A 55,925-nucleotide genomic window follows, 5' to 3' on the forward strand; every position below is an offset into this window, starting at 1 on the left:
GGGCCGAGCGCCCGCGGAGCGGGTGCGGTTCTACGGATTCGACGCGCCGGTGGAGTACGCGGGTGCGCCGAGCCCCCGGTCCGCGTTGTGCGCGCTGGCCGACCGGCTGCCGAAGGCGCTGCTGCCCGCATCGGTCGCCGAACTCGACGGGCTGCTCGGCGCGGACGCCGAGTGGACGAACCAGGCGGCCATGTTCGATCCGGCGGCCTCGATCGGCGACTCCGACCGCGCCCGCGCGCTGCGCCTGATCGCCGACGACCTCGCCGATGCCCTGCACCGCGCGGGCCCCTCGCTGCGCGCGGCCGATCCGACCGGTTACGCCGAGGCCGTCATCCACGCGCGGACCGCGCTGGGGCTGCTGCGCTACCACGCTGCCATGGCCACCCCGGGCTCCGACCGTATCGGCAGCCTGTCCGGTGTGCGATCGGAGATGATGGCGGACAACATCCTGGCGATCGTCGAGCGAGAACAGCGGCGCGGGCCGACGCTCGTCTTCGCGCACAATTCACACCTGCATCCCCGGGTGCCGGACCAGCCCGCATGGAGCAACGCGGGCGCGCTGGCCGCCTTCACCCTCGGCGAGCGCTACCTGTTCGTGGCGACCGACGCGACCCCCGCCCCGGTTCCGGGCACCCTGCAGGGTGTGCTCGCCGAGGCGACCCCCGGCCGCGCCCTGTTCCCGGCGCGTACGCTCGCTGCCGCCCTGTCCCCCGCGATCGTGTCCGCCGAACCGATTGTGCGCGGCCATTTCCCGCTCACGCTCGCCGATCTCGACGGCGCCGACGCGGTCGTCTTCATCACCGACACCGACGGCGCACAGCATCAATACTGGTTGACGTCTTCTCCTGCCTGAAGGCCGGAGATTCCTGCCAGCGCCCAGGCGGGCGCTCCGGGTGGGTTCCTGTTTCGCTGGGACTTGCTTTCCGTCAGACGGAAAGACTGACGGTCCCTCCGCAGGCGTTCAGCCTCTCGGCCCGTCCGGCGGCGAGGATGTGGTGGGCGGCGTGCAGATCGCGGTCGTGGGTGGTTCCGCCGCCCGCGGCAACGGCACGCCGGCCAGCGCCCGACGCAGCCGATCGATCTCGATGCGGCCCCGATCCAGCGCCGCATTCACACTGCCATGACCTCGGCGATGCTGGCCGAAGGGCTTCATCCAAGATCATCTGGGGCACACGACACAGCCCGCAGAGCTTGAAACTCGAGCTAGCGGAGGTACGGCGCCGGCTGGACCCAGTGGAACCCACGCGAGATCAACCGGAAGCGGTCGAGATCGACCCGGGTCAGGCGCAGATGAACCGGACGGCCGGCCAGCTGACCGTCCAGCATCAGCTGATCAGGCTGGGGCTGTTCGTAATTCAGGACGGCGAGCTTCCACTGGTGCGCCAGATCCTTCGTAATGGTCACGGTGTGCAGATCGGTATCGATCTCCACCGGGAACGACACCAGCGAGTCGTCCATGCGCTGAGCGGTCACGCCCTGCGGGATGTCGAAGATGAGACGGCGGAATCGGTCCGCCGGACCGATGAGACGGCCATCCGATGGCGCGGACCGGAAGTCGACCAGCGCCGGGACCTCCTGGCCCGCGACCGTGTACTCGGTGACATTCCAAATCCCGTAGAGCGGCGAGTGCGGTCGGCCATTTCCGTACGTCTGCCAGGCGTCGTGCCCCTCACCGAGAGTCGTGAAGAGTATCCACATCCCCAGAATCACCTGTGCCGCCACCAGGATTCGCCGCCCGCGCGGCGAGGAGACCAGCGGCTCGGGCCGGCGCACCGGCACCGCGCGCCCGACCAGCGCCCGGACGGTGCGTGCGATATCCGGGGCAGCCAGCACCATCGCATACACCAGCAGCTCGCCGGAGAGTATTTTCACCGGCACATCGAAGGTGAGGTTCAGCAGGAACACCTGGAGGGTCACCACGACAGACAGAAGCGCACCCAGTCCCGCGGTGAACGGCAGGATCAGCAGCAAACCTGCGGTGACTTCTGCTGCGCCCAAGGCGATTTCATACGGCTCAGAGCTGGCCGTCTGCGACCACAACACCGCCATCGGGCTCAGATCGCCGAACGGCTCCACCAGCCGGTCCAGCGCGAACGCCATCTGCGAGGGCAATAGTTTCGTGACGCCGTACAGCAGCAGGGCGCTCATCAGGGCCAGACGTACCACCATCCGGAACCACGCGTACAGCCGCAGATAGTCCGGCCGCCGCCGGTCCAGCACCGACCACACCGCCGTGATCGGCACCGCGACGAACAGTAGGGTGAAAATCGACACCCAATTCGCCGCGGTATCTCCGCTTCCCGTGTACGACCAGTCGACATGGACGCCGAAGATATGCTCTCCCAGCCAATCCGTGAGCGGATGCAGTGCCGTCCATTTCGCCACACCCACCACGGTCTGCTGCGAGACTCCCACCGACCGCAGCAGCATGTGCAGCACCCACACCCCGGCCATTCCAACACCCAGCGTCACGAACGAATACCGGAACACCATCCGCCGCAACGGACTCCATCGCGGCTCACCCGTCACCGCGACGTCCGCCTCGACGGCCAACTGCACAACCACACCGATTCCTCCGAGAGCTACCGCACCTGATTACCCTGCGACGCTGAACGTTAGGTCAGCGAACGGTCGGTTCGTACCCGGCAAATCCCTTGCCCCTACACCCCTTGCCCCCCGGGATCGGGGCCAGGGGCGGCTCCCGGCTGACGGCCCCGGCTGGGGCGCATCCTGCGTCGGAGGCTTATCGTGCGCTGGCTCTTCGCCCGGTCGTCTCGCTTCGAGTCTGATCCAGCGCAGGCGGGCGGGCCCTGACGGACCTGCTCGCCCTGCTCTGCCTCGGATACGGACGGGCTTCTTCTACGCCGAGCGGCTCCACACAGTGCGGGCCGCGATGAAGTCGACGACGTCCTGAAGACACCCAGCAACACACGGGCATCGAAACCCGCCGGGCCACGACCACGCCGCAGAGCTTGAAACTCCAGCTAGCGGACATTCCGGTAGCGCCGCCCTCCCCGCGGACACCCGGCCACGGTCGGGTGTCACGGAATTGTCTGTGCCCGCTGCCAGACTCACCGGTATGCGGTGGGCGGTGGCGGAGACGGGTGACGGCGGGGCACGGGTGTGCCCGCTGGACGAGCGTGGCCGTCCGGCGGGCCCGGTGGTCGAGGAGTCCTCGCTCGCGGAGGCGGTTCGGGTGCGGCCGGAGGTCGAGCGGTGGGTGTGGCGGTCGACGGCGGCGATCTACAAGCGGCTGCTCGACGCCGGGGTGCGAGTGGACCGCTGCTATGACGTGGAGGCTGCCGAAGCGCTGCTGATCGGGCACGAACAGGGCCAGTCCGGGCAGGCCCGTTCGCTGGCCGCCGCGTGGGCGCGGGTGCACGGCCTACCGGTCCCCCAGGACGCGCCCGCCCGGGCCGCCGATACCGAACCGACCCTGTTCGAATCCGGGCCGGTGCCATTGCCGTCCGGGACCGACGAGTTCACCGCGTTGCTCGAGGTGTACGCGGGACAGGTGGCGCGCACGGCCGCGGCCGAGTACCCGGCCCGCATGCGGATGCTGCTCGCCGCCGAGTCCGCGGGGCTGCTGGTGGCGACGGAGATGTCGCGCGCCGGGATTCCGTGGCGCGCCGATGTCCACCGCGAGCTGCTCGATTCCCTGCTGGGCGAGCGCGTGCCGAGCGGGTCGGAGCCGCGACGGCTGGCCGAACTGGCCGACGAGGTGTCGCGGGCGTTCGGGACGGGGGTGCGGGTCCGGCCCGATCTCCCCCAGGACATCATCCGCGCGTTCGCCCGCGCGGGAATCCTGTTGTCCTCCACCCGCAAATGGGAGCTCCAGGACATCGATCATCCGGCCGTGGAACCGCTGCTGGAGTACAAGAAGCTCTACCGCCTGCACACCGCCCACGGCTGGTCCTGGATCGACCAGTGGGTGCGCGACGGCCGATTCCGGCCCGAGTACCTGCCGGGCGGCACGGTGACCGGCCGCTGGACCACCAATGGCGGTGGCGCGCTGCAGATTCCGAAGATCGTGCGCCGCGCCATCCGCGCGGACCCCGGGTGGCGGCTGGTGGTCGCCGACGCCGACCAGATGGAACCGCGGGTGCTGGCCGCCATCTCCCGCGACCGCGGGTTGATGGAGGTGGCGGGCCGCGGCGAGGACCTCTACGCCGATCTGGCCGCCCGGGCCTTCGGCGGCGACCGCGCCCAAGCCAAGATCGCCATGCTGGGCGCGATCTACGGCCAGACCTCCGGCGACGCGCTCACCCACATGGCCGAACTGCGGCGACGCTATCCGGCCGCGGTCGCCTTCGTCGACGACGCGGCCACCGCCGGTGAACAGGGCCGCCTGGTCCGCACCTGGTTCGGCCGAACCTGCCCGCCCGCAACCGCTTTCGACCAACCCGACGACGAGGCAGGCGGTTCCCCGGGTTTCGGCAGCACCCCGCGTGCCCGGGCCCGAGGCCGCTTCACCCGCAATTTCGTCGTCCAGGGCAGTGCCGCCGACTGGACGCTGCTGCTGCTCGCGGGCCTGCGCCACGCCCTGCACACCGCCGGACTGCGCGCGGAACTGGTGTTCTTCCAGCACGACGAGGTCATCGTGCACTGCCCCGAGGAGGAGGCCGCGACCGTCGCCGACGCGATCGCCCGAGCCGCCGACACCGCCGGTCGACTCGCGTTCGGCCCGACCCCGGTGCGCTTCCCGTTCACCACCGCCATAGTCGAGTGCTACGCGGACGCGAAGTAGGCCCGAATCAGCAGCGTCCCGCACCTGTGCGGGCGAGCCACGTGTGGTGGCGGAGACTGTGCCGTCGTCGTGCACTCGCCAATGCCTCCGGCGTGGGTCGCCCTTGCCGCGTCAGGTATTCACCGCGCGTTGCGGCTACCCGCCTCCGGCATGGCCGCTGTGACAGGCCCCGCGTACACCGTCGGCCACGGCGACCGCTCGGGTTGGCTCAGCGCGGTTGCCCAGTGGTCACTCCCCGCCCGCGCTCTCGAGCAGTCGCGCCTGGTAGTGCCGCATGCCCGCCAGCCAGCGGTCGTAGTCGGCGCCCTTGCGGCGGTACATGTCGAGGACTTCCGGGTGCGGCAGGATCAGGAAGCGCTCGTCGTCGACGGCGGCCAACACCAGTTCGCCGACCTCGTCGGGGGTCAGGACCGCGCCCGCCGAGGTGACCGCCCGGGTGGCGGCCATGCCGAGAGTGTCGCCGGAGTGTTCGCCCGCGCGCAGCAGCGCGGTCTCCACGCCCATCGGGCACAAGCAGCTGACCCGGATCCCGGCGTCGCCGTAGGTGACCGAGAGCCATTCGGCGAATCCGACGGCGGCGTGTTTGGTGACCGAGTATGCGGCCGAACCGATCTGGGTGAGCAGCCCCGCCGCCGAGGCGGTGCTGACGAAGTATCCCTCGCCGCGTTCGACCCAGCCGGGCACCAGCAGCCGCGCCGCCCGGATGTGCGCGTTGAGGTTCACGTCGAGGGTGACACCCCAGTCCTTGTCGTCGCCGAGCCCGACCCCGCCCATGACGCCCGCATTGGCGAAATACAGGTCCACCGGCCCGAATTCGGTCTCGCACCGGGCGATGAGCTCGGCGATGCGATCGGTGTCGGCCACATCGGCGCCGACCGCCACGGCCGCGCCCGGGAATTCCAGTTCCAGCGCGGCGACCACGGCCGCGGCCGCGTCGGCGTTCAGATCCGCGACCACCACCCGCGCCCCGGCCCGCACCAGCCGGTCGGCGATCGCCCCACCGATGCCGCCGCCGCCTCCGGTGACAATGGCGTTCTTGCCCGCGACCTGCACGGATGCTCCCTCCGGCCGATTCCGGCCGCCGATCCGGGCCGTCGGAGGCTGGATCGAACGCGCCGGCTCATGGAAATATGAACCCTGCGTCGGATTCAAGTTCATGACTGCCCCGGCGTCAACCGTCCCGGTCTCGAGAGGTGAACAACCCGATGCGGACAGCACATCCGGTCGACGAGTGGAATCGCCTGGGCAGCAGGCAGGTCGCGGCCAATGGCATCGAACTGCGGGTGGTCGAGCACGGCGAGGGCGCGCCGGTGGTGTTCTGCCACGGGTTCCCGGAGCTCGGCTTCTCGTGGCGGCATCAGGTGTTCGCGCTGGCCGAGGCCGGTTTCCGGACGCTGACACCGGATATGCGCGGCTACGGCGGCAGTTCGCGACCGGCCGGGATCGAGGCGTACGACCTGCTCACGGTGTGCCGGGATCTGGTCGGGCTGCTCGACGCGTACGGGCTCGAGGACGCGATCTTCGTGGGCCACGACTGGGGCGCGTCGGTGGTGTGGCATCTGGCCCGCGAGTTCCCGGAGCGGGTGCGGGCGGTGGCGGGGCTGAGCGTGCCCGCCACCCCGCGCTCGTCGGCGCCGCCGCTGCCGATCATGCGCAAGCGGCTGGGTGAGGACTTCTACATGGTGTGGTTCCAGGAGCCCGGCGTCGCGGACGCTGTGCTGGCGGCGGATGTGCGGCGCACGCTGTTGCGTGACGATATCGTCACCGCCGCGACGTTCCTGGACACCGGCGAGCCGGAGCCGCCGCTGCCGCCGTGGCTCAGCGAACCCGAATTCGATTACTACGCGAAGGCTTTCACCCGGACCGGGTTCACCGGCGGGCTGAACTACTACCGCACTCTCGATCTGACCTGGGAGCTGACCGCGCACCTGGAGGGCGTGAAGATCGACTGCCCGTCGCTGTTCATCGCCGGGTCGACCGATCCGGTCATCCGTTTCACGCCGATGCACAAGATGGCGGCGATGCTCGGTGATCTGCGCGGCTCGCTCATCCTCGACGGCGCGGGCCACTGGATTCAGCAGCAGCGGCCCGAGGAGGTCAATGCCGCGCTGATCGAATTCGCGCGCGGTCTGGGCTGATCGGTCAGTCCGTTTTCAGTTGCAGCGCGTTCACCCACAGCTGGGTCAGGGTGGTGACGAGTTTCTCGAACGGAATCCGTTGCTTCTGAACGAAAACCATCGACGCCATCCGGCTCACCATGGCAGACAGCGCGTGCGCGGTGATCATCGGATCCAGGTCGGCACTGGCCTGCCCGGATTCCTGCAGTTCGCGGATCATGCGCGCGTTGCGCTGCGCGAACGCCTTCCCGCGTTCCATCCGCATGCGCCGGAAGTTCTCGTCGATCTGGGCGACCTGTTCGAACAGGGCCATGAGCCGGGCATTGCGCTTGTAGGACAACAGGTAATCACGGTTGGCCGCCTCGATCAGGGCGCGCGGATCGGTGATCCCGCTGCGCTCACGCACATGCGGATGCAGCATCTCCTCCGACACCTGCTCGACCAGCGCGGCGAAGATCTCTTCCTTGCTGTCGAAGTAGGTGTAGAAGGATCCGGCCGCCATGCCCGCGGTCTTGGAGATGTCGGCGATCTTGGCGTCCAGGTAGCCGTCCCGCTCGAACACCTCCCGCGCGGCCGCGATCAGCGCACCCCGGGTCCGCTGTCCACGCCGGGTGGGCGGCTCGGCCCGCCGCGACGCACTCTCGCCTGCCATCGATTCGGACGCCAAAACTGATCACTGCCTGTCGTTTCGCGGATGATTCTCCAGGCAGCAACCGTATCAATACGGGCGGGCCGGACAGCACAGGACGGCGCGCGCCCGCCCATCCACCGTTCGGCGGCGGCTCGGGTGGAGACTGGGCGGATGCAGGATGCCTCGCAGGTGATCGTGGTGGACGCCGCCAATGTGGTCGGGTCGCGGCCGGACGGATGGTGGCGCGACCGGGCCGGGGCGGCGCGGCGGCTGCTCGGCGAGCTGGGTGCGCTGCGGACGCGGCTGCCCGGGTCGACGCGGATCATCGTGGTGTTGGAGGGAGCGGCCAAGGCCGCCGCCGACCGGGGCGGTGACGGGCACGCCGCCGACGGTGAGAGCGGTTCGGACGGGTCGGCGGGAGTGCGCGTCGTGCTGGCCGGCGGGTCCGGCGACGACACGATCGTCGAGGTGGTGGCCGCCGAGGTCGGGGGCTCGGATCCCATGCCCGCGATCACGGTGGTGACGGCCGATCGCGGATTGCGGGCGCGGGTCGAATCCCTCGGCGCGACAACGGTCGGGCCCGGCTGGCTTCGAAACCACCTGTCGTAGCCGGTCTTCCACCCCCTGGTGATCGCGTTTACCCCGATACCGCCCTGAGGCGATATCCCCCGCGGGTGGGATTTCCCGGGCCGCAGTTTTCGGTAGGTTCGGAACGGTGCAGCCGCCGTTGAACGTTCGTCTGCGCGGGGTGGGCCTGATAATCGGGGTGCTCTGCGTGTCCCTGCTGGGTTCCTGGTTCGCGCCCCAGGCCCGGGCCGACGGGGCCGCGAGCGGCGGCGATCTGACCGTGGCGCAGTCACTCGGGGCCCGGGAGCTGACCGTTGTGGTGCGGCGGGCCGAGGCCGGACCGTTGCGGGTCGAGGTCGTGACGCACGCGGGGACGGCGCCGGGGACGCTCGCGCTCACCGCGACGCCCATCGATCGTGGGGGTGAGACATCCACGGGGACTGTCGAGCTCGGGGATCGGCCCGGCATCTACGCCGCCACCCTGCGGGTGGATCACGCGGGACCGTGGGAATTGACCGTCGCCGATGGCGAACGCATCGCGCGGATACCGTTCCTCGTGGCCGCGCGGGTGGTGACGCCCTGGGAGCGGGCGGCTTACGGCGGATTCTTCGCGGCCGGAGCGCTGCTGCTGGTGGCATTGGGCACCGCGCTGCTCTCCAAGCGGGGCTGGCCGACCTTGATTCCGGTGGGCGCGCTGATCGCCGCGGTGACGGTGGGCACGACCGGGGCGGTGTTGTCATCGCACGCACCGCAGCCGCGGCCCGCGGGCAGTCTGCTCGATCCGACCTCGGGCAATGTCGGAAATCCGTATCCGGAGCGGGATCTGCCGCTGACCGCGAACTACTCACGGCCCCCAGCCAATCTGACGGTGCGCGCGCAGCCCGCCGACACGGGCAAGCCGACCGAGCTCGCGCTGTCGCTGACCGATTCGGCGACGGGGCGGCCGGTGGACGACCTGCTGGTCAGCGATGACGCGCTCCTGCATCTGATGGTGGTCGGGCCGTCCGGACGGCTGTGGCATCGGCATCCGATCCGGATCGCGCCCGGCGAATATCGGGTCAGCCTGGGGTCCACCGAATCCGGTGACTACGCGGTGGCCGCCGAAATCGCCCGGCGCGGTGGCGGCGTGCAATTGCTGCGCTCCTCGCTGCGGATCAGTGGCCGAGGCGACTCCGGTCCCGGTGATGGCCAGGGCGCCGCGGCGAGCGGAGCGACGCTGACCACGACCGAGACGGTCTCGGGTGAACCCACCACGCTCACCGCCGCATTCGGCGGCCCGGCCGATCTCCAGCCCTGGCTGGGCATGGTCGGCCATCTCATCGCGGTCGGCCCGCTGCCCGACGGGGTGCCCGCCGGAACGGCCGCGGCCACCGTCCCCATCTGGGCGCACGCGCACGCCATGGCACCGCTGCCCGCCGTCGGCTCGCAACCACCCGACGAGACCGTGGCCGCGTTCGGCCCGAATGTGGCTTTCACCTTCACTTTTCCACTGCCCGGCCGGTACCTGGTGTGGGCGCAGGCCGAGCGCGGCTACTCGGTGATGACCGTTCCGGCCACCGTCGACGTTCGAGCGGGGGTCCCGCAATGACCAAGCGCACCGGGATGATCGTGGCCGTCGTCGCCGTACTGGCGGCGGTCGCGGCGTGGCTGTGGTGGCCCGCCGATGCCGCGCCATCGGTGTCCCGCAGCGCCGCCGGGCCCTATCAGGTGGAACTGCGGGTGTCCAGCGGCTCCGCGCACGCCGGTGACAACACCGTCGATCTCGCGATCACCGACGCCCAGGGCACGGCCGCGGCACCGGACAAGGTGTCGGTGGAGCCCGCCATGCCGCAGATGGGCCATGCCCTCCCGCCGAGCACCGCCACCGTGATCACGCCGGGCCACTACCGGGCGACGGTGACGCTGCCGATGCCCGGGCAGTGGGAGATCGCCGTGAAACTGTCCGGCGCACCGGGTTCCGGGAGCGCCGTCTTCTCCGTTCCGGCCCATTGAATCGAAGGAAAGAGGATCAGGAGCAGCACATGGACCTCACCGCCAATGGTCGCGGGCTCCCCGCCGAAGCGACCGCACCGATCACCGTCCGCCCCTGGCTACCCGCGGCGATCCTCTTCGCCGCCAGCATGACCTTCGCGGTCGGGTCCACCTGGGACATCCAGTGGCACACCGATGTCGGACCCGACACCTTCTTCACCCTGCCGCACCTGTTCATCTACGCCAGCGCGGCGGTCGCCGGATTCACCGGTCTGACAGTCATTCTCATCACCACCGCCGCCGGGCGTGCGGGCCGCCGGGTGGACGGCGAACTGGGCGGTCCTGGTATCGGCGTGTTCGGCCGCACCTTCACCGCGCCGCTCGGCTACATGGTGGCCGCCCTCGGCGCGGCCTCGTTCCTGCTGTACGGGCTGTGGGATCTGTGGTGGCACAGCCTCTACGGGTTCGACGCCATCATCGACTCGCCGCCGCACATCGGATTGTTCCTGTCCAGCACGGTGATCTCGGTCGGCACGGTGATCGTGTTCGCGGCGGCGCGGGCGCACCGGTGGGGGCGGGTGGGCGCGCTGTTCGCGCTGGCGCATCTGGCGACGTCGAGCACCGTCACCGCGCTGGCGGTGCAGCGGCTCAGCGTCGGGTCGGTGCGGTGGACCGTGGCGGTCACCGCGTTCATGGTGATCCTGCTGATGGTGGTCGGCGCCGGCTTCGAACGGTGGGGCGCGACCGTCACCGCGGTCTTCGCCTCCGGCATCCAGGGCGTGTTCTGGTGGTTCGCGCCGTGGGCGGCCCGGACCTACGCCGATTTCGTGGGATTGCCCATGCGCGAACACATTCGGGGTATTCCGGCGACACCGGCGCTCATCCCGTTCTGCCTGATCCCCGTCGGCATCGTGATCGACGTGCTCCTGCGCCGCGCCGACGCCCGCGCCCGCCTGCTGCCCGTCCTGGCCGGCGCCCTCGGCGGGGCGATCATCGGCGGCTTCAACCCCGTCCAGCAGATCATCATCTACGACGCCCACCTACCCCGGGCCACGGTCATCGTGGCCACCACCGTCGCGGCCGCCGTGCTCGGCGCGCTGGCCGGGTACCTGGGCCGGCCGTTCGGCGAGATGCTGCGTCTGGCCGCCCCCTCCGAGAAGGTCAGCGCATGATCAACCGCCTCGTCACCCTCGCCGCAACGCTTTTCGCGATCATCGGACTGACCGCGGCCACCGCGGGCACGGCGTCGGCTTATCAACCGGTGAATATCGTGCACACCGAACACGTGCAGGCAGGGCCGTATTCGATAACCGTGGGATTCAGCGAATGGCCGCTGCGCGCCATGCAATCCCTGGACTTCACCTTCATCCCCGACGGCGGTGTCGACGACAAGACCGGCACCCTCACCGAATACCTGCCCAATGGCAAAGTCCGCCGCGCCGAACCCCTTTCCCGGCATCCGCGCAAGCGCGACGTGTGGGGGTTGGACGTCCGCTCGCTCGACCAAGAGGGCTCCTGGAAATTCCATTTCGTCATCGACGGCCCGCAGGGGCGCGGTGAAGGCGACCTCACCAACCTCCAGGTCCTCGAACAGCCCGGTCCCCCACTGGGTATCAGCTGGGCGATCAGCACTCTTCCGTTGATCGGCCTGATCGCGTTCCTCGTCTACGCGTGGCGCCGCAACCGCCGCCCGGCCCCGGTCATGCAACCTGCCTGATGGCTGGCCGATAGTCCCGACGAGAGGGCGGGACTATCGGCTGAACGGGCGGGCGCGGGTGAGGATTTCGTCGACGGTCTGGGAGACCGTCAAGTCGGACGTGTCGAGCCAGAGGCCCAATTGCGGGGTGTCGTTGCGAAGCCCGGTATCGAGGTCGGCAACCGTGAAGGTGCCGTAAGCCTTCTTCGCGCGACCCGACTCCCGCCGCGCCACCGCCTCCTGACTCGGCGCCAGGACCACCACGTACAGCGGATCCGTACGGATCTCGCCGATCAGATATGGCAGCATCGCACCGAGCACGACATCCTGCAGTACCGCGGTGAACCCGGCATCGGCGTAGGCGTCGACGGTTCGGGCCGCGAGCCGGTGGCGGAGGCGCAGTTGCTCGACCGCTTCGGGGGTGGGATCGGGCGACATGTCCTCACGACCGCTCACCACGAAGCGGCGAAAGACGTCGCCTCGAACATGAGCTGACCGTGGAAGCCGCTCTGCAAGCGCCTGGGCGACAGTCGATTTCCCCGACGCCTGGATACCGGTGATCAGATACACCGCTGGGGTGGGCGAGGCCGAACGGGATTCGTGGGTTCCGGGCACGATTCGAACATAGCCGAACCACTCTTTCCACGGGCGAAGCTTCAGTGCCCGGTAGAAGACAATTCGCCACGGAGATGTCCCGCGAATTATCTTGCCGGACAGCATAATTGGCATCCACGGCAGAGCCGAAATTGAGAGAATAGAAACATGAATTGGGGCGGGCAGGTTCTCAGCGACGAAGCCACGGTGGCAGACGCCACCGAGCTCGTTTCTGACGCCCTGAGCGTGCTCGTCCACGATTCTCTGGACTCGCTTTCCGATGAGGATCTCGTGGATATGTCGCGGGATTGGGAATCGACGCGGCGGCGGATGGCCGCCTTCGAGCACAAGATGATTCGCGAGGTGGAGAATCGCGGGTTGCCGGAGAAGGCCGGAGTGAAGCGGACTTCGAAGTACCTGGAGCAGACGCTGCGGATCGGTCATGCGGACGCCTCCAGCTGGCCCACTTCGCCGCCACCTCCACCCCCGACGACCTGCCCAAGATCGGTGACCGGCTCCTCGGTTACCTCGATCCCGATGGGCGTCTCACCGATGACACCGACCGGCAGCGGCGTCGCGGCATCACCCTCGGCAAGCAGGGCGTGGATGGGATGTCCACCCTGACCGCCGAGCTGACCCCTGTCGCACGAGCTGTCCTGGATCCGATCTTCGCGAGCCTGTCCCAGCCGGGCATGTGCAACCCGCAAAACTACATAGAGTGTGGTTACCTCGCCTGCCCTACCGGACTCGAGCTGACGCCAGGTTCGGATCCGTCCCCACCGATCCCGTCCCACGGACTGCACGGATCACCTTCTACAAACAACACCCAGCCCCATCTCTTCGTCTTCCCGGGACGACGCGCGGCCGAGTCGTGAGTGGGGCTGGTACCTGAGCGGGCCTCGCAAGCTCGGGCACCCTCTCCCTTCTCCAGGCGTCTTTTGTCTTTACACGCCGATGATCTCTGCGTGTATCGACTGCACCCACGGTCCGGTTCGCCTAGCGTGAGCACGTTGGCGTCGAGAGGGGTCGAAGATGCGGGCCGGAATGTTGAGCGTGACGGACCTGGTGGCCGCGGTCGAGGCGGGCACCGTGGACACGGTGCTGGTGGCCATGACCGACATGCAGGGGAGATTGCAGGGAAAACGTTGCTCGGCACGGTATTTCGTGGAGGAAGTGCTGAACCACGCCACCGAGGCCTGCGACTATCTGCTCGCTGTGGATGTGGAGATGACCACCGTCGACGGCTACGACATGTCGTCCTGGGACACCGGCTACGGCGACTTCGTCCTGCGCCCGGACCTGAGCACCCTGCGACTGCTGCCCTGGCTGCCCGGCACCGCCCTGGTGCTGTGCGACGTCGAGCAGGTCGACACCCACGGCGACCACGGACGACCGGTGCCCGCCTCCCCCAGGCAGGTGCTGCGCGCGCAGCTGGATCGCCTGGCCGAGCATGGGTTGTACGCCTACGTCGGCACCGAACTCGAGTTCCTCGTCTTCGACGACACCTACGAGTCCGCGTTCCGCGGCGGCTACCGGGACCTGACTCCCGCCAACCAGTACAACGTCGACTATTCGATGCTCGGCACCGCGCGCATCGAACCCTTGCTGCGTCGCATCCGCACCGAAATGTCCGGCGCGGGAATGTATGTCGAGTCCGCCAAGGGCGAATGCAACCCCGGCCAGCACGAGATCGCCTTCCGCTACGACGAGGCGCTGGTCACCTGCGACAACCACAGCATCTACAAGACCGGCGCGAAGGAGATCGCGGCGCAAGACGGCCGCAGCATCACCTTCATGGCGAAATACAATGAGCGGGAAGGCAATTCCTGCCACATTCACATCAGCCTGCGCAATGCGGGCGGCGAGCCGGTATTCACCGACGGCGACGGCCCCTCGAAGCTGATGCGGCACTTCATCGCCGGGCAGCTGGACTCCCTGCGGGACCTCACCTACTTCCTGGCTCCGAACATCAACTCCTACAAGCGCTTCCAGGCCGGAAGCTTCGCCCCGACCGCGCTGGCCTGGGGCCGCGACAATCGCACCTGCGCCCTGCGCACCGTCGGCCACGGCCCGTCGCTGCGTGTGGAGAACCGCATCCCCGGCGGCGACGTGAACCCGTACCTGGCCGTCGCGGCGGTCATCGCCGCGGGGCTGCACGGTATCGATCAGCGGCTCCCCCTGGAGCCGGAGTTCCACGGCAACGCCTACAGCTCCAACCGCCCGCGCGTACCGAAGACCCTGCGCGAGGCGGCGCACCTGTTCGGCGAGAGCAAGGTCGCCCAGCAGGCGTTCGGCGCGGACGTGGTGCGGCATTACCGCAATGCCGCACAGGTCGAGCTGGACGCTTACGATGCGGCGGTGACCGATTGGGAGCGCATCCGTGGCTTCGAACGACTCTGACCCCGCACCGCGGCCGATCATCGGCCTGCCCACCTACTCCGAACGCACCCGGTTCGGCCACTGGGACGTGGACGCTGCCGTGCTGGCGCGCACCTACGTGGACCTGACCGAGCGGGCGGGCGGGATTCCGGTCCTGCTGCCGCCCACCGGCGCCGCGCGGCCCGAGCTGATCGAGCGTCTCGACGGCCTCGTGCTCACCGGTGGCGCGGACCTGGATCCGGCCCGCTACGGCGCGGCGCCCCATCCCGAGACGGGTAGACCGCGGCTCGACCGCGACGAATCGGAATTCGGGCTGTTCGAGCTGGCGCGGGAGGCTGGTCTGCCGATCCTGGCGATCTGCCGCGGACTCCAGCTCGTGAACGCCGCCCTCGGCGGCACCCTGCACCAGCACGTCCCGGATGTGGTCGGCCACACCGATCATTCACGCACGCCCGGCGTCTTCACGGTCACGACCGTCACCACCGTGCCGGGCACCCGGCTGGCGGAGATCACCGGCCCGGAGTTGAAGGCGCACTGCCACCACCATCAGGCCATCGACACCCTCGCCCCCGAGCTCACCGTCGCCGCGCACGCCCAGGACGGCATCGTCGAGGCGGCCGAGACCCTCGACGGACCGTTCCTGCTGGGCGTGCAATGGCATCCGGAGGAGAACGCGACCGAGACCCGCCTCATGCGGGCCCTGGTCGATCAGGCCGCACAGTACGCGAAGGAGCGCAACCGGTGACCACGACCGACGTCGTCAACCCCGCCACCGAGACCGTGGTGGCCACCATCGAAGCGGCCGACGCGGCCGCCACCGACGCCGCCATCGAACGCGCCCACCGCGCGTCGGCCGGCTGGCGGGCCGTCTCCCCCGGCGATCGGGCGCGGCTGCTGCGCCGCTTCGCCGAGGCGGTCGACGCCGAGATCGAACAGCTCGCCCGGCTCGAGGTGAGCAATGCGGGCCACACCATCGGCAATGCCCGCTGGGAGGCCGGCAATGTCCGCGATGTGCTGCACTACAGCGCGGGCATGCCGGAACGGTTGACGGGCAATCAGATTCCGGTGGCGGGCGGGGTGAACATCACCTTCTGCGAACCGCTCGGGGTCGTCGGCATCATCGTGCCCTGGAACTTCCCGATGCCGATCGCGGCGTGGGGCTTCGGGCCGGCGCTCGCGGCCGGGAACACGGTGGTGCTCAAGCCCGCCGAGCTCACCCCGTTGACCGCGATCCGGCTCGGCGAGCTGGCCCTGGAAGCGGGCCTGCCCGAGCATGTCTTCCAGGTGATCCCGGGCCGTGGCTCGGTGGTCGGCGCGCGCTTCGTCACCCACCCGGCCGTGCGCAAGGTGGTGTTCACCGGCTCCACCGAGGTGGGCAAGCAGATCATGGCCGGTTGCGCCGACCAGGTGAAGCGGGTGACGCTCGAACTCGGCGGCAAGAGCGCCAATATCGTGTTCGCCGACGCCGACCTGGAGCGCGCCGCCGCCACCGCACCCTACGGCGTGTTCGACAATGCCGGGCAGGACTGCTGCGCCCGCTCCCGGATCCTGGTGCAGCGCAGCGTCTTCGACCGCTTCCTCGAACTCCTCGAACCGGCCGTGCACGGCGTGCGGGTCGGCGATCCGGGCGAGGAGTCCACCGAGATGGGCCCGCTCATCTCCGCCGCCCACCGCGACCGCGTCGCCGGATTCCTGGAACCGTCGACCAAAGTGGCCTTCACCGGCGCCCGCCCCGACGGTCCCGGATTCTGGTTCCCGCCAACGGTGGTCCTGCCCACCTCACCCACCGACCGGGTGCTCACCGAGGAAGTGTTCGGCCCGGTCGTCGCGGTGCTCCCGTTCGACGACGAGGCCGACGCGCTGCGCATCGCCAATGACACCGAGTACGGTCTGTCCGGCTCGATCTGGACCTCCGACGTCGGCCGCGCCCTGCGGGTCGCGCGCGGCGTCGAGGCGGGGAACCTGTCGGTGAATTCCCATTCCTCCGTGCGGTATTGGACGCCGTTCGGCGGATTCAAGCAGTCCGGCCTGGGCCGGGAGCTGGGACCCGACGCGGCGAGGGCCTTCACCGAAACCAAGAACGTCTTCCTCGCCACCGAATAACCCGCACCGCCGACATCCATCAACCGAAGGAGATACGTTGCAGCGCTTACAGGATCGGGTCGCGGTCGTCACCGGCGGCGGCAGCGGCATCGGACTCGCCACCGTCCGCCGGTTCGCCCAGGAGGGCGCCAAGGTCGTGGTCGGCGATATCGACCCCGTCGCCGGTGAGGCCGCCGCGGCCGAGGTCGGCGGGCTCTACGTGAAGGTCGACGTCACCGACGAGGACCAGGTCCGGGCCATGTTCCAGACCGCCGTGGACACCTACGGCGGCCTCGACATCGCCTTCAACAACGCGGGCATCTCACCGCCGGACGACGATTCGATCCTCACCACCGGCATCGACGCCTGGCGCCGCGTGCAGGAGGTCAATCTGACCTCGGTGTACCTGTGCAGCAAGTACGCGATCGAGCACATGCTCGAGCGCGGCAAGGGCTCGGTCATCAATACCGCGTCGTTCGTGGCGGTGATGGGCGCGGCCACCTCGCAGATCTCCTACACCGCCTCCAAGGGCGGCGTGCTGGCCATGAGCCGGGAACTGGGAGTGCAGTTCGCGCGCCAGGGGATTCGCGTGAACGCGCTGTGCCCCGGACCGGTCAACACTCCCCTGCTGCAGGAGCTGTTCGCCAAGGATCCGGAGCGGGCCGCCCGCCGGCTGGTGCACATTCCGACAGGCCGGTTCGCAGAGCCAGAGGAGATCGCCGCCGCCGTGGCCTTCCTCGCCAGCGACGATTCCTCCTTCATCACCGCCTCGCAGTTCCTGGTCGACGGCGGCATCTCCGGGGCGTACGTCACCCCGCTGTAGTCAGGCGCTGACGGGGGCCTCCTCGGCCTCCGGCGGCTCCTCCACTGTCCGCTTGGGCCCGGTGAACCAGCGCCGGGCCGAGGCGAACCACCAGATGGCGATCGCGCCGACCACCCCGACCAGGGTGATGGGCGCGTAATTCACCGAGTTCCAGGTGAATCCGTCCACCCACGGATACCCGTGATCGTCGGTCGGCAGGATGAACAGCACACTGATCAACACGATCCAGATCAATGCGATGATCCCGACGGGCCGGTGCCAGCGGCCGAGCTGCCACGGCCCGGCCTGGAATCGATCGCCGCGCAGCAGCCGCAGCAGCACCGGAATCCCGTAGGCGATGTAGAGGCCGATGGTGGCCACCGAGGTCGCCGCGGCGTAAGCGGTCGGCGCGTTGGCGGCGGGCACCAGCATCGACGGAATCAGCAGGATGAACGCGAACACCGACACGAAGATGACGGCGTTCACCGGCACCCGCCGCGAGGACAACGTCGCCCACAGCTTGGATCCCGGCACCGCGCCGTCGCGGGCGAAGGCGAACAGCATGCGGGAGGCCGCGGTCACCGAGGCATAGCCGCAGAACAATTGGGCGATGGCGGCGATGATCAGCAGCAGCCCGGACCAGAACGAATTCAGGGAATTCTGCAGGATGTAGATGACCGGATATCCGCTGTTCTTGGTCGGGTCCAGGGCGTCGTCGAGATTCGGGATCGCGAACGTCACCGCCATGATGAGCAGATAGCCCGCGACCGCCGACACCACGATGGTGTTGATGATCCCCTTGGCCGCCATTCGCGAGGCGTCGTGGGTTTCCTCCGACATGTGCGCCGAGGCGTCGTATCCGGTGAACGTGTACTGCGCGTGCAGCAATCCGAGCAGGAAACTGAACGCCACCCCGCCGAAGCCCACGGCACTGTTGTCGACGGTCTTGGTGAACACGAACCCGATGCTCTGATGGTGTTGCGCACCGAATCCCAGCACCACCACGAATATGGCGACGCCGCCCACATGCCACCAGGCCGACACATTGTTGATGACCGCCGACAGGTGCGGGCCGATCACGTTCAGCACCGCGTGCAGCACCAGGATTCCGGAGAACACCAGGAAGATCGCGGTGCGGTCGGTGCCGATGTCGATGCCGATCACATTGAGCACGGCGGTGGTGAAAATGGCCGCGCCGTAATCGATCGCGGCGGTCACCGCGATCTGCCCGATCAGGTTGAACCAGCCGGTGAACCAGCCCCACACCGGCCCGCCCAGTTCCGACGCCCACCAGTACAGGCCGCCGGAAGTCGGGTAGGCCGAGGCCAATTCGGCCATGGCCAGGCCCACGAACAGCACCATCACCGAGACCAGCGGCCAGCCCCACGCCATGGTGATGGGCCCGCCGTTGGCGAGTCCGATCCCGTAGCTGGCCAGGCCGCCGGTGAGAATGGAGACGATGGTGAAGCTGATCGCGAAATTCGAGAATCCCGACCAGGATCGGGCCAATTCCTGTTTGTAGCCGAGTTCGGCGAGCCGCCGTTCGTCATCATCGGATCGAGACTGGGTTGCGGTCATGGGCACTCCCGAGTGAAAACGCCGCCCTCACACGGCGTTTGCCAGGAGCCCAGTGTGCGGCAATCCCGCCGCGGCCGCAGGGTCAACGCCGAAACCGGTCGCCCGGTAAGGTCGCCGCCCCGGCGCGCGGAGACAACGAAGCTTGACCGTAGACAGAGCGTCTCGATAAATTCGAGGAGTCCCGCACGACCACTCTCCCGGCAGGAGATTCCGGTGACACCTCCCCCACGCGATCCGCATCCCGAGTACCACGACCCGGACGCCGCCGACACCCTCTACGCGACCAAACCGCCCTGGGACATCGACCGCCCGCAGCGCCCGTTCGCGGACCTCGCCGACGCCGGTGAACTGCGCGGCCGGGTGCTCGACCTGGGTTGCGGCACCGGCGAACACGCCCTGCTCGCCGCGAGCCGCGGCCTCGACGCCACCGGCATCGACCAGTCCGCCCGCGCCCTGGAACTGGCCCGCGCCAAGGCCGCCGACCGCGGCCTGCAGGCCACGTTCCGCCGCCACAGCGCCCTCGAACTGCCGACCCTCGGCGAAACCTTCGACACGGTCCTGGACTGCGGACTGTTCCACCTCTTCGCCGGCGCCGACCGCGCCGCCCTGGTGACCGGCCTGGCCGCGATCCTGCGCCCCGGTGGCCGCTACTTCCTGCTGGGGTTCAGCGACCGCCAGCCCGGCACCTGGGGACCGCATCGCCTGCGCCGCAGCGATATCGAGTCCGCCTTCACCGACGACTGGCGGCTGGACTCGCTCGAGCCCGCCACGCTCGACATCCTGCCCGACCCCACCCCCGTGGCGGCCTGGCTCGCGGCGCTGACCCGGATCTGAACCGCCGCGCTCAGGCCAATCCGGCGCGGAGCACGAGAATCGCTATCTGCGTGCGGTTCTCGAGCCCGAGCTTGGCGATGACCCGGCTGATGTGCACCTTCACGGTCGACTCGCTCATGTGGAGGGTGCGGGCGATCTCGGCGTTGCCGGCGCCGGTGGCGACCGCCCGGGCGACCTCACGTTCCCGGTCGGTGAGCGCCTCGAGCCGGGCCAGGGCGTCGGGCTGCTGCGCGCCGGGACCCTGGGTGAACGCGGTGAGCATGCGTTTGGTGATCGAGGGGGCCAGGATGGCGTCACCGGCGGCGACCACCTCGACCGCGCGGGCGAGTTCCCGGGGCGGGGTGTCCTTGAGCAGGAATCCGGCCGCACCGGATTCCAATGCGGCATAGACGTATTCGTCGAGTCCGAACGTGGTCAGCACGACGACCGCGGGCGGTGCGGGCAGGGCGCGCACCCGGCGGGTCACCTCCAGCCCGTCCACGTGCGGCATCCGGATGTCGGTGACGACGACGTCGGGCCGGTACTTGGCGACCAGGTCCACGATCGACCGTCCGTCCCCGTCCTGCGCCACCACCTCGATCCCGCCGCCCGCCTCCAGGATCATGGAGATGCCGGAGCGCACCAGCTCCTCGTCGTCGAGCAGCACCACCCGGATCACGAAACCTCCCTCACCGCACCATCGTTCGCCCGACCGCTCATTCCGTCACCGCCAGCGGGAAGCTCGCGTGCACCCGATACCCGCCCGAGGGCAACGGCCCGGAATGCACCGTGCCCCCGGCGAGTTCGACCCGCTCCCGCATGCCGAGCAGCCCGAACCCCGATCCCGCCGCGGCCAGCGCGGTCCGCTCACCGGGTCCGTTGCGCACGTCCACGTCGAGGTGTTCGCCGTCCACGGTGAGCGCCACCCGCACCTCGGCCCCGGCCGCGTGCTTGGCGGCATTGGTCAGCGCCTCCCGCACCAGGCGGTGAGCCGCGCGGCCCACCGGCCCCGGCACCGGCGGCAGTTCGGGCGGCGTCGACAGGTCCACCAGTTGCCCGGCTTCGGTCGCCTCGGCGATCAGTTCGGCGATGGCCGACAGGTCGGGGGCGGGTCGCAGCGGCGCCTGCTCCCCGCCGTCGCGGGCGCGCAGTACGCCGAGCAGTTCCCGCATCTCGGTGAGCGCAAGGGATCCGGTGGCGCGGATGGTGCCCGCGATCTCTGCGGGCCTGCCGTCAGCGGAGACCTCCAGGGCGCCCGCGAGCACGGTGATCTGCGAGATCCGGTGCGCGACAATATCGTGCAGCTCGCCCGCGATGCGCAGCCGTTCGGCTTCCACGGCCGCGGCGGCGCGCAGACCCTGTTCACGTTCGGCCTGCTCGGCGCGTTCGCGCAGGGCGGCAAGGGTTTCGGCGCGCTGGTTGGTCCACAGGCCGTACAGCAGCGGGACGACCATGGTGACGGCGACGATCACCCCGCGCGCGAAGAACAGTCCCCACGACGATCCCGCGCCCCACGGCACGACGGCCACGATCAGCGCGGTCACCGACGCCAGCACCGTCGGTCGCCGGGTGCCGTAGCGGCGGGCGACCGTGTACAACGCCGGCAGCGCGGGCGCGAGCGCACCGGACAGCACGTGCCCGAGCAGCGTGACCGCCAGCACCGCCGACGGCTCGTAGCGGCGGAACAGCAGGGCGACCCCGGCCACGATCGCCACCGCCGGTCCGGCGGCGGCGGGCAGCAGGCCGATGGGCGAGGTGTGGACCTCCGAGAAGCCGACCGCGCCGAAGGCGACGGCGAGCACGACATCGAGGATCAGCAGGCCGATCCGTCGTGTCGTGCTCATTCCGGCAACCCTAGTCGGCACGCGATCCCTACACGTCACGGCGCGCGAGCAGGACGCCGCCGACTGCCAGCACACCGGCGGCCAACGCGGTCAGCGGCAGCGCGAGCAGGACCGGATTGCCATTGCCGGGCGTCCCCAGCTGTCCGGCGGCCAGGAAGGGCATCAGCTTCGGACTGGCGCCCACCACCACCGCGCCGGTCTCGGCGACGGTCGGAATGCCGAGGGCGGCGACCATGGCGAGGGTGGCGTTGCGGGTCACGGCGGCGATGCCCATCCCGGCCAGTGCGGCCAGGGTGACGTACACCGGCGCGGCGGCGAATGCCCGTGTGATATCCGAGGTTTCGGCGGGCAGCTGCGAGGTCACCAGCTGGACCAGCACCGTCACGCCGATCAGCGCGAGGCCGTAGACCGCGGCGAGCGCGCCGGTGGTCACCGCCTTGGCGGCCAGCACCCGGCCCGGACGGCGCAGGGTGAGCATGGTGGTGGTGATGGTGCCGTAGCGGTATTCGTGGCCGAAGGCGTTGACGGCCACCGCCGTCGCGAACAGCGCGCCCAGCAGCAGCGGCAGGCCCGACGTCGACGCGGTGAACTGCTCGCTCGGGGTGGCGTGGTCGCGGATCGCGGAGAAGTAGGCGATGACCCCTTGCAGGGCGAGCCCGGCGGCGAGCAGCACCCAGGTCGAGCGGACCGTCGCGAGGCGGGCGACTTCGTAACGAATGGCGTTGAGCATGAGAGTGATTCCCTTCGGAGGATGCGGTCGGTCAGGCCGCGACGTGGCCGCGGTACCGCGCCGCGTCGGCGGTGGCGTGCAAGTAGGCGTCCTCGAGGCTGCTGCGGGCCAGGGTCAGCTCGGTGACGAGCAGCCCGGCCCGCAGGGCGAGGGCCGCGACGGCCTGGCGGTCGTCGCCGTCCACCAGCACCGCGCCGTCGGCCTCGACACGGGCCCGGAATCCATTGCGGCCCAGCAGGTGCGCCAGTTCGTGCGGCCGGTCGGTGCGGGCCACGACGGTGGAGGCGGAGTTGCGGCCGATGAACTCGCGCACCGACTCCGCGGCCAGCAGCCGCCCGCCCCCGATGACCACCAGCGAATCCGCCAGGTGCGCCATCTCGTTGAGCAGATGCGAGGACACGAACACGGTGCGGCCCTGGCGCGCCAGGCCTTTGAGCAGATCGCGCAGCCAGCGCACACCCTCGGGGTCCAGTCCGTTGGCGGGCTCGTCGAGGATGATGGTCGCCGGATCGCCCAGCAGCGCGACCGCGAGCCCGAGCCGCTGCTGCATGCCGAGGCTGAAACCGCCGGCCCGCTTCCCGGCCACGTCGCACAGTCCGACCTGGCCCAGCACCTCCTCGACCCGGGCCCGGCCGATGCCCGCGCCGTCGGCGATCATCTGCAGGTGCGCGATGGCGGTGCGCTTGGGGTGCACGGCGCGGGCGTCGAGCATGACGCCGACCGAACGCAGCGGATCGGTGAGTTCGGCGTAGGTCTGCCCATCGAACAGGGTGCGCCCGCTGCCGTGGTCGAGCCCCAGCATGAGCCGCATGGTGGTGGACTTGCCCGCGCCGTTGGGGCCCAGGAATCCGGTCACCACGCCCGGCGGGACGTCGAAGGACAGCTCGTGCACCGCCGCCACGTCGCCGTAGCGCTTGCCCAGTCCGCGCGCCTGAATCATTCCGCTCACCTCGTCTTCGGAGGGCGACGCCCGGTGCGCCGCCTGTCCTCTCCGAGATTGCCGGGTGGGCGCGGCCCGGAAATCAGACGACAGCACACGGCCGTGTACCACTTTCGGGTTACCCCGGGCCTTTCGCGGTTCGCACGGATGCGAAAAGCAGGGCGCAATTGTGGTTAGCCCCCTCGACAGAACTCAAGGCCCGCAGCCTGGAGTGATACCTTTTCTCTATGGTCGATTCGACCCATTAACTCTTCTTCGCGCATCAGGGAGATGGCGTGTCCAGAACTGTGAAGGTTTCCGTCGCATGGGTTTGCGGGGGCATTCTCGGGATTGTTGCCGGTTTGTCAGGAGCCGGGGGTGCGTCCGCCGACACGGCGGGCGGCCCGGTGCAGGTCGGGGATGCTCAATATTTCAGCCTGGGCGGGTGGAACTGTTCCATCGCCACGGACGGCGCGGTGGGATGCGATCTCATGGTCCCGGCCGCCGTCATGAATGTGCTCTACCTCGGCGCGCAGGTCCCGCTGCCGAATGTGCCCGCGATCGTCATCGATTCGACCGCGGCCCCGGCACACCCGGAGTGGAACTCCAACGGCAGTCACACACTGCCGGGCGGTAATCCGGCGCTGGCGCCCATCGCGCAGGTGAGCGGGCACGATCCGCAATTCTCGGTCTCCTTTGCCGGAGCGACCTGTCAGATCACCTATTCCGGTGCGGCCGTGTGCACTTCGATGGGGCATGGGTTCAGCCAAAGGGGACCAGAGCCTTTCGGCTACTGATCCCCTTCGGAATCGTTCGATGACCGATGTCACCGGTACCAGACGCCGGAATCCCAGTCGCCGTAGTCCCAGACATTGAAATCGTAACGACCATGGGCGCCTCCGAAGAGGTAGCCCCACCAGCCGGCCGAAGTGTCGCAGATCTGGTCGTCGTGGTTGCACACCGTCAGGACCGGGAAGCCGCCGAACCAGTCGTCGACGCCCGCGAGCGGGTAGCCGATGATGCCGCTGCCGGGCGTGGAGGACAAACCGCCCCAGCCCGGACCCGGAGCCCGCTTGGGATCCGACAGCAGAATGGCATTGGCATTGTCGACGCCCTGGTGTGCGGTGACCCAGGCGTGGACGAGACCCGCGCCCTCACTGTGCCCGATCAACCGGATGTGGTCGCCGGGACATTCGTTGCGATGCTGCCAGAACAACCGGTTGAGTTCGTTCAACCCCGACATCGGGTCGGCGGAGTTGTAACCCACCGGTTGATTCACGAACGGTGCGAAGATGGACGAGGTGTTGTCGCCCAGTCCGCCGATGCCGATGGCCCAATCACCGGTGCAGTCATCGGCATGGGCCCGCGGAGCCGTCAGGTGTGTGATGGAAAAAAGGATGGCCAACAGTAATGCGGCGAAGAGCGCCGTTGCTCTACGCATGGTCGTAACTCTCTGAATTGTCTTGCCTCCGGGGCGAGCCCGGCTTCAGCAGGATGTACCCAGAAATTGCTGAGGTGTCTGATTCCTGGCGAAAAGGTTACATCCGCGCCGGTTTTGTAGGCCGTACCGCGATGTCGCCGCGAAATCGCCCGGGCAGCGGGTCAATTGCGCAGACGGACCAGCGCGATAGGGCATTCACTGCCGTGCAGCAGCGCGTGACCGGTCGATCCGAGCGCCATCCCGGGATATCCGCGGGTGCCGTGACTGCCGACCACCAGCAATTGCGCTCCCGCGGCGGCATCGAGCAGGATGCGGGCCGGATGCCCCTCCATGACAAGGGTTTTCACCTCGACACCCGGAAAGGCCGCGGCATTGCGGTCCAGCATGCCGGTCAGCAGGTCGGCGGCGTCGGCGTGGGTGTGAGTGTCGCCGGACAGTTCTTCCCACGCGTGCACCGCCAGCAGCGGCGCATCGCGCCGCGAGGCCTCGTCGAAGGCGATCTCGAGCGCGCGCACGCTGTGCACCGACCCGTCGACCCCGACGACGACCGGTCGGTCCGAAATCGGCTCGGTCCCACCGGGAACCACCACCACCGGCCCCCGCGCGTGCCGCGCCACGCCGGTGCTCACCGAGCCGAGCAGGCTGCGGTGGTAGGCGCTCATGCCGCGCACGCCGACCACCACGAAGTAGGCGGTCTCGGCCTGCGCCGACAGCACGGTGACCGCGGGCGCGTCGACGAGGAAGGTGCGAATGTCGGGAACCGGCCGGTCCCCCACCGCTTTCCGCGCGATCTCGGCGGCATGGTCGAGCGCGTCCTGGGCGGTGCCGCGCAGCCGGTCGTGCAGCAGCCGGACCGGGCTCTCGTCCAGGGGCGCGTCGGCGACCGGCGGCACCGCGAACACCAGGTGCAGCGGCGCGCCGCGCAGGGCGGCGTCGACCGCGGCCCAGCGCACCGCGTGCAGCGCGGATTCGGAGGCGTCGACGCCCACCACGATCGACCGGTCGAGACTGTTGGCAGGCACCGCGTTCCGCCTCCTCCCAGGCCCCCTCCCTCGGCGATCCTACGGACCGACCACCCGGTCTCGCGGCTGACTCGCCGTGGGCAGTCCGACCACGAAGATCGGCTGCCCCGGGCTCATGGTCGCCGACTGATCCCGCAGGATCTGCCACATCAGGGAATACGGCACCCCGGTCACCGCGTCACGCAGCCGCATGACCGTGGGCGCGCCGGTGAGAATGCCATGATCGCCGGTCCAGATTCGCCGGAACGGCTCGAACCGCCCGAGTTCGGCCAGCACCCGCGCGTCCTCCTCGGTCTCGCCCTCCTCCATGGCCAGCAGCCCGCGCAGGGTCGAGATGGCATGGCGCAGTGAGCCGGTCCAGTCGACGAGGACATGCCGCGCGAGGTCGTCGGTGAGCATCCAGTGCAGGAAATTGCCGTCGTCGCCGAGCCCGGGGAACGTGCGCAGATGGACGGCGTTGGCGGCCAGCACGTTCAGGCGACGGTCGAGATAGGCCGCGGGATGCGGCAGGTGGACGTCGAGGTTCTCCAGCATGGCCGCGGTCAGCGGCGGCTCGTCGCGCGGCGGGGCGTGCTGCCCGAGTGCGGCCAGGTCGTGCAGGTGCCGGTATTCGGCCATGGTCAGGCGGGCGACCTGGTCCAGGTAGCGGACCATGGCGGTGAGCACCTGTTCGGTGGGGCGGCCGCGTTCCCCGCGTTCCATCCGGGTGATGTAGCTGGCGCTCACCCCCGCTCCGAAGGCCAGCCGTTCCCGCGAGACTCCCCGCCGCTCGCGCAGTCGCCGCAGCGTGCCGCCGAAATTCGGCGGCACGGGAGGGCCGGGGTCGTGAACCCCACCGCGATGCTCATGCCCTGCGCTGCCGATGGTCGACTCGGTCATCATCCCGCCCCCGGAATTCGCCCATCCGCCATGGATGGACCCTGAACATGTGGCTACTTCCTAGCAGCCTGCTACCGGGTCGGCAAGTCGGGAATCCAGCAAAAATTGGGGCAGAGCTGCGAATTTACAGTTTCGGACAGAAAATACGGCCGTGACGGGCGGAATTAACGGACCGGGTCGATCCTCACCGGGTGTCCAGCCCCCTATGACAAGCGATCAGTCGAGTAGATACGCCCCAATAGCCATGGATGCCGATCACCGAACCCCTCTCCGCACGGGTGGATTCCGCGGTGGCGGGCAACCACCGCGACGCGGTTTCCCGGCCCGCGCCCGAATCCATTGCCCGCGATGCCGGCGGCAACCCGTGCGAGACTCGCGAAACAGGCTGTGGGAGAGGGTATTCCGCGCGGTCATTAGTGGGCCATTGGTCGGTTGTTGGCGGGCCCGGCGAATCTCGGGTCGTACCGAACGACCACCGGTACCGAACGATCAAGGGACGACATCATGCGATACCGGATTCTGACCCTCGCCCTCGCCGCCGCGGCGCTGGCGGGCTCGACCGCCGCGTTCACGGGCGCGGCCGGCGCGACCGCGCCGTGGTGCAGCACCTCGCGCATCCAGGCCTCGGTGACCGCGGGCGAGCAGCTCGGCTCCAACCTGCGCACCGCGAACATCACGCTGCGCAATGTCTCCGCGCAGACCTGCCGCACGCAGGGTTACCCGGGCGTGGACCTGGCGGTGTGGGGACAGCCCGGGCAGCACGCGGCACGCAACGGCGCGACCGGCTACCCGATCGAGCTCGCGCCGGGACGATCGGCGTCGGCCACGCTCACCTACACCTACGGCGGGACCGACTGGATCGCCAACGAACTGATCGTGACCCCGCCCGACAACACCCGCCCGCTGCGCCTGTACTGGGATTGGCGCAAGCTCGGCGCGGTGACCTTCGGCCAGCCCGGCTCGGTCACCATCGGCCCGCTGCGCGCCTGACTCCCGCTGTCCCCGGCGGCGTGTCGAGAAATGGTGTCGGTTGGACGACGGATCGGTGGAGACACAGCCCGTCGGCGTGGCTGCCGCGTCACGCCGACCGATGCTGATCCACTGATCATGATCATCGGCACCCGGTGAAGGAGGCACGCGATGGCAGTGCGACGCCGTCAACTACTGCTCGGATTCGCCGGAGCGGGCGGGCTCGTACTCGCGGGCTGCGGCCGGGAGCCCTCGACACCGCGCACGCCCGCCAAGATCCACTTCGAGCCCGCACCGGCCCCACAGCCGGTGTCGGCCCGCGCGCCCGGCACGGTCGCCGTCACCGACGGGACCCTGACCTCGGTGGAATGGCTCGACGAGACCGGCCGTCCGCTGCCCGGCGCACCGGCCGCCGATCAGAAGAGCTGGGTCAGCGCCGAACCGCTCGGCTACGGCCACACCTACACGGTGAAGGCCGTGGCCAAGGGCGAGACCGGCGACATCACCGCCACCGCGAATTACACGACGCCCCGGCCCGATCGGCTCGTCGACGTCTCGCTGCGGTCGGCGAATCAGGTCGAGCTCTCCGAAAACGATACGTACGGCGTCGGTTTCGTGCTCGTCGCGCATTTCACCGAGGCCGTGGACCGGAGGGCGGCCGAATCCGCGCTGAAAGTCGTGACCGCGCCCGCTGTCGCGGGGGCCTGGTACTGGCTCGACGATCGCAACGCGCACTGGCGGCCAGAGCTCTATCACGCGCCCGGCACCCGGATCACGGTGACGGCGGACCTGTTCGGCATCCCGCTCGGCGACGGCGCGTTCGGCCTGCGTGATCAGCGGGTGTCGGTGACCATCGGCGCGGCCCACGTGGCGATCGCCGACGACGACACCAAGATGATCGACGTCTTCGACAACGGAAACCTGGTGCGCTCCATGCCGACCTCGATGGGCATGGGCGGCTCCGCGGTGATCGGCGGACGCCAGCTGTCGTTCTGGACCCGGCCGGGCATCTACACGGTGCTCGACAGCTCGGATCCGGTCATCATGGATTCAGCGAGCTACGGCCTGCCCACCAACGCCAGCCTGGGATACCGGACCACCATCCATCACGCGGTGCGGATCAGCCACGACGGCATCTACGTCCACGAACTGGCGCAGAGCATGTGGGCCCAGGGCAATACCAATGTCTCGCACGGCTGCCTCAATATCTCCCCCGCCGACGCCACCTGGTTCTTCGACTTCGTCGTCCCCGGCGACGTGGTGGAGGTCCGCAATACCGGCGGCGAGCCGCTCGACATCTGGCAGAACGGCGACTGGTCGGTCCCGTGGCCGGAGTGGCAGCAGGGCCGGGCCCAGCCCTGACCTAGCGGCGCGCGCCGACGATCCGCAGCGCGAGATCGACGTAGTAGTCGCCGATCTCCTCCGGCGAGAGCGGCCCGTCGTCGCGGTACCAGCGGGCCAGGTCGATGCCCAGCGACAGCAACGCCACCGCGGCCATGCGCGGATTCGGGTTGTCGAACACGCCCGCGGCGACGCCGCGTTCGATGAGCTGCCGCATCTCGGCGTCGATGACGCGGCGGACGTCCTTGATCTCCCGCTGATGTTCGGGACTCAGGGCGGCGAGCTCGTAGTTGACGACCCGCGCGCCGGTGTGGCCGCGCGCGTGGTCGATGGCGAAATCCCGCATCACCGCGACCAATTGCTCCACCGGGTCGTCGGAGGTGGACAGTGCGCCGCGCAACCGGGCCAGGGTGTTCTCGTGCCCGGCGCGCGAAACCTGGTAGAGCAGTTCCTCCTTGGACCGGTGGTGCACGTAGATGGCCGCGGTGCTCAATCCGGCGATCGAGGTGATGTCGCGGGTGGTGGAGCCGTGGAAGCCGCGCTCGGCGAAGGCGACGATCGCAGCGTCCAGCAGCCGTGCCCGCGTCTCGTCCGCGCGCGAGCGATCCTCTGATCCGGTCACCGGTACAGTCTCGCAGCCACCGGAGAACTTCCGGCGCGCGGCTAGCGGGCGCGCTTTCCCCAGTCGGGGTCGCGGCGGCGCAGTTCCCACTGGGCGATGGATCGCTTGTGCACCTCGTCGGGTCCGTCGGCCAGACGCAGGGTGCGCATGTGGGCGTACATATTGGCGAGCGGGAAGTCATCGGAGACGCCGGCGCCGCCGTGCACCTGGATGGCGCGGTCGATCACCTTCAGCGCCACGTTCGGGGCCGCGACCTTGATGGCGGCGATCTCGGTGCGGGCCGCCTTGTTGCCGACGGTGTCCATCAGGTACGCCGCCTGCAGGGTGAGCAGCCGGGCCATATTGATCTCGATGCGCGCTTCGGCGATCCAGTCCTGGATATTGGCCCGGTTGGCCACCGGCTCGCCGAAGGTGACGCGCGATTGCGCCCGGTCGATCATCAGGTCCAGGGCGCGTTCGGCCATGCCGACGGCACGCATGCAGTGGTGGATGCGGCCGGGGCCCAGGCGGGCCTGGCTGATCATGAATCCGTCGCCCTCACCGGCGAGCAGGGCGGTGACGGGGACGCGCACGTTCTCGAAGAGCACTTCGGCGTGGCCCTCGCGGTCCTGATAACCGAAGACCGGCAGTCCGCGCAGCACGGTGACGCCGGGGGTTTCCATGGGCACGACCATCATCGACTGCTGGCGGTGGGTGGGCGCGTCCGGATCGGTCTTGCCCATCACGATCATGACCTTGCAGTTCTTGTGCAGGGCATTGGAGGTCCACCATTTGCGGCCGTTGAGCACGTACTCGTCGCCGTCGCGTTCCATGCGCAGCTGGATATTGGTGGCGTCGGAGCTGGCGACCGCGGGTTCGGTCATGGCGAACGCCGAGCGGATCTCGCCGTCGAGCAGCGGCCGCAGCCACTGTTGCTTGTGTTCGGGGGTGCCGAACAGGGTCAGCACCTCCATATTGCCGGTGTCGGGGGCGTTGCAGTTGGTGGCCTCGGGCGCGAGACCCACGCTGCGGCCCATGATCTCGGCCAGGTGCGCGTATTCCAGGTTGGTCAGGCCCGGACCCCATTCCGGGTGCGGGTGGAAGAGGTTCCACAGCCCGCGGTCGCGGGCCTCGGTCTTGAGCTCCTCGAGCACCGGCGGATGGAAGTGCGGATCCCCGGATTCCGCCATCTGCGCCTCGTACACCGCTTCGGCCGGGTAGACGCGCTCGTCCATGAAGGCGAGCAGCTCGTCCCGGTATCCGCGGGCCCGCTCCGACAGCTCGAACATCGACAACTCCTGATCGTGGGTCGCACACAGTGGTTACTGTCTCGCCAGGTACGCTATCCGAACTTGATTCCGGATTCAAGTATGGTTCTCCTGTGCGCCATCCAGGTTGTGCACCAACAGCTTTCGCAATTTCCTGATGCGACCTGACGGCCGAGCGGAGACGAAAACGGTGCCGTGACACCGGGTGTCACGGCACCGCCTCGAGCGGAGCGGCCGGAGTCGGATGCACCTGATCCCCGGCTCCGTGCCCCGCCATCGGCGGATCGATCGGAGTGGCGAGCGTCGCGCGGTGACGCCCTGCGCTTCCCAGACCGATCCGGTCTACCTCGGCGCGCTCGGGGTACGGAGCCGGGTTTCCACCGCGCGCCGGAGTTCGTCTCGGACCGTGCCGGTCATCGGCCGCTCTCCTTGACGGCGTCGATCCCGGCCCGCAGCAGGGGTTCGACGGCGTCGCCGATGGTGTCGAATCCGGCGCCCACGGTCTGGCCGTGCAGGTAGCGGTAGTGGATGCCTTCGAGGATGGCGGCCAATTTGAAGGCGGCCAGACCCTGATAGAACCCGAGGTTCGCGAGGTCGCGGCCGCTGCGCTCGGCGTAGCGGGCGAGAGTCTCGTCCTCGGTGAGATAGCCGGGGGCGCCGGACATGTCGCCGGGCACGCCCAGATCGCCCAGCCGCTGATACAGCACCAGCAGCGCGACATCGGTGAGTGGGTCGCCGACGGTGGCCATCTCCCAGTCGACGACGGCGGCCACCCGGTCCTGCGCGTCGACGAGGACATTGTCGAGCCGGTAGTCGCCGTGCACGATGCCGTCGGGCGACTGCTGGGGCTGCTCCGCGGCGAGCAGCGCGTACAGCGCCTCGGCGGCGGGCAGGTCGCGGGTGTAGGAGGCGTCGAGCTGTTTCTTCCAGCGGTGCACCTGCCGGGCCAGGAAGCCACTCGCCTTCCCGAAGTCCCCGAGCCCCACCGATTCCGGATCGACCCTGTGCAGTGCGGCCAGCGCGTCGACCATGCCCTCGGAGATCACGCGGGTCCGTTCCGGTCCGAGCGCCTCGAGTTCGGCCGCCTCCCGATAGGGCACGCCCGCAACGTTTTCCATGAGATAGAACGGCGCGCCCAGGATATCGGGATCGGTGCACAGCACATACGTGCGCGGGACCGGGACGGCGGTGTCGGCCAGGGCGCTCATGACCCGGAACTCGCGACCCATATCGTGCGCGGTGGCCAGCACGTGCCCCAGCGGCGGGCGGCGCAGAATCCATTCGGAGACACCGTCTCCCACCACATAGGTGAGATTGGAGCGGCCGCCCGAGATGAACCGTCCGGCCAGCGGACCGGACGCGAAGCCGGGCCGGGAGCGCTCGAGCCACGCGGCCAGCCGGGTCAGGTCCAGCCCGGGCAGCTCGCCACCCGCCGGGGCGCTGTTCGGCGCGCTCATCACGGCACCAGCAGGGCGACGTGCTCGGCGACGCAGGCCGGTTTGGCCGAGCCGTCGATCTCCACGGTGACCCGCGAGACCAGTTGCACGCCCGCGTTCGTCGGAGTCAGCGACACCAGCTCCACTCCGGCCCGGACCCAGGAGCCCACCGGCACCGGAGCGGGGAAGCGAACCTTGTTGGTCCCGTAATTGATTCCCATCGACAGCCCCTCCACGACGTAGACGCCGTGGGCGAGCATCGGCAGCAGCGACAGGGTCAGGAAGCCGTGCGCCACGGTCGCCCCGAACGGTCCCTCGGCGGCGCGCTCGGGGTCGACGTGGATCCACTGGTGGTCGCCGGTGGCGTCGGCGAACATGTCGATCTGAAGCTGAGTCACCGTATGCCAGTCGCTGTAACCCAGATGGGTGCCGACCGCCTTCTCCAGCTCGGGCAAACCCTCGAATACCCGCATCGCTCGCGTTCCTTCCGTTCCGATTGCGCTGCGCCGCTAGTTCTTCGGCCCGCCGGCCACGTAGATGACCTGGCCGGACACGAACCCCGCGCCTTCGCTGACCAGGAACGAGACGGTGTGCGCGATGTCCTCCGGCTTGCCCGACCGCGCCACCGGGATGGTGGCGATCAGAGCCTGGCGGAAGTCCTCGAAGGACATGCCCAGGCGTTCGGCGGTGGCGTGGGTCATCTCGGTCTCGATGAAGCCGGGCGCGATCGCGTTGGCGGTGACGCCGAACTTGCCGAGTTCGAAGGCGAGGGTCTTGGTGAAGCCCTGGATCCCGGCCTTGGCGGCGGCATAATTGGCCTGGCCGCGATTGCCCAGCGCCGAGGTGCTCGACAGGTTCACGATGCGGCCGAAGTTCTGCTCCACCATGTACTTCTGCACGGCCTTGGTGCACAGGAACGCGCCGCGCAGGTGCACGCCCATGACGGCGTCCCAGTCGTCGACGGTCATCTTGTACAGCATGTTGTCGCGGATGATGCCCGCGTTGTTGACCAGCACGGTCGGGGCGCCGAGCTCGGCGGCCACCCGTTCCACCGCGGCGGTCACCGACTGCTCGTCGGACACGTCCGCGCCGACGGCGACGGCCCGGCCACCGGCCGCCTCGACCTCGGCGACCACCGGCTTGCAGGCGGATTCGTCGAGGTCCAGCACGGCGACGGCCATCCCGTCGGCCGCCAGCCTCCGCGCCACGCCCGCGCCGATGCCGCGCGCGGCCCCGGTGACGATCGCTACCCGCTGTGTTTCGTTGCTCATAGGGTTCTCCCGAGGGGACTAGGGGGTGTAGACGACGCGGCCGACGGTCTTGCCGTCGGCCAGGCGCTGGACCCCGTCGGCGAGGTCCGCCAGGGCCAGTCGCTCACTGACGAGGGGTCGGATCGCGCCGTCAGCGGCCAGCCGGGTCAGCTCCCGGTGGCAGTGGGCGACCGCCGCGCGGTCGTGGGTGTTGTAGAGACCCCAGTGCAGTCCGACGATCGAATAATTCTTCACCAGCGCGTGGTTCAGGGCGGCGCTTTGGATCTCTCCGCCCGCGAAACCGACCACCAGGATGCGGCCCTCGAACGCGACGCACTTGGTCGACCGCGCGTAGGTGTCGCCGCCGACCGGGTCGTAGACGACGTCCGCGCCGCGATTGTCGGTGGCGGCCTTCACGATCTCGACGAAATCCTGTGTCCTGCGGTCGATCACGATGTCCGCGCCGAGCTCGCGGGCGTACTCCGCCTTCTCGGGACCGCCGACCACGCCGATGACCCGGGCGCCGGCGGCCTTGCCGAGCTGGATGGCGGCACTGCCGACACCGCCCGCGGCCGCGTGCACGAGCAAGGTCTCCCCCGGGCGCAGGGCTGCGCGCCGATGCAGGCCGAACCATCCGGTCTGGTAGCCGATGTACAGGGCCGCGGCCTCGGCGTCGTCGAGATCCGGTGGCGCGGAGAAGGTCTGGTTCGCGTTCATCACCGCGTATTCGGCGAACGCGCCGTGCGGCAGGGCGGCCCCGCCGAGCACACGCTCGCCGACGGCGAATCCGATCACGTCCTCGCCGAGGGCCACCACCTCCCCGCACAGCTCGATGCCCGGGGTGAACGGCAACTCCGGCCGCACCTGGTACCGGCCGCGGTACATGAGGACATCGGGGAAGTTCGCCGCCGCACCGAGCACCCGCACGACCAGCTGCCCCGGCCCGGCCTCGGGACGGGCGACCGTGTCCAGGCGCATGACCGTCGCGGGTTCACCCAGTTCGTGGACCCGCCACGCCGGCATGTCCGCCACTAGACGCCACCGGTGAGGGTGATGCCGCCGTCGACGACGAGCAATTGCCCGGTGAGCCAGGCGGAGTCGGCCGACAGCAGGAACGCGACCACGCTCGCGATGTCCTCCGGCACACCCAGGCGCTTGAGCGGGTACGTGGCCGCGATGGCTTCCTCGCGTCCCTCGTAGAGCGCGGTCGCGAACTTGGTCTTCACCACCGCCGGAGCGACCGCGTTCACCCGGATGTCCGGGCCGAGTTCGACCGCGAGCTCCTGGGTGATGTGGGTCAGCATCGCCTTGCTCGCGCCGTAGAAGCCGATCCCGGGCGCGGGCTTGAGCCCGGCCACCGAGGAGACGTTCACGACCGCGCCGCCGTGATCCTTCATCCACGCGCCGTACGCCTGCTGCACCCACGACAGCGCGGCCAGGCAGTTGACCTCGACGATCTTGCGGGCGGCCTCGAGGTCGAGCTGCATCATGGTCCCGTAGACCGGGTTGATGCCGGTGTTGTTGACCAGCAGGTCGGCGCTGCCGAAGGTGTCGACGGCCCGCTTCACCACCTCGGCCTGATGAGCCACATCGTCCGCGCGCCCGGCGACGGCCAGGGCCTTGTCCGGTCCGCCCAGCGCGGCCACCGCCTCGTCGAGCGCCTCCTGCTTGCGGGCGGTGATGACGACCCGCGCACCCTCGTCCACCAGGCGCTGCGCGATGCCGAGCCCGATCCCGCGGCTCGCGCCGGTGACGATGGCGGTCTTGCCCTCGAATCTGGTCATGTGAGAGTCCTCCGATAGTCGGTTCGGTCCGGCGAGCAGGCAACTTACTAAGCGCTTAGTTCTTCGGACACCATGCTGGAAAAGCACATCCCGGTCAATACCGGCAGCATCGAACCCTGCGTGTGATCTGTCGCACATACCGAGTGAAAGTGCAGTTCATACACCGGCTGTCAGGCCATTGTTGAAACCTGATTCAGATCTGGGGCAGTCCGCGCGACTTCACGCGGCTAGCGGCGCAGACGCCGGTTCGGCGGCGCGGGCTCCGAGCGCGCGAACTGCCCGGGGGTCTGCCCCTTCCAATCGCGGAACGCCGTCGCGAACGCCGACACGCTGGTGTAGCCGAGGCGCGTGGCCACCGTGTCGACGGTGAATCCGGTGGCCAGCAATTCCTCCGCGAGCAGGCCCGTCGTCTCGCAGGCGAGTTCCCGGAAGGTGGTGCCCTCGTCCGCCAGGCGGCGGCGCAGGGTGCGCACGCTCATGTGCAGGTCGGCGGCGATGGCGGCCTGGTCGATGGCGCGGCCGTGGCGCATGAGCAGGGCGCGCACCTGGCCGGCCAGGCCGACCCGGGCGCGGCGGCGTTCCACGATCTCGGCGCACAGCCGCTCGTACTGGCGGCGCAGCATCGAATTCGCCTGCGGCATAGGGCGTCGCAGGTCGGCGGCGTCGAGGACCAGCATGTCGGCGGGCCGGTCGTAGCCGATATCGCCGATCCCGAGCAGTATGCCGACCGCCTCGTAGACCGGCGCGTAGGGCAGGGTCAGCTCCAGGCGGTGCACCCGGATGTCCCAGTTCAGCAGCTCGCGCTGGATGATGCGCAGGGCCGCCAGGTCGCGTTCGATGACGAAGCGGCGCAGTCGTCGGGACACCGGCCCGGTGTCGAGGGTGACCAGCACTCGGTCCCGCGCGTCCTCGATGCCGAATCGGCAGTAGGCGAACGACAATTCGGCGTGCCGCGCCCACAGCTCGGCCATCTCGCGCACGGTGGAGCAACTGCTCAGGGCGATGCCGAGGCTGCCGAGCATGCTCAGATGCACCGAAAACCCGGCCAGCAGGCCCAAACCCGGCTCGTCGCCGGTGGCGTCCAGAATATTCTCGATGAGCCGGAACTCCTGGGCGATATCTATCTCGATGTCCGGGTCGTCCAGATCGGCCTCGGTGAGCCCCGTCCCAGCCAGGACGGCGGCTCTGGTCATCGCGCGGCTAGTGGCGAACTCGACCAGCACGGCAGCGCTGTGTATCGAACGGACACACCAGGAGTCGTCGAGCATGTCGCAGATGATCGCTTATCCGATCCCCGCGACTGGCCCAATTGAGCAATTATTCAGCTAATTTCGATCGAGCTTGGGCGTGTTGCCCGCGCGCCCCCGGTCCGGGCCCAGCGCGCCGCACGGCACGCGCGTCCGTGGCGTGGCCCAAATCCGCAGAGGCGTGGCCCCGCGGTACACCCCGGACGCGACGACCCTCGCCCTAGCCTTGTCGACGTTGGCCGCTCGCCCTTGACGGCCTCCACGGTTCCGCACAACGGGACCGGACGCTGAACACGGCAGTCCCCCTCGGCGGGCGCGGTACCCAACCAGGCACATCCTGCCGCGCCCGCCGAGGACCCGCAGCCCCTTCGGACCCGGGTGAAGACCCGCCCACCGAGGAACTCCCCCGCATCACCGACCGACCCGCGCTATGTGCACGTCAGCGCGCCCATCGTGAGCGCCACCAGCCGGCCGATGCCCGCGTCGTCGCCCGTCTCGGCGGCCGCGCCGAGGGCGTGCAGGCTGTAGGCGGCGAGTTCGGCGGCGGGCACGTCGTCGCGCAGGTCGCCGGAACGCACTCCCTCCTCGACCAATTGACCGATCAACGAGCGAAGCTGGTTGTGCGCGTGGACGACCTGCTCGTCGGGGTGCAGGAAGGTCACCAATTCCCGGTCGTGACCTCGGCTCCGCCGGACGATGTGCGCGTAACCGGTGAGCACCGCCGCCAGCCGGTCCCCCGGCGTGCCCACACCGTCGCGTACCGCGGCGAGTTCGCGCAGATGCCCGTCGATGCGGCGCACGTGCCAGGTCCGCAGGATGGTCTCGACATCGGAGAAGTATTTGTACAGCGTGGCCCGCCCGATCCCGGCCCGCTGCGCGATCTGCGACATCGTCACCCCGCGCAGCCCGCGATCGGAGACCAGCGCGCCCGCCGCATCCAGGATCGCCTCCCGCACCTGACCCCGGTGCGCCTCGATCGTCTCGTTCCACAACTTCGGCACAGCTCGACTATACGGACTGACCTCCATCCGAACAGAGAGTATCGATCATGGACACTCTGTCTCGATGAGATGGATGTTGCCACGCCGCAACGGATTCAGGGCAGCATCGAGCGCGCGCCCTCGAACAGCTCGGCCGCCGATCCCCCGTCGGACCAGCGGCCGATGACCGATCCTCAGCGCACGTAGGACAGGATGCCCATCATGCCCGCTTCGCCGTGATAGGCGTTGTGGCAGTGCAGCATCCACTGGCCTGGATTGTCGGCCTCGAAGTCGACTTCCACGGTCTGCATGGGCGTGACGATGGAGGTGTCCTTGCGCGGGCCCGTGCCGTCGCGGTTGACGACCTGGTAGGTGTGGCCGTGCAGGTGCATGGGGTGGAACATCATCGACTGGTTGCGGAAGCGCAGGCGGATGCGCTGACCCTGGGAGACGTTCAGCATGGCGTGGTCGGGGTGGGCCTTGCCGTTGATGGTCCAGACGTAGTTCTTCATGTCGGAGCCGAGGGTGACGTCGAGGGTCTGGTCGGGCTGTTTCGCCTGGAGCCGAACGGGTTCGGCGGAGGTCAGGCGGTCCGCGGTGAGCGGGGCGACGGCGAGTTCGGCGGACTGCGCGTCGGCCGGAGGTGGGGTGCCCCCGCCGGTGCGGACCAGCGCGAAGGCGCGGCCGCTCTTGCCTTCGGCGGCGGCGACCAGCGGGAAGACGCCGTCGGTCAGTTCGACGATGGCGTCGTAGCGCTCGCCCATGCCGATGAGCAGGCTCGCGGTGGTGACGGGCCGCACCGGGAAGCCGTCGGTGTGGGTGACGCGCAGTCGATGCCCGCCCAGCGCGACCCGGAACGCGGTATCGGCGGCGGCATTGATGATCCGCAGCCGCATGCGCTGACCGGGCCGGGCGGTGAATACCGTTGGGTCGGTACCGAGTTTGCCGTTGATGAGGAAGTACGGGTAGGTGACGTCCCCGGCGTCGGAGCCGAGCGGCGCGTTGGGGTCGGCCGACATGGACATACCGCCTCCGCCCATGGTCATACCGCCGTGGTTCATGCCGGAACCGCCCATGTTCATCCCGGCCATGCCCTTGTCCCGCAACTGCCGCAACTCCCGGTCGGGGTCGCGGCCGTCGACGCCGTCGAGCCAATCGTCCAGTACCACTACGGCTTCCACGTCGTAGTCCTTGCCGTCGGCCGGGTCCTCCACGATGAGCGGCGCGTACAGGCCGCGGTCGAGTTGGACGCCGACGTGCGGGTGGAAGAAGTAGGTGCCGGGGTCGGGCGCGGTGAACTCGTAGCGGAAGGTCCCGCCGGGCGCGATCGGCGGCTGGGTGACGTCGGGGACGCCGTCCATGTCATTGCGCAGGGCGATGCCGTGCCAGTGCACGGTGGTCGGGGCGGGCAGCGCGTTGGTGAGGTCGGCGCGCACCACTTCGCCCTGGGTGACACGGATTTCGGGTCCGGGCACCCGGCCGCCGAAGGCCCAGGTCGGCACCCGCACGCCACCCAGGTCGACCACGGTCGGTTCGGCGCGCAGGCTCACCTCGCGCACGCCCGCGCCCACCGCGCGGCGAGCGGCCTCGGCGGCGCGGACGGCCTCGGAATCGGGTGTCACGAGACCACGCGTCGGGGCCGGGTTCTTCGAGCAGGCGGCCAGCGTCGCGGCGGCCGCGGCGCCGGCGCCGACGGCGAACAGCCCGCGCCGAGTCAGCGGACGCGCGAGCGGGGAACGGTTGGAGGACATGATTTCTCCCTGAGTCGTCGAGTTCTGGGCGCGCCCACGCAGGGCGTCGGCCGGGATCGGAAGGTCGGCCGCGAACCCGGGTCCGGGCGCGGCGCACGACCTGTCAGATCCGCAGAATCGACAGTTCGGAGAGGGACAGTGAGGTCCAGGGCGGGGGACGTTCCCGGTGAATCCGCCAGGACGCGAACGCGGGCGGACGGATGTCGCGGGACCGATCGGCGATCCAGTGCAGGAGGACCAGGCCGATACCGAGCGCCAGACCCGACAGGATCAGGTAGTCACACCCGTGCGAGCTCGTGTGCCCGCCGGAATGATCACCTGAGGGATCGGGCGCGTGACCCGAGGCCGTCATCGATTCGGCCATCACCACACTCGACCCGGAGGCCGCGGGCATAGCGTGGCCGGCCGAGAACACCCCGGCGTGCATGGCCGCGATCCCGAGCAGCAGCGCCAGCACACCGAGCAGCCGGACGTATCCGGTCGCTCCCGGCGCAACGCGCTGATCAGCCACGTCCGCCATGATAACCGCCGACGGACGGCAACCCCCCAGGGGTATCGAACGCCACAGTGCCCGGATCGACGGCTACAGCAGGCTGTCGGTGGCCAGCCGGGCCAGGCAGGTGTCGAGAACATCGGCGGCGGAACCGGATTCCTCGCCCGCGGCCCACAATTCGGTGGCCAGCCGCACCGCGGTATTGGCCATGGCCGCGGCCAGGGCCACGTCGAGGTCGTCGTCGGTGCGGCCGGTGCGGGCGGCGATGATCGGGATGAGCTGGGTCTCGCAGTCGTACTGCACGCGCAGCCAGGTCGCGCGCAGCGCCGGGAGCTGGGTGGCGGCCCGCACCAGTGGCCGCAGCCGGTTCTCGACGATGCCCTCCGCGGCCAGCGTGCCCAGGGTCGCGACCCGGTAGGACCGGCTCAGCGCCTCACGCAGCGGCAGTTCCGGCGGGCAGGCGGCCAATTCGTCGGCCCAGGCCTGGGTGCCGATGGCCAGCAGCGGCGCCACCACGTCCTCCTTGCCCGCGAAATAGCGGTAGAAGGTGCGCAACCCCATCCCGGCGGCCGCCGCGATCTCCTCGACCGTGGTTGTGGCGTAACCGTTTTCGATGAACAGGTGCGCCGCCACCGTGGCCACTTCGCGGCGGGTGGCCGCGCGACGGGTCTCGCTCAGGGCCGGTCGCCCGGCGCGGTTTCGCTCGCTGCTCACCCGGGAACTGTACCGAGGCCGAAAACGTTTCCTGGCGTCGCGTGCCATTTTCGGCATATCGTGTCAGAAACTAGCTTCACCGACGAAGCTGGTGCCATCGATCAGGAAGTGACCCATGAACCGTCTCGAGCAGCGCCGCATTCTGGTTACCGGTGCCGGATCCGGCATCGGCCAGGCCACCGTCCTCCGCCTGCTGTCCGAAGGCGCGGTCGTCGCCGGGGCCGACGTCAATGTCGAGGGCCTGGAACTGACCCGCAAGCAGGCCGCCGAGGCCGGTACCGACGCCCGGCTGACCACGGTCGAGCTGAACATCGGCCAGGAGGCCGAGGTAGTCGCCGGGGTACGCACCGCCATCGAGGCGCTGGGCGGGCTGGACGCCGTGGTGAACGCGGCGGGCATACTGCGCGCGGCCCACACGCACGAAACGTCGCTGGATCTGTGGAACCAGATCATCGCCGTCAACCTCACCGGCACCTTCCTGGTGATCCGGGAGGCCCTGCCCGCGCTGCTGGCCAACCCGCGCAGCACCATCGTCAACTTCAGCTCCACCTCGGCCAGCTTCGCGCACCCGTACATGGCCGCGTACTCGGCGAGCAAGGGCGGCATCCAGAGCATGACCCACACGCTGGCCCTGGAATACGGCAAGCAGGGTCTGCGCGCGGTGTGCGTGGCGCCCGGCGGCATCAAGTCCGGCATCACCGACGCGACTCCCGGCTACCTGCCGCAGGACTCCGACTGGTCGCTGTTCGGCCGCCTGATCGCCGTGCTGCCGCAGGACAACCCGGAAGAGCTGGCGGGGCCGGAGAACGTGGCGGGCGTCATCGCCATGCTGGTCTCCGACGACGGCCGCTTCATCAGCGGCACCGAGATCCGCATCGACGGCGCGGCGCACACGTAATCATCTGGCGCACAATCGCTTCGAATACAGCTGGGCCCCGATCGGCGATCCGATCGGGGCCTCGTCACCCGGACCGCGCGTTCGCGGCCGGCACGACTAACTCGCTGCGCCGACCAGTCCGCGCACGATGCCGTCCGCGGTGCCCGACGGCCATTCCAGCGCCGCGTCGAGCTTGGCCAGCAGATCCTCGGCGGGCTCCTCGATCAGGCACCGCTCGATCTGGCTGATCGACCCGGCGGACGGGCCGCCCTTCTTCGCCACATCGGCCTGCGTCCAGCCGTTCTCCTTGCGACGGGCCTTGACCCGTTCGGCCAGCGCCTTGATATCGCGCCGCCCGGCGGTGGATTCCGAAGCCACAGCCGCGGGCGCGGCATCCCGCTCCGCGACCGGCTGCGCCGCGACGGCCACCACGGCCACCGGCTCGGCGGCGACGACCGCGTCCCGCTTCACCTGCGCGGCCTCCGGCCGCGTCTTCCCGGAAGCCATCAGTCCCTGCGTAATGAGCCGAGACCGCTTCCGCCTACCCATCTTCCCCATACACCGCTCCTCGATCCGCATCCCAGCCTTCGCTGAAGCACCGGATAGGTTGCCATAAGTTCGCGAGAATCCCTCGCCATCGGCGAATGTCGGCGTGGCAACACGCGAAAACGGCAGATACCGAGGAGTATCTGCCGCTTTCGGGGGGAGTGCCGGATCAGTCGGCGAGGGCGTAACCCGCGTCGGCGACCGCGGTGGCGAGGATGCCGGGCGCGATCGGGGCGTCGCTGTCGACGACGACGCGGCCGCTGTCGACGTCGACATTCACACCGGTGACGCCGGAGATCTTGCCGACCTCCTTGCTCACGGAGTTCGCGCAGCAACCGCAGGTCATTCCGGTGACGGTGACGGTGGTGGTGCTCATGACTTGGCGCTCCTCTTCGCTCGGACAGCCGGTTCCGGCCGCTACTCGTCGTACCATACCCCCCTAAGGTACCTGGTCAATAGGTTCGACTTCCCCGGGGACCGTGGGACGCATCACAGGAACCGGTCTTGAATATACCCCCAGGGGGTATTAACCTCCCTTTTGTCGAACACCACGAAGAGGAGAATTCCGATGCGATCCGCTCCCATGCTCAGCTCCCTCTTCCGCAATCGGGACTATCTGCGGCTGTTCACCGCACAGGTCTCGGGCCTGTTCGGCACCGGATTGACCACTGTCGCACTGGGTTTGCTGGCCTACGATCTGGCGGGCGGCGCGGCCGCGGCGGTGCTGGGGACCGCGCTCACCATCAAGATGCTGATGTACGTGACCGTCGCCCCGGTGGTCGCCGCCTACGCGCATCGCCTGCCCCGCCGCGGTTTCCTGACCGGGCTGCACCTGGTGCGGGCCGCCGTCGTGCTGGCGTTGCCGTTCATCGATCAGATCTGGCAGATCTACGTCCTGATCGCGATCCTGCAAACCGCCTCGGCCGCATACACACCCACCTATCAGGCGGTCATCCCCGACATCCTGCCCGACGAGCGCGAGTACACCCGCGCGCTGTCGGCGGCGCAGCTGGCCGCCACCATGGAGACGCTGCTGAGCCCCATGCTCGCCGCGGCCGCGCTGACGGTCATGAGCTTCCACTGGCTGTTCGTGGGCACCGCGATCGGCTTCGCGGTCTCGGCCGCCCTGGTGCTGGCCACCCGGATCCCGAACTCGACTGCCACCGCCGGTGATTCGTTCCGGGAGCGGATCACGGCCGGGGTGCGGATCTTCGTCGCGACCCCGCGGCTGCGCGGTCTGCTCGGCCTGAACCTGGTGGTCGCGGCGGCCGGTTCGGTGATCATGGTCAATACCGTCAACTACGTCCGCGACACCCTCGGCGGCACCCAGTCCGGGGTGGCGATGTTGCTGGCGGCCAATGGTTTCGGCACCATGCTGGTGGCGCTGTCACTTCCCCGCGTGCTGGATCGGATCGGCGCGCGCCCGGTCATGCTGACCGGCGCGGTCACCCTGCTCACCGGCCTGGCCGCCGCCATCGCGCTGTCGCTGGCGGACGCGGGCGACTGGCGATGGGTCGCGGCCCTGGCGGTGTGGGCCACCGTGGGCGCCGGGACCGCGGCCATCCTGACCCCGACCGGTCAGGTGCTGCGCCGCTCCTCGCAGGCATCGGACCGTCCCGCGCTGTTCGCGGCCCAGTTCTCGCTCTCGCACCTGGCGTGGCTGCTGACCTACCCGGTCACCGGATGGCTCACCACCACAGCGGGATTCACCGTCACCTGGGTGACCCTGGCGGCGCTGGCGACGGCGGGCATCACCGTGGCGGCGCGGCTGTGGCCGCGTGAGGATCCGGAGGTGATCACGCACCTGCACCCTGTCGGCAGCATCGATCCGGAGCGGCTGGGCGACGCGGAACTGCGGGCCGACGGCTTCTACGTCCACACCCACCCGTACGTGATCGACGCCGATCACCTGCGGTGGCCGGTCCGGACGCGGCGCGGACTCGAGGTTCCGACCGCGGCCTGAGGCCGGACGACCGACGGCAGGCGCCCAGCCCCGGGTGCCTGCCGTTTCTGTATTGCCCACCGGACCGACACTGGCGAGCGCCGGTACAGAGCAGCGGTGGGCGTGACGGTGTGGGAGCGGCGCGGCGGGCTCAGCGACGCGGTCACCTGGCTGGTGCTCGACGAGCCGGCGACCTTGCGGCAGTACCGGAGCACATCGGGCACTCCCCCGACGGCCGCCGAGCTGGACGCCGCGGGCCGCCACTGAACCGATCCCACGGCCGGAATCCGCCAACCACGCCGACTCGACGGCGGCGGATGATCGGATTCACCACTCCATCAGGCAGACTCGGAGCCGATAAACCGAACCATGCTTCGAGGAGTATCCATATGCGCAAAATCCTGCCCGCTTCCCTCCTGGCCGCCAGCGCCATCGGCGCCATGCTCGTTCTCCCCGCCGGCACCGCCAGCGCCCTCTCCCCCGCCTGCCAGACCGCCGGCGACATCTACAACAGCTACGGCTCCCTCGGCCCGAGCCCGCAGCAGCGCCGCGAGGTCGCCGACCGCCTGCGCGCCATCGAGGCCTCCGGCGACGAGCGCACCGCCATCGACAACTTCGCCAACGCCCTCGCCAACGGCGACGTCGCCCAGATCAGCAGCATGGGCGTCCTCCTCAACGGCATCTGCGGCCGCGGCTAGTCCTCCGCATTCCGCAGCACGCTGCGGGCCGGGTCACCAGACGGGGACCCGGCCCGCAGCGTCTCCGCCCCGAGAGGGCAGATCGAGCCCGGTCACCTCATGCGAATCCGGATGAACACCAAGCAGTGGGTGTGATGTGCGTCACACTCTCTTCCCCCCGGGTGCGCGATCGCGAATTCTCGAATGATGTCGATTGCTCGGAGTTCGCTGGCATCGGGCCTGATCACCGCAGCTATTGCCGTCGGCACGCTGACCGCCGGCACGGCCTCCGCAGACATGACGGTGCCGCTGGGCGGTGGCTCCGGCATCGTGCTCGGCGACAGGGCGATCTGTTCGCTCACCACCATCGGATACGACGACGCGGGCAGGCTGGTGGGATTGACCGCGGGCCACTGCGCGCCCACGGGCACCAAGGTGGCCGCGGAGGTCAACCGCGGCGCGGGCCCCGTCGGCACGGTCGTCTACTCCGACAACGGCCGGGACCTCGATTACGCCGTCATCGAATTCGACCCCGCCCGTGTCGTTCCCACCCGCACCGTCGGCGGCAGCACCATCGCGGGCACCGCCCCGGCCCCGGGCCCAGGCGCCCAGGTTTGCGTCAACGGCCGCAGCACCGGCTTCAACTGCAGCATCAACTGGGGCCCGTTCGAGGAAGTCACCCTCAGCCAAACCTGTTCCAACCACGGCGATTCCGGCGGCCCCATCACCGCCGGCGACCGCCTGGTCGGCATGCTCCAAGGCGGCATCATCGGCTACGACAACATTTCCTTCGACTTCCCCTGCATCACCCCCGCCAACCCCCTCCACTCCCCCGCCTTCTACCGCCCCATCGACCAGATCCTCGCCGACATCAACATCGCCGGCCGCCCCGGCGCCGGCTACCACCCCATCTGATCGACCCGGACGAGTCGGGCCCGTTCACATGTCGTCGGGCAGGATTCGAAAGGCCGAGTACCGGCTCAGAGGGCGCAGGACGCGAAAGTCCTTGCGGTCCAACGTCAGGATGCGATCGGTAGCGAAATGGTCGGCGAGTACGACGCAGGTCGCATCGACGATATCGAGGTTGAGGTCACTGTAGGTGCACCGTATATCCAGGGCCGAACGCAACTGTGCCGCACCGATTTCCCCGAGAACGACGCGGGTGGCGGCGATTCGATCGGCCAGTTTGCCCAGCACCGCGTCGGCGACCTTACGCCCGGCACGAACACTCGCCACATGATGGACCTCGGTCAACGCCAACGGGCTCACCACCAACGCACTCGCGGCATCCGCCGCCCGCCGCACCGCAAAGTGCTCCGGGTCGGTGCGATTGAACAGCGCCAGCAGGCCCGAGGTATCCGCGACTACGATCACGCGGGCCGATTCATCGCATCGTGGATGTCATCCTTGCCGATCGGACCACCCATATCGAAGGTGTCCTCGTCCTCGACCAACGGTTCATCCCACTGCCGATGCCTCATCAGGTACTCGCGTACAGCATCGCGGGTGATTTCATGCTTCGACCGCCCCTCGGCCTCGGCCTGCGCCTCCAGCGCGGCCTCTTCATCGCTGGGAAAGCGCATCGTCCAGGCCATATGTTCACGATACCACCCGTGATACCACCTACGTGGGACGTGCGTCCGATCACCTTGTGCCACACAACCGCAGGGCGCCTGTAATGGTCACCGACCGGCTATCTATAGATCAGATGTCCAAGTGTTGATGAACCATCGGCCGGGGAGGTCGCCTGTGAAGGGTTTCGCAGCAGTTCTGACGGCAGGGGTCGCGGTAGCCGTACCGTTCTTCGCCTCCACTACCGCCGGTGCGGATGTGTGGCAGCCGGTGCCGGGGATCTCTGTTCCGTTGCCAGACGGCCTGGTCACCGGGAGTGCGGGCGTGACGCCGTCGAAGCCTCCGACGCCCGCGCACGTCGAGGGCGAGCCGTGTGATGGCGGCCGAGGAACCTGGGTGCACCTTGATGGCGGCAATGCCGCCCACTACGGCACCGAATGGTTGTGTAAGGCCAACTGAGCTGTCCAGCAAAGGAATCGAGCCCCGGGTCGATATGACCTGGGGCTCGATTCCTGTGGACCTCGCGGGTCAGTGCTGGTTGCCGTTGTTGTGGTGGTAGCCGCCCTCGCCCTGATTGCCCTGGGTGCCGTGCGCACCCGGGCCGCGGTCGTCGGTGCCCGGCTCGGCGTGGTTGGTGGGGGTGTGGACGATGTCGTAGTAGACGCTCGGGTCGGCGGCGTTGGGGGTGACGCGGTAGGTGAAGGCGTGCTTGTCCAGCTGGATGATCGGGACGACGCGGGTGAAGAGGACATCGCCGGCGTCGTTCTTGGCGGCGATCCAGCGGGAGGAGCCGTCGGGGGCTACGGTCCAGTCGCCGTGCATCTTCGGGGTGTCGTTGAGGTTGTACATGGTGAACGTCCCGTCGGCCTTGAAGTAGGCCCAGCCCACGAAGTTCGACACGGCCGGGTTGTCCAGGGGGACGCGGTTGCCGTTCTGGTCGAGGGCGTCGGTGGTCTTCCACGGGGTGGAGGCCAGCACCGCGGACGGCGAGGCCTCGTCCTGGGCGACCGCGGTGATGCCCGGAGCCTCGGGAGCGGCGAAGGCGGCGGGGAGAACACCCACCGTGGCGGCCACGAGGGCTGAGGCGACGACGACGGTGCGGCGGGAGATCAGCGAGGTGATGTTCACGTGTTCGACGCTACGAATCGGGCCGCGGCTCCCACATCAACCGATCGGCTACAGCTGGACGCGCTGATGGGTTGACGCTCGAACGCCTGGACAACAGCGCGGACGCGCATGCGGAGCGCGGGACATACTGAAATACCTTCTTTTCGATTCGTACGCACGGGGCCTCGCTACGCGGTTACCGTCGGAGCGGCACGCAGGTGCCGGTAACGACAACTTCAACGGGAAAGTACAGATGAGGCAAATGAGTTGGGCCGCAGTCACGGTGGCCACGCTGGCGGCACCGGTCATCGCGGCGGCATCGGCGTCGGCCGCGGTCGACGGTGTGAATCTGACACAGATCTACACCGGCATCGGAGGATGTGAGGGGGCAGGCAATACCTGCACAATCTTCGTGAGCACCAGCGGCGCGGACGCCCTGGCACCGGTCACGGTCACCTTGGACGGGCAGAACGTCGGCACGTTCACCCCACAAGCTGGATCCAAGGCCGGTACCGGGACCATCGAGTACGTCTATCGCTCGAAGCTTCCTGAAGGCGTCTACAGCCTCACCGCCACGCAGGGTTCGTCGACCAAGTCCATGACGGTGCAGAACTGCGGCAGCCAGCCGACCGGCAGCTCCAGCGCCTCGGCCCAATGCACCGCAAACGATATTCTCGGCGTTCTGATGATGCCGCTGATCATCCTCACCGGCTCCGGGCACACGCAACTCTGACCGACCAGCCGGGGCAGTGGGTCGGTGGACGGTCTCCGGACCCATGTCGCATCACGACGGTGGCCGGGAATCGTCATGCCCCACAGCGGCGCTGACTGTAGCCCGATGGCCGGTCGACACCGTGGCCGCTGCCCGCGCATCCCGACCGCGATACTGCACGTATCTTGCACGAAAAACGGCCGGTCATCACAAAACCTGCGATGACCGGCCGTTTCTTTGTGGTTCTAGCTGGGATCGAACCAGCGACCCCTCGCGTGTGAAGCGAGTGCTCTCCCGCTGAGCTATAGAACCGGGTCTCGCGGCCGAAGCGGCTGTCCGGCTCGGGGTTTCCCGTGTCGGAGTGAGACAACATTAGCGCGTTACCCCGCCCGTTTGCCAAATCGACGCCGGGGCGGTGCGGGAGGTCAGCGTTCGGGGAGGGGTGGGGTGGGGGTGAAGGTGACGGGAAGAGAGAGGAGGGCGCGGTGGAAGGGGCCTGGGCGCCAGGACAATTCGGGGGCGGGGATGGCCAGGTGAAGTTCGGGGAGGGCGTCGAGGAGTTGGTCGACGGCTTCCTGGGCGATGAGGTAGGCGAGGGAGCTGGCGGGGCAGGCGTGGGGGCCGACGCCCCACGCGAGGTGGGAGCGGTTGCCGGAGAACCCGGCGCCGCGGATGGTGGGGTCGGTGTTGCAGGCGGCCATGGAGATGACGACCGGCTGATCGGGCGGGAGCCAGGTGTCGTCGATGAGGACCTGCCGGGGCGGAAAGCTGATGCAGAAGTTGGCCATCGGCGGGTCGTTGAAGAGGACTTCGTCGAGGGCGTCGCGGGTAGAGAGGCTGCCGCCGAGAGCGCTGCCACGGAAGCGGTCGTCGAGGAGCAGCAGGAGCAGGGTATTGACGATCAGGTTCTGTTGCGGCTCGATGCCCGCGCCGTAGAGGGTGGCCAGCTGGTGCACCATTTCGGTGTCGGTGAGGCCGGCGGGGTGGCGCAGCATGCGGGTAGTGACATCGTCGGCGGGGTGGGCGCGTTTGTGCTGGGTCAGCCGCAGGAGGGCTCCGATGAGCAGGGTGTTGCCATGTTCGGCGCCGACGCCCTCGAAGATGGCGCGCATTCCCTCGGCCGCCTGAGCCGCGATCTCCACCGGGCACCCGAGCAGAGTATTGAGCACTTGGAAGGCCAGCGGAAAAGCGTAGTCGCGCACCAGATCCGCGGACCCGGCCGTGCAGAACGAGTTGATCAGCGACACCGCGACCCGCTCGACGGTGCCCTGCAACCCGTAATGGTCGATGCCGGCGAGCCCGGCGGTATTGGTCTGCCGATACCGCGCGTGCTCGGATCCCGCGTTGCGCAACGCATTCGGCCGCCACTGCATCATCGGCAGCACCGGACAGTCCGCGGGCACGCCCGCCTGCCAGGCCCGCGGGTCGGCGGGGAACCGTTCGGGATCGTTGAGAATCCTTACCGCCGTGCGGTATCCGACCACTAGCGTGGCCGGCACCCCCGGCGCGAGCTCCACCGGAACCAAAGACCCGTACTGTTCCCGCATCTCGCGATAGACCCGGTGCGGGTCCGCGGCGAACTCGGGGGTGTACATCGGTACGCGCGTACCGACTTGCTCTGACATCGAACCCACTTCACACCGTGCGCAACACTCCACCGCCGCCGGCCAGCGCACATCCCGGACGCGGAAGAGCAACACTACCGACGCGACCGCATCGGCGTACGTCGTTTCGACGACCCCACGGTCAGGGACCGATTTCGGGAAAGTGATTGACAGCGGCGGTCCGCAGGGGCAGGCTCTACGAGGCGCAATTGTTGCTCAACAATTGCTGCGATATCCCGGCTGTCGGCGTTCCCGCCCGGTTGGTGAACGCCGGTCGACAGCGCTCGGAGATTCGGCGGACGCGGATGCGTCCCTTTTCCTTCAGTTCGGACCCGAGACCTACCTATTCGGAGGTTGGAATGTCTAGCAAGCACGGCCGAAAACCCAGCCAGGTCGCCGACAAGGCCAAGAAGGGCATGAAGGGCCAGGCCCAGCGCATGGAATCCGACATGGACCAGATGGCCGACGACGCCCGGCGCGACATGGACCGCATGGGCGCCGGCATCAAACGGGAAGCCCAGCAGGCACGGTCGGACGCACAGGGCCTGGACAAGGAGATGAAGCGCAAGCTCCAGCATCGCTGACCCGGTGACGCGAATGGCCGGTCCGCCTGACGGACCGGCCATTTCGCCTGTCGGGCCGTCCGGCCAACACTGAATCGACCTCCGCCCTTTGCTGTTCCGCGATATCGGGTGCGCGTCGAGCAGGCCCAGCGCCCACGCGAGCGCGGTCGCCGTGGTCTCGGTGCCCGCCACGAAGAAGGTGATGACCTGGTCGCTGATCTCGAGGTCGCTGAGCCCGCCCCCGTCCTCGTCCTGCTCGGCGATCAACGCCGAGAGTCGGTCCCCCTGATCGACACCCGCCCAGCGACGCGTGGTGATGATCTCGGCCGGCGCGGCATGCAGATCGGTGATCGCGCGTTCGTAGGCCCGGTTGCCCGGAGTCGGCAGTTTCAGCAGCGGAGCCGGTAGCAGGGTCCGCGCCATCAGCATCCGCACGACGTAATCGATGTCTCGCAGCATCTGCCGCGGAACCGGCTGCGGGACGGAGTGAGTGAACAGGGTCGCCGCCGTCACCGCCGAGGTCATCGCGTGGAGTTCGGCTTTCATGTCGAGCTGACTGCCAGGATTGGCGGAGGCACTCCCGAAAGGCGATTCTACGCTGAGGATTTGCGCTCTCACGACGAATCCGCCGAACGCCGCGCTCGCGTCAGAGGCGAAGCCGCGCGATCACCGCACGATGATCGGTGTCCGGAATCGTGTGCGAGGACAGCGCGACCGCGTGACCGTCGGCGAGGAGGATGCGATCGATGCCGATCACCGGTCCCCACCAGCGGTCGGTCGGCCAGGTCGGCAGAGCGCCGACGCCGAGGAGTTCGGCGGAGTCGGCGTAGCGGCCGCTCACCAGGTTTCGGTAGGCGACGTGGTCGTAGGTGGAGTTGAAGTCGCCGCCGACCACGACGGGGCCGGTCGTCCGATCGAGGATGTCCCGGATCCGGCCGAGTTCGTTCGCCCACACCCCGGCGTTGAGGAGCGGCGGGATCGGGTGGACAGCGAAGACCGATACCGGGCCGCGACCGGGGTGAATCATGGTGGCGCGCAGATTGTTCAGCCAGAAGCCGTCGAACTTGACGCCGTCCTCCAAGGGGTAGCGGCTGAAGATGCCGGTCCCCTGCCCGCCGCCGGAGGGCGCGGTGAATCGGTGGGGCAGCAGGTCGGCCAGTCCGGCGGCGTCGAGCTTGCCCAGAAGTTCCGGGGTCAGCTCCTCGAGGGTCAGGACTTCGACCGAGCGCTCACGCACCGCCTGCACCACCGCTTCGGCCGACCCGTGGCCGAGAAACAGATTCGACTGCATCATCACCAGATCCGTACCGGGCGGGGCACTCCCGTCCGGCCACAGCATCGGCGCGTGCGACCACAGCGCGGCGGCCGACACCAGCATGGCCACCGCGGCGCTCACCCACCGGCGGGCCAGTCCGAGCACCACGACCGCGACCAGCGCGCCGACCATCAGGTACGACGCGAACGACGCCGCCAGCACGGCCGGTGCCCACACCCGCGAGTTGTAGTGCAGCCCGATCCCGGCCACGCCCGCGGCGAGCAGTAGCCAGCCGAGTACCGGCAGCACCCACCGGAGCAGGCCGCGGCGGCGTGCGATCGGCTCGACGGCAGCCTGCTGCTGCCCCAACGCGTTGACCATTTAGTCCTCCCCTATTCGCCGATCACGCTACGCGATGCCGGTCCGATCCACGAAAACCGCCCCTATTTACGAGAATAAAGATTGTTGCCGGATACTCGCCGAGTTCGGTCGAATGACATCGAAGTCTTGATGAAATTAACTTTCCACCGTAAATATCTAATTGCAGTTAACGATCTGCCAGAACTGCCCCCTGACCGGCCATCGATACCAAACCGTTATTTCGAATACCGGCCGCCACATGATGCGAACAGGTTACATTTCAAACCCCTGAAGTTGCGGCACACCCCACCGGGAACGCGCTGTTGCTTCACTATTTCGGGAGTTAGTTATGAGAACGACCGCCTCCACACTGCTTCGCGCCGGTATTGTTTCTCCGGTGGCTCTGGCCACTGTTTTCTGTTTGGCCGCGCCCGCGAATGCGGCGCCCGTCACCGTGAACTGGAGTTGCCAGGGCACGATCTTCGGTATCGGCCAGACCTCGAGCATGACCACCACGGTCACCGGCACCGCGCCGGGCTCGGCGGCGTCGGGATCGGCCGTGGCCATCACCCTCACCCCGGGCTCCTCCACGGTCCCCAGTTCGGCCTCGGGCTTCTCCGTGACGAACATCAGCAACCTGAAGATGACCTTCCCGACCCCGGCGAACTCGACGCTGGTCTCGGCCACCGCTTCCGGCGGCACCGTGGCCGGCACCGTGTCCACCTCGGGCGGGAATGTCGTTCTGACCGTGCCGGGTCCGATCGCGGGCGGCACCAGCTTCACCCCGCCGGCGGTGACCATCAATGTCACGGCCGGCAGCCCGGGCACCCCGATCACCAGCCAGTACGCGGGGACCAGTTTCGCCAACCCGGGCATGACCATGACGACCAAGGTGGCGTTCATCGGCAATGTCGCGACGTCGTGCTACCCGAACCCGTCCCCGACGCTGACCACCACGACCGTCAGCTGAGTCCGTAAGAATGCCTGGACCGGGCTGTGTCCACCAGCCCGGTTCAGGTTCCGCCCATCGGATGGGGTCCCTGTATTGTCCACCGAACCCGCTCGGATGGCAGTGGAGCTCCGAAAGGCCCTGGAGCTCTACCACGGAACGGTCGAGGATCTGGCGCGTGAACTGCTCCGGCTGCTGGGGGTGAACGAGACCGACCGGCGCGCACTGGAAATCGTCCTCGTCGGCGGACGGTCGACGACACCCGGCATGCTGGCCGAACGGCTCGGCCTGACCGCCGCGGGCGCCACCGTCCTGCTCAACCGGCTGGAGAAGCAGGGCTATGTCACGCGCTCACTGCACCCCACCGATCGCCGTCGCGTGATCGTGGTGGCCACCGATCTGACCGCGCGCCGCGTGCGCGAGCTCATCCGCCCGTTGGCCGAGGAGAGCTTCAAGATGATGCTGAACTGGTACGACCCCGACGAACTCGAACTGATCGCGGGATTCCTCTGCCGGGTCGGCGAACTGCAGCGCGTCCACCGGGAACGGCTGCGCGATATGGATCCCTACCCGCGGTGATGGCGCATGGCCGCGACGACCTCGTCCGGCGAGGCCGGCATCGTCTGCGTGGAGAACACCGCCGGACTGAAGCCGAAGGCCTGATTCAGCCGCCCGAGCACTCGGATCAGCAGTGAGGAGCGGGCCAGGAACGCCGCCGGATCCCGGAGCGCCACATCGACGAACGGCTGCCCGCCGATGCTCGACACCTGCACCCGGTCGACGTCTGCCCAATCGACCGACCCCAGCCGGCGGTGCGTGAAGCCCCGATCGGTGATGACCAGCTCCGGCTTCCGCCGCGGCAGTTGCAACACCAGCAGCACCCAGCACGAGCCGAAGAACGCGAACGCCATCGCGCCCACGACCATCGAGCTCGCCTCGGTGGTCAGCATGAGCACGCACCCCACGAGGACGAAGAATCCCGCCCCCGCCGCCAGCAGCAGCGTGCGCAGTATCGACGACTTGTAAACCGTTGTCGTCTCCAGCTTTCCGCCCCGCCCGTCGGATTCAGTCACCACACTCCACCTGATCAGCCCTCACCACTACGGCGTCAGTATGCGTCACCCGCACCGCCGGGAAAAACCGAGCGCACCCCACGGCTGGTCACGGCTAGAGCTTCGGAATTCCGAGCAGCCCGCCGAGGCAGCCGCTGGGCCCGGTCAACATGCCGATCGAGAGCCGGTAGTCGCCACCGGTCAGCTTGCAGAGCAGCATCGCCGTCGCCAGATCCAGTCCCGCCGAGCCGGTGCCGAACCCGGTCTGCGCGATGGTGGACGATCCCGCGTCGGCGATGGGCGCGCCGACCGGCGCATCCGCGGAAGCCGTTGCCGCCGCTACCAGCCCCGACAGCAGAAGGCCACCGGAGAGGCCCACCGCCACGGCCGATCTCACCAGAGCGTGCGTCATATAGATCCATCTTTCATTGCGAAAACTAGAGAGCCGCAACATTAGTCGTCGAAACAACTGGTGAAACGCCCACACTTCTAAGGGCGACAGGGGGACGGTGCGGACTTCGAACCGTCCTGCTGTCACGTCGTCCCGACCCGCGACGCTTCCGTTCGATCTGACCGGCTCGCCGCAGGTGGTGACGTCGTCACGGTCGTGACGGCGGTCGCCGTGGTGCGCCGCGCCGAACGCTCGGCTCGCACAACCGCGCCCGTCGTGGTGGAGGCGCTGTAATTCTCGGGCTGATGGTCCGGCGCGGCATCCGGCCAGAGAGACGTGTCCGGTGTGGATCGAGGATCGTCGATCCACACCGGACACGCGAGAGACGGGACTACTCAGCCGAGGTCGAGGTCGAGGTAGGACTCGGAGTGCTCGGGTGAGGTGATGGTGGTGGTGCCGGGCGGGCTGTAGGAGTAGAGCTTGTCGTAGCTGTTGACGACCAGTGCGAGGCGGTGCCCGTCCGGGATGTCGTAGCAGGCGCCTTGCAGTCGCCAGCGGACGGCGCGCTGCTCCCCCTGACCCAGCTCGAACATCGTGAAGGGCTCATGGGTGATGATGCGGGCCGTGTCGTCGGGGGCCACATCGAACAGGTAGGCCACCAGTGTGGCCGCCGGGGCCGTGCTGCCCACCGACAGGTGCACGGTGGGGATGCCGCGCAGGCGGCGACCACCGGTCAGCGCTTCGGTCTGCCAGATCAGCAGGCGGTCCCGCTCGAAGTCCCCGACCTGGTAGAGCTGCGGATTGCCGTAGCACTCCCGCTGCCCGCTCTTCAGGAACTCGGCGACCGCGGTGGCCGAGGTGGCCGGAGAGTCCTTGTCGCCGATGGTGAAGCTGCGCGTCCACCCGGTGTCCGGCTTCGGCACGAGGGTGCCGTCCGCGCCGCCATTACCGAGGTACCAGCGTTCGGTTTCGGTGCTGACCTCGCTCCAGTCGAGCTTGGCTTCGCGTGGCGCGGGCTCGGTGATCCGTTGCGCGCCATTGGCGATCGGCTGGGTGCGGTAGGTGAACATGATCTGATCGCTGACCGGTTCGGATGGACCAGGGTCGATGCCCCGCAGGTGAATGTCCAACCAGTCACGCGCTTCTCGCATCGGCGTGAGCAGGCCGGGGAAGGGGAATCCCAATGGGATTCCGACCAGTCCGGCGGCTTCGGGTGCGCCGTGATTGCCGATCCACACGTTGAGTCGCTTCGGCACGGTCAACCGGTTGAACGTGTCGAGCACTTCGTTGACCGGAAAGAGGGTCTCGTGCCAGGTGTTCGACATGAACGTGGCGATGCCGCGCGAGTTGGTCAGCTCGACGAAGGTTTCCGGCGAGCGGTCCAGCCCCCAGGCCACGACCTCGTCCATGTTCTCGCCCCGCTCGAAAAGGTCGAGGATCCGGAGGGTGTCCGGGTCGAACTTCTCCTCGCGCGTGCCACCGGTGAAATCCACCAGCAGTTGCATCGCGGCCAGGTGCCGGGTTCCGTTGTCGTACAGCGACGTGGCCAGGTTGCCCCAGGTGCTCAGCGCGACGACCGCCGACACCCGCTCCCCCGGGTCGGTGGCCGCGATCAACTGGCTCAGCCCCGAGCCGTAGGACTCGCCGAGCATGCCGACGGGACCGGGCCCGA

Annotated in this window: 61 protein-coding genes and 1 tRNA gene (2 of these 62 cut by a window edge); 26 read left to right on the forward strand and 36 right to left on the reverse strand. The window is 68.8% G+C overall.

Annotation, left to right across the window (positions count from 1 at the left end; genetic code table 11):
- Positions 1-853 carry the 3' portion of an erythromycin esterase family protein gene (locus ABZ412_RS27230; protein WP_357285362.1) on the forward strand. 371 nt of this gene lie to the left of the window's left edge, so only the last 853 of its 1,224 coding nucleotides appear in the window; the start codon falls outside the window, past its left edge; its stop codon occupies positions 851-853.
- A gap of 350 nt (positions 854-1,203) precedes the next feature.
- On the opposite strand, the gene ABZ412_RS27235 is transcribed toward ABZ412_RS27230, so the two are convergent.
- A complete protein-coding gene (locus ABZ412_RS27235; RefSeq protein WP_357285363.1) occupies positions 1,204-2,394 on the reverse strand; it encodes a DoxX family protein in 1,191 nt (396 codons plus the stop codon).
- A gap of 661 nt (positions 2,395-3,055) precedes the next feature.
- On the opposite strand from ABZ412_RS27235, the gene ABZ412_RS27240 reads away from it, so the two are divergent.
- The gene (locus ABZ412_RS27240; protein ID WP_357285366.1) at positions 3,056-4,747 is read left to right on the forward strand and encodes a bifunctional 3'-5' exonuclease/DNA polymerase; all 1,692 of its coding nucleotides are present in this window, start codon (positions 3,056-3,058) and stop codon (positions 4,745-4,747) included.
- 228 nt (positions 4,748-4,975) lie between these two features.
- On the opposite strand, the gene ABZ412_RS27245 is transcribed toward ABZ412_RS27240, so the two are convergent.
- Complete coding sequence (locus tag ABZ412_RS27245; RefSeq protein WP_357285369.1) at positions 4,976-5,800, reverse strand: SDR family oxidoreductase; 825 nt, start codon at positions 5,798-5,800, stop codon at positions 4,976-4,978.
- Positions 5,801-5,952: 152 nt separating this feature from the next.
- Here ABZ412_RS27245 and ABZ412_RS27250 point away from each other — a divergent pair, with 152 nt between their 5' ends.
- A complete protein-coding gene (locus tag ABZ412_RS27250) occupies positions 5,953-6,885 on the forward strand; it encodes an alpha/beta hydrolase (protein ID WP_357285372.1) in 933 nt (310 codons plus the stop codon).
- A gap of 4 nt (positions 6,886-6,889) precedes the next feature.
- Here the strand turns inward: ABZ412_RS27250 and ABZ412_RS27255 are convergent, their stop codons facing one another.
- Entirely contained in the window at positions 6,890-7,516 is a 627-nt protein-coding gene (locus ABZ412_RS27255; protein ID WP_357285374.1) for a helix-turn-helix domain-containing protein, read from the reverse strand.
- A gap of 150 nt (positions 7,517-7,666) precedes the next feature.
- On the opposite strand from ABZ412_RS27255, the gene ABZ412_RS27260 reads away from it, so the two are divergent.
- From ABZ412_RS27260 to ABZ412_RS27280, 5 genes are all read left to right on the forward strand, one after another.
- On the forward strand, positions 7,667-8,104 hold the full coding sequence (locus ABZ412_RS27260; protein ID WP_357285377.1) for a hypothetical protein: 438 nt from the start codon (positions 7,667-7,669) through the stop codon (positions 8,102-8,104).
- A gap of 166 nt (positions 8,105-8,270) precedes the next feature.
- The gene (locus tag ABZ412_RS27265) at positions 8,271-9,650 is read left to right on the forward strand and encodes a hypothetical protein (protein WP_357285380.1); all 1,380 of its coding nucleotides are present in this window, start codon (positions 8,271-8,273) and stop codon (positions 9,648-9,650) included.
- Positions 9,647-10,054, forward strand: a complete 408-nt coding sequence (locus tag ABZ412_RS27270) for a FixH family protein (RefSeq protein ID WP_357285382.1) — start codon at positions 9,647-9,649, stop codon at positions 10,052-10,054. The genes ABZ412_RS27265 and ABZ412_RS27270 overlap by 4 nt, the downstream gene beginning before the upstream one ends.
- A gap of 29 nt (positions 10,055-10,083) precedes the next feature.
- The gene (locus tag ABZ412_RS27275; protein ID WP_357285385.1) at positions 10,084-11,205 is read left to right on the forward strand and encodes a hypothetical protein; all 1,122 of its coding nucleotides are present in this window, start codon (positions 10,084-10,086) and stop codon (positions 11,203-11,205) included.
- The gene (locus ABZ412_RS27280) at positions 11,202-11,750 is read left to right on the forward strand and encodes a hypothetical protein (RefSeq protein ID WP_357285388.1); all 549 of its coding nucleotides are present in this window, start codon (positions 11,202-11,204) and stop codon (positions 11,748-11,750) included. Before ABZ412_RS27275 ends, ABZ412_RS27280 begins: the two co-directional genes overlap by 4 nt.
- 33 nt (positions 11,751-11,783) lie before the next feature.
- Here the strand turns inward: ABZ412_RS27280 and ABZ412_RS27285 are convergent, their stop codons facing one another.
- Positions 11,784-12,449 (reverse strand): AAA family ATPase, encoded by a 666-nt coding sequence (locus ABZ412_RS27285; RefSeq protein ID WP_357285678.1) that lies wholly within the window; start codon positions 12,447-12,449, stop codon positions 11,784-11,786.
- Between the two features lie 182 nt (positions 12,450-12,631).
- Here ABZ412_RS27285 and ABZ412_RS27290 point away from each other — a divergent pair, with 182 nt between their 5' ends.
- The 5 genes from ABZ412_RS27290 (at position 12,632) to ABZ412_RS27310 (ending at position 17,607) form a co-directional block, all read left to right on the forward strand.
- Positions 12,632-13,198, forward strand: a complete 567-nt coding sequence (locus ABZ412_RS27290) for a DUF222 domain-containing protein (RefSeq protein WP_357285390.1) — start codon at positions 12,632-12,634, stop codon at positions 13,196-13,198.
- 169 nt (positions 13,199-13,367) lie between these two features.
- On the forward strand, positions 13,368-14,723 hold the full coding sequence (locus ABZ412_RS27295; protein WP_357285393.1) for a glutamine synthetase family protein: 1,356 nt from the start codon (positions 13,368-13,370) through the stop codon (positions 14,721-14,723).
- On the forward strand, positions 14,704-15,447 hold the full coding sequence (locus tag ABZ412_RS27300) for a gamma-glutamyl-gamma-aminobutyrate hydrolase family protein (protein ID WP_357285396.1): 744 nt from the start codon (positions 14,704-14,706) through the stop codon (positions 15,445-15,447). Before ABZ412_RS27295 ends, ABZ412_RS27300 begins: the two co-directional genes overlap by 20 nt.
- Positions 15,444-16,805, forward strand: a complete 1,362-nt coding sequence (locus tag ABZ412_RS27305) for an aldehyde dehydrogenase family protein (RefSeq protein WP_357285399.1) — start codon at positions 15,444-15,446, stop codon at positions 16,803-16,805. Before ABZ412_RS27300 ends, ABZ412_RS27305 begins: the two co-directional genes overlap by 4 nt.
- A gap of 37 nt (positions 16,806-16,842) precedes the next feature.
- Positions 16,843-17,607, forward strand: coding sequence for a 3-oxoacyl-ACP reductase (locus tag ABZ412_RS27310; RefSeq protein WP_357083809.1), 765 nt, complete (start codon positions 16,843-16,845; stop codon positions 17,605-17,607).
- Here ABZ412_RS27310 and ABZ412_RS27315 read toward each other — a convergent pair whose 3' ends face one another.
- A complete protein-coding gene (locus tag ABZ412_RS27315; RefSeq protein WP_357285401.1) occupies positions 17,608-19,164 on the reverse strand; it encodes an amino acid permease in 1,557 nt (518 codons plus the stop codon).
- A 213-nt stretch (positions 19,165-19,377) separates the two neighbouring features.
- On the opposite strand from ABZ412_RS27315, the gene ABZ412_RS27320 reads away from it, so the two are divergent.
- Positions 19,378-19,998, forward strand: coding sequence for a class I SAM-dependent methyltransferase (locus ABZ412_RS27320; protein WP_357285404.1), 621 nt, complete (start codon positions 19,378-19,380; stop codon positions 19,996-19,998).
- Positions 19,999-20,008: 10 nt separating this feature from the next.
- Here ABZ412_RS27320 and ABZ412_RS27325 read toward each other — a convergent pair whose 3' ends face one another.
- From ABZ412_RS27325 to ABZ412_RS27340, 4 genes are read right to left on the reverse strand one after another with little or no spacing between them, the layout of a single operon-like run.
- Positions 20,009-20,656, reverse strand: a complete 648-nt coding sequence (locus tag ABZ412_RS27325) for a response regulator transcription factor (protein ID WP_357285407.1) — start codon at positions 20,654-20,656, stop codon at positions 20,009-20,011.
- A 37-nt stretch (positions 20,657-20,693) separates the two neighbouring features.
- Positions 20,694-21,821: a histidine kinase gene (locus ABZ412_RS27330; RefSeq protein WP_357285410.1), complete on the reverse strand. Its 1,128-nt coding sequence runs from the start codon at positions 21,819-21,821 to the stop codon at positions 20,694-20,696.
- A 28-nt stretch (positions 21,822-21,849) separates the two neighbouring features.
- Entirely contained in the window at positions 21,850-22,551 is a 702-nt protein-coding gene (locus tag ABZ412_RS27335) for an ABC transporter permease (RefSeq protein ID WP_357285413.1), read from the reverse strand.
- A 31-nt stretch (positions 22,552-22,582) separates the two neighbouring features.
- Entirely contained in the window at positions 22,583-23,491 is a 909-nt protein-coding gene (locus ABZ412_RS27340; RefSeq protein WP_357285416.1) for an ATP-binding cassette domain-containing protein, read from the reverse strand.
- 287 nt (positions 23,492-23,778) lie between these two features.
- Here ABZ412_RS27340 and ABZ412_RS27345 point away from each other — a divergent pair, with 287 nt between their 5' ends.
- Complete coding sequence (locus ABZ412_RS27345) at positions 23,779-24,267, forward strand: hypothetical protein (RefSeq protein WP_357285419.1); 489 nt, start codon at positions 23,779-23,781, stop codon at positions 24,265-24,267.
- A 29-nt stretch (positions 24,268-24,296) separates the two neighbouring features.
- Here ABZ412_RS27345 and ABZ412_RS27350 read toward each other — a convergent pair whose 3' ends face one another.
- From ABZ412_RS27350 to ABZ412_RS27360, 3 genes are all read right to left on the reverse strand, one after another.
- On the reverse strand, positions 24,297-24,911 hold the full coding sequence (locus ABZ412_RS27350) for a hypothetical protein (protein ID WP_357285422.1): 615 nt from the start codon (positions 24,909-24,911) through the stop codon (positions 24,297-24,299).
- Between the two features lie 161 nt (positions 24,912-25,072).
- Positions 25,073-25,933 (reverse strand): universal stress protein, encoded by an 861-nt coding sequence (locus tag ABZ412_RS27355; RefSeq protein WP_357285425.1) that lies wholly within the window; start codon positions 25,931-25,933, stop codon positions 25,073-25,075.
- A 39-nt stretch (positions 25,934-25,972) separates the two neighbouring features.
- Positions 25,973-26,812: a helix-turn-helix domain-containing protein gene (locus tag ABZ412_RS27360; RefSeq protein WP_357285429.1), complete on the reverse strand. Its 840-nt coding sequence runs from the start codon at positions 26,810-26,812 to the stop codon at positions 25,973-25,975.
- 504 nt (positions 26,813-27,316) lie between these two features.
- On the opposite strand from ABZ412_RS27360, the gene ABZ412_RS27365 reads away from it, so the two are divergent.
- Positions 27,317-27,802, forward strand: coding sequence for a DUF4232 domain-containing protein (locus ABZ412_RS27365; RefSeq protein ID WP_357285431.1), 486 nt, complete (start codon positions 27,317-27,319; stop codon positions 27,800-27,802).
- Between the two features lie 150 nt (positions 27,803-27,952).
- Complete coding sequence (locus ABZ412_RS27370; RefSeq protein WP_357285434.1) at positions 27,953-29,143, forward strand: Ig-like domain-containing protein; 1,191 nt, start codon at positions 27,953-27,955, stop codon at positions 29,141-29,143.
- Position 29,144: 1 nt separating this feature from the next.
- On the opposite strand, the gene ABZ412_RS27375 is transcribed toward ABZ412_RS27370, so the two are convergent.
- The 12 genes from ABZ412_RS27375 to ABZ412_RS27430 form a co-directional block, all read right to left on the reverse strand.
- Positions 29,145-29,744: a TetR/AcrR family transcriptional regulator gene (locus ABZ412_RS27375; RefSeq protein WP_357285437.1), complete on the reverse strand. Its 600-nt coding sequence runs from the start codon at positions 29,742-29,744 to the stop codon at positions 29,145-29,147.
- Between the two features lie 41 nt (positions 29,745-29,785).
- Positions 29,786-31,018 carry an acyl-CoA dehydrogenase family protein gene (locus ABZ412_RS27380; protein ID WP_357285440.1) on the reverse strand — a complete coding sequence of 411 codons (1,233 nt, stop codon included), beginning with the start codon at positions 31,016-31,018 and terminating at the stop codon, positions 29,786-29,788.
- A 386-nt stretch (positions 31,019-31,404) separates the two neighbouring features.
- Positions 31,405-32,448, reverse strand: a complete 1,044-nt coding sequence (locus tag ABZ412_RS27385) for a phosphotransferase family protein (RefSeq protein WP_357285443.1) — start codon at positions 32,446-32,448, stop codon at positions 31,405-31,407.
- Entirely contained in the window at positions 32,448-32,900 is a 453-nt protein-coding gene (locus ABZ412_RS27390) for a MaoC family dehydratase (RefSeq protein WP_357285445.1), read from the reverse strand. Before ABZ412_RS27390 ends, ABZ412_RS27385 begins: the two co-directional genes overlap by 1 nt.
- A 36-nt stretch (positions 32,901-32,936) precedes the next feature.
- Positions 32,937-33,698, reverse strand: a complete 762-nt coding sequence (fabG, locus tag ABZ412_RS27395; protein ID WP_357285448.1) for a 3-oxoacyl-ACP reductase FabG — start codon at positions 33,696-33,698, stop codon at positions 32,937-32,939.
- An 18-nt stretch (positions 33,699-33,716) separates the two neighbouring features.
- Positions 33,717-34,700, reverse strand: a complete 984-nt coding sequence (locus ABZ412_RS27400; protein ID WP_357285451.1) for an NADPH:quinone oxidoreductase family protein — start codon at positions 34,698-34,700, stop codon at positions 33,717-33,719.
- 8 nt (positions 34,701-34,708) lie between these two features.
- On the reverse strand, positions 34,709-35,461 hold the full coding sequence (locus ABZ412_RS27405) for an SDR family oxidoreductase (protein ID WP_357285453.1): 753 nt from the start codon (positions 35,459-35,461) through the stop codon (positions 34,709-34,711).
- A 227-nt stretch (positions 35,462-35,688) separates the two neighbouring features.
- Entirely contained in the window at positions 35,689-36,654 is a 966-nt protein-coding gene (locus ABZ412_RS27410) for an AraC family transcriptional regulator ligand-binding domain-containing protein (protein WP_357285456.1), read from the reverse strand.
- Positions 36,655-37,136: 482 nt separating this feature from the next.
- Positions 37,137-37,709: a TetR/AcrR family transcriptional regulator gene (locus ABZ412_RS27415; RefSeq protein ID WP_357285459.1), complete on the reverse strand. Its 573-nt coding sequence runs from the start codon at positions 37,707-37,709 to the stop codon at positions 37,137-37,139.
- A 173-nt stretch (positions 37,710-37,882) separates the two neighbouring features.
- Positions 37,883-39,439, reverse strand: a complete 1,557-nt coding sequence (locus ABZ412_RS27420; RefSeq protein WP_357285462.1) for a multicopper oxidase family protein — start codon at positions 39,437-39,439, stop codon at positions 37,883-37,885.
- Positions 39,440-39,542: 103 nt separating this feature from the next.
- Positions 39,543-39,950, reverse strand: coding sequence for a DUF6153 family protein (locus tag ABZ412_RS27425; RefSeq protein ID WP_357285465.1), 408 nt, complete (start codon positions 39,948-39,950; stop codon positions 39,543-39,545).
- Between the two features lie 72 nt (positions 39,951-40,022).
- Complete coding sequence (locus ABZ412_RS27430; RefSeq protein WP_357285467.1) at positions 40,023-40,646, reverse strand: TetR family transcriptional regulator; 624 nt, start codon at positions 40,644-40,646, stop codon at positions 40,023-40,025.
- A gap of 115 nt (positions 40,647-40,761) precedes the next feature.
- Here ABZ412_RS27430 and ABZ412_RS27435 point away from each other — a divergent pair, with 115 nt between their 5' ends.
- A complete protein-coding gene (locus ABZ412_RS27435) occupies positions 40,762-41,544 on the forward strand; it encodes an SDR family oxidoreductase (protein ID WP_357285470.1) in 783 nt (260 codons plus the stop codon).
- A gap of 96 nt (positions 41,545-41,640) precedes the next feature.
- Here the strand turns inward: ABZ412_RS27435 and ABZ412_RS27440 are convergent, their stop codons facing one another.
- Both ABZ412_RS27440 and ABZ412_RS27445 read right to left on the reverse strand, forming a co-directional pair.
- Positions 41,641-42,030: a helix-turn-helix domain-containing protein gene (locus tag ABZ412_RS27440; RefSeq protein ID WP_357285473.1), complete on the reverse strand. Its 390-nt coding sequence runs from the start codon at positions 42,028-42,030 to the stop codon at positions 41,641-41,643.
- 208 nt (positions 42,031-42,238) lie between these two features.
- Entirely contained in the window at positions 42,239-42,445 is a 207-nt protein-coding gene (locus ABZ412_RS27445; protein WP_357285476.1) for a heavy metal-associated domain-containing protein, read from the reverse strand.
- A 207-nt stretch (positions 42,446-42,652) separates the two neighbouring features.
- On the opposite strand from ABZ412_RS27445, the gene ABZ412_RS27450 reads away from it, so the two are divergent.
- The 4 genes from ABZ412_RS27450 to ABZ412_RS27465 all read left to right on the forward strand — a co-directional run bounded on the left by ABZ412_RS27450 (position 42,653) and on the right by ABZ412_RS27465 (position 45,603).
- Positions 42,653-44,032, forward strand: a complete 1,380-nt coding sequence (locus tag ABZ412_RS27450; protein WP_357285681.1) for an MFS transporter — start codon at positions 42,653-42,655, stop codon at positions 44,030-44,032.
- Positions 44,033-44,128: 96 nt separating this feature from the next.
- A complete protein-coding gene (locus ABZ412_RS27455; RefSeq protein ID WP_357285479.1) occupies positions 44,129-44,278 on the forward strand; it encodes a hypothetical protein in 150 nt (49 codons plus the stop codon).
- A 122-nt stretch (positions 44,279-44,400) separates the two neighbouring features.
- Entirely contained in the window at positions 44,401-44,709 is a 309-nt protein-coding gene (locus ABZ412_RS27460; RefSeq protein ID WP_357083903.1) for a hypothetical protein, read from the forward strand.
- Positions 44,710-44,895: 186 nt separating this feature from the next.
- The gene (locus ABZ412_RS27465) at positions 44,896-45,603 is read left to right on the forward strand and encodes a S1 family peptidase (RefSeq protein ID WP_357285482.1); all 708 of its coding nucleotides are present in this window, start codon (positions 44,896-44,898) and stop codon (positions 45,601-45,603) included.
- Positions 45,604-45,627: 24 nt separating this feature from the next.
- Here the strand turns inward: ABZ412_RS27465 and ABZ412_RS27470 are convergent, their stop codons facing one another.
- On the reverse strand, positions 45,628-46,062 hold the full coding sequence (locus tag ABZ412_RS27470; protein ID WP_357285486.1) for a PIN domain-containing protein: 435 nt from the start codon (positions 46,060-46,062) through the stop codon (positions 45,628-45,630).
- Positions 46,059-46,283 (reverse strand): ribbon-helix-helix protein, CopG family, encoded by a 225-nt coding sequence (locus ABZ412_RS27475; protein WP_357285488.1) that lies wholly within the window; start codon positions 46,281-46,283, stop codon positions 46,059-46,061. The genes ABZ412_RS27470 and ABZ412_RS27475 overlap by 4 nt, the downstream gene beginning before the upstream one ends.
- A gap of 154 nt (positions 46,284-46,437) precedes the next feature.
- Between ABZ412_RS27475 and ABZ412_RS27480 the strand changes: the two genes are divergently transcribed.
- A complete protein-coding gene (locus tag ABZ412_RS27480; protein ID WP_357285491.1) occupies positions 46,438-46,719 on the forward strand; it encodes a hypothetical protein in 282 nt (93 codons plus the stop codon).
- A gap of 69 nt (positions 46,720-46,788) precedes the next feature.
- On the opposite strand, the gene ABZ412_RS27485 is transcribed toward ABZ412_RS27480, so the two are convergent.
- On the reverse strand, positions 46,789-47,388 hold the full coding sequence (locus ABZ412_RS27485; RefSeq protein WP_357285493.1) for a DUF4822 domain-containing protein: 600 nt from the start codon (positions 47,386-47,388) through the stop codon (positions 46,789-46,791).
- Positions 47,389-47,650: 262 nt separating this feature from the next.
- Between ABZ412_RS27485 and ABZ412_RS27490 the strand changes: the two genes are divergently transcribed.
- Positions 47,651-48,100 carry a hypothetical protein gene (locus ABZ412_RS27490; RefSeq protein WP_357285496.1) on the forward strand — a complete coding sequence of 150 codons (450 nt, stop codon included), beginning with the start codon at positions 47,651-47,653 and terminating at the stop codon, positions 48,098-48,100.
- A 219-nt stretch (positions 48,101-48,319) separates the two neighbouring features.
- On the opposite strand, the gene ABZ412_RS27495 is transcribed toward ABZ412_RS27490, so the two are convergent.
- The 4 genes from ABZ412_RS27495 to ABZ412_RS27510 form a co-directional block, all read right to left on the reverse strand.
- Positions 48,320-48,391, reverse strand: a tRNA-Val gene (locus ABZ412_RS27495).
- 113 nt (positions 48,392-48,504) lie between these two features.
- The gene (locus tag ABZ412_RS27500; protein ID WP_357285499.1) at positions 48,505-49,704 is read right to left on the reverse strand and encodes a cytochrome P450; all 1,200 of its coding nucleotides are present in this window, start codon (positions 49,702-49,704) and stop codon (positions 48,505-48,507) included.
- A 74-nt stretch (positions 49,705-49,778) separates the two neighbouring features.
- A complete protein-coding gene (locus tag ABZ412_RS27505) occupies positions 49,779-50,864 on the reverse strand; it encodes a cytochrome P450 (RefSeq protein WP_357285501.1) in 1,086 nt (361 codons plus the stop codon).
- 28 nt (positions 50,865-50,892) lie between these two features.
- Complete coding sequence (locus tag ABZ412_RS27510; RefSeq protein WP_357285503.1) at positions 50,893-51,882, reverse strand: endonuclease/exonuclease/phosphatase family protein; 990 nt, start codon at positions 51,880-51,882, stop codon at positions 50,893-50,895.
- Between the two features lie 376 nt (positions 51,883-52,258).
- Here ABZ412_RS27510 and ABZ412_RS27515 point away from each other — a divergent pair, with 376 nt between their 5' ends.
- Together ABZ412_RS27515 and ABZ412_RS27520 are read left to right on the forward strand one after the other, a co-directional pair.
- Positions 52,259-52,831: a hypothetical protein gene (locus tag ABZ412_RS27515; protein WP_357285506.1), complete on the forward strand. Its 573-nt coding sequence runs from the start codon at positions 52,259-52,261 to the stop codon at positions 52,829-52,831.
- 96 nt (positions 52,832-52,927) lie between these two features.
- Positions 52,928-53,389 carry a MarR family transcriptional regulator gene (locus tag ABZ412_RS27520; protein WP_357285509.1) on the forward strand — a complete coding sequence of 154 codons (462 nt, stop codon included), beginning with the start codon at positions 52,928-52,930 and terminating at the stop codon, positions 53,387-53,389.
- Here ABZ412_RS27520 and ABZ412_RS27525 read toward each other — a convergent pair.
- From ABZ412_RS27525 to ABZ412_RS27535, 3 genes are all read right to left on the reverse strand, one after another.
- Positions 53,377-53,883 carry an STM3941 family protein gene (locus tag ABZ412_RS27525; protein WP_357285511.1) on the reverse strand — a complete coding sequence of 169 codons (507 nt, stop codon included), beginning with the start codon at positions 53,881-53,883 and terminating at the stop codon, positions 53,377-53,379. The two genes, ABZ412_RS27520 and ABZ412_RS27525, sit on opposite strands and share 13 nt — an antisense overlap.
- Before the next feature lie 94 nt (positions 53,884-53,977).
- Entirely contained in the window at positions 53,978-54,274 is a 297-nt protein-coding gene (locus ABZ412_RS27530) for a hypothetical protein (protein WP_357285514.1), read from the reverse strand.
- Positions 54,275-54,648: 374 nt separating this feature from the next.
- On the reverse strand, positions 54,649-55,925 hold the 3' portion of the coding sequence (locus tag ABZ412_RS27535) for an alpha/beta fold hydrolase (protein WP_357285516.1). The gene runs 505 nt beyond the window's last position; only the last 1,277 of its 1,782 coding nucleotides appear in the window; its start codon lies beyond the right edge, outside the window; its stop codon occupies positions 54,649-54,651.

It is taken from the genome of Nocardia sp. NPDC005746, assembly GCF_040630785.1.
Classification (GTDB): Bacteria; Actinomycetota; Actinomycetes; order Mycobacteriales; family Mycobacteriaceae; genus Nocardia.

Bases quoted from the DNA above. Each gene is read 5' to 3' on its own strand.
- ABZ412_RS27250 (WP_357285372.1), top strand. From the start codon at position 5,953: ATGCGGACAGCACATCCGGTCGACGAGTGGAATCGCCTGGGCAGCAGG.
- ABZ412_RS27255 (WP_357285374.1), bottom strand. From the start codon at position 7,516: ATGGCAGGCGAGAGTGCGTCGCGGCGGGCCGAGCCGCCCACCCGGCGT.
- ABZ412_RS27260 (WP_357285377.1), top strand. From the start codon at position 7,667: ATGCAGGATGCCTCGCAGGTGATCGTGGTGGACGCCGCCAATGTGGTC.
- ABZ412_RS27270 (WP_357285382.1), top strand. From the start codon at position 9,647: ATGACCAAGCGCACCGGGATGATCGTGGCCGTCGTCGCCGTACTGGCG.
- ABZ412_RS27275 (WP_357285385.1), top strand. From the start codon at position 10,084: ATGGACCTCACCGCCAATGGTCGCGGGCTCCCCGCCGAAGCGACCGCA.
- ABZ412_RS27280 (WP_357285388.1), top strand. From the start codon at position 11,202: ATGATCAACCGCCTCGTCACCCTCGCCGCAACGCTTTTCGCGATCATC.
- ABZ412_RS27285 (WP_357285678.1), bottom strand. From the start codon at position 12,449: ATGCTGTCCGGCAAGATAATTCGCGGGACATCTCCGTGGCGAATTGTC.
- ABZ412_RS27295 (WP_357285393.1), top strand. From the start codon at position 13,368: ATGTTGAGCGTGACGGACCTGGTGGCCGCGGTCGAGGCGGGCACCGTG.
- ABZ412_RS27315 (WP_357285401.1), bottom strand. From the start codon at position 19,164: ATGACCGCAACCCAGTCTCGATCCGATGATGACGAACGGCGGCTCGCC.
- ABZ412_RS27330 (WP_357285410.1), bottom strand. From the start codon at position 21,821: ATGAGCACGACACGACGGATCGGCCTGCTGATCCTCGATGTCGTGCTC.
- ABZ412_RS27335 (WP_357285413.1), bottom strand. From the start codon at position 22,551: ATGCTCAACGCCATTCGTTACGAAGTCGCCCGCCTCGCGACGGTCCGC.
- ABZ412_RS27340 (WP_357285416.1), bottom strand. From the start codon at position 23,491: ATGATTCAGGCGCGCGGACTGGGCAAGCGCTACGGCGACGTGGCGGCG.
- ABZ412_RS27350 (WP_357285422.1), bottom strand. From the start codon at position 24,911: ATGCGTAGAGCAACGGCGCTCTTCGCCGCATTACTGTTGGCCATCCTT.
- ABZ412_RS27360 (WP_357285429.1), bottom strand. From the start codon at position 26,812: ATGACCGAGTCGACCATCGGCAGCGCAGGGCATGAGCATCGCGGTGGG.
- ABZ412_RS27365 (WP_357285431.1), top strand. From the start codon at position 27,317: ATGCGATACCGGATTCTGACCCTCGCCCTCGCCGCCGCGGCGCTGGCG.
- ABZ412_RS27370 (WP_357285434.1), top strand. From the start codon at position 27,953: ATGGCAGTGCGACGCCGTCAACTACTGCTCGGATTCGCCGGAGCGGGC.
- ABZ412_RS27385 (WP_357285443.1), bottom strand. From the start codon at position 32,448: ATGAGCGCGCCGAACAGCGCCCCGGCGGGTGGCGAGCTGCCCGGGCTG.
- ABZ412_RS27390 (WP_357285445.1), bottom strand. From the start codon at position 32,900: ATGCGGGTATTCGAGGGTTTGCCCGAGCTGGAGAAGGCGGTCGGCACC.
- fabG (WP_357285448.1), bottom strand. From the start codon at position 33,698: ATGAGCAACGAAACACAGCGGGTAGCGATCGTCACCGGGGCCGCGCGC.
- ABZ412_RS27400 (WP_357285451.1), bottom strand. From the start codon at position 34,700: ATGCCGGCGTGGCGGGTCCACGAACTGGGTGAACCCGCGACGGTCATG.
- ABZ412_RS27405 (WP_357285453.1), bottom strand. From the start codon at position 35,461: ATGACCAGATTCGAGGGCAAGACCGCCATCGTCACCGGCGCGAGCCGC.
- ABZ412_RS27410 (WP_357285456.1), bottom strand. From the start codon at position 36,654: ATGACCAGAGCCGCCGTCCTGGCTGGGACGGGGCTCACCGAGGCCGAT.
- ABZ412_RS27420 (WP_357285462.1), bottom strand. From the start codon at position 39,439: ATGTCCTCCAACCGTTCCCCGCTCGCGCGTCCGCTGACTCGGCGCGGG.
- ABZ412_RS27435 (WP_357285470.1), top strand. From the start codon at position 40,762: ATGAACCGTCTCGAGCAGCGCCGCATTCTGGTTACCGGTGCCGGATCC.
- ABZ412_RS27440 (WP_357285473.1), bottom strand. From the start codon at position 42,030: ATGGCTTCCGGGAAGACGCGGCCGGAGGCCGCGCAGGTGAAGCGGGAC.
- ABZ412_RS27445 (WP_357285476.1), bottom strand. From the start codon at position 42,445: ATGAGCACCACCACCGTCACCGTCACCGGAATGACCTGCGGTTGCTGC.
- ABZ412_RS27450 (WP_357285681.1), top strand. From the start codon at position 42,653: ATGCTCAGCTCCCTCTTCCGCAATCGGGACTATCTGCGGCTGTTCACC.
- ABZ412_RS27460 (WP_357083903.1), top strand. From the start codon at position 44,401: ATGCGCAAAATCCTGCCCGCTTCCCTCCTGGCCGCCAGCGCCATCGGC.
- ABZ412_RS27465 (WP_357285482.1), top strand. From the start codon at position 44,896: ATGTCGATTGCTCGGAGTTCGCTGGCATCGGGCCTGATCACCGCAGCT.
- ABZ412_RS27475 (WP_357285488.1), bottom strand. From the start codon at position 46,283: ATGGCCTGGACGATGCGCTTTCCCAGCGATGAAGAGGCCGCGCTGGAG.
- ABZ412_RS27500 (WP_357285499.1), bottom strand. From the start codon at position 49,704: ATGTCAGAGCAAGTCGGTACGCGCGTACCGATGTACACCCCCGAGTTC.
- ABZ412_RS27510 (WP_357285503.1), bottom strand. From the start codon at position 51,882: ATGGTCAACGCGTTGGGGCAGCAGCAGGCTGCCGTCGAGCCGATCGCA.
- ABZ412_RS27520 (WP_357285509.1), top strand. From the start codon at position 52,928: ATGGCAGTGGAGCTCCGAAAGGCCCTGGAGCTCTACCACGGAACGGTC.
- ABZ412_RS27530 (WP_357285514.1), bottom strand. From the start codon at position 54,274: ATGACGCACGCTCTGGTGAGATCGGCCGTGGCGGTGGGCCTCTCCGGT.